Source organism: Ornithinibacillus liuyingii, assembly GCF_055550225.1.
Genome location: NZ_JBPWOS010000003.1, coordinates 288358 through 339957 on the forward strand (window position 1 = coordinate 288358; position 51600 = coordinate 339957).

Consider the following 51600-nt stretch of genomic DNA (forward strand, 5'->3'; position numbering starts at 1 on the left):
CTCCAATGCGACCTCGTAATCTGTCGTAAAGTATAATCGTCCTTTTGCCATATTTTTAACCATAAGTTCCTCTAATCCTGGCTCCCAGATCGTTACTTTCCCTGTTCTTAATTGCTCTATTTTTCTTACATCGACATCTACACACCGTACATGATGTCCAATCTCTGCTAAACTAACCCCCGTTACAAGCCCCACATAGCCGGTTCCTATCACAGCAATTTTCATCGTGACACCCCGCGGGAGCTATACCGGTCTATCAATTCTTTCAACATTTGCTCCACCTGCTCCCGATGCTCCTTATCCTCTAGGGCGAACTCTACCGTTGTCCGGAGAAAACCTAATTTTTCCCCAACATCATATCGCCTACCTTCAAACTCGTATGCATATACTTGATCTATTTGATTTAGTTGATTAATGGCATCAGTTAACTGTATTTCCCCTCCTGCCCCAGGTGCTTGATACTCTAAAATATCAAAAATGGACGGAGTGAGGACATAACGCCCCATGATAGCTAGATTACTAGGTGCTGTTCCTAGTTTTGGTTTTTCTACAAAACGGTTAACAGCGTGTAGTCTACCTTGATTTTTCCGTGGTTCAACGATTCCATACCGTTCTGTTTCTTCCATAGAAACCTCCTGAACCCCAACAACGGACGAACCTACTTTGTCATATTGGAGCATTAACTGCTTTATTCCAGGAGTTTCTGCACGAACAATATCATCACCTAAAAGAACAGCAAACGGTTCCTCTCCAATAAATTTCCGTGCACACCAAACCGCATGACCTAGTCCCTTTGGTTCTTTTTGTCTAATATAGTGTATTTCTACGTTTGAGGAAGATTGAATTTTCTCGAGCAAGGAAAGCTTTCCTTTTTCTATCAAATTATTTTCCAACTCAAAATTTATATCAAAATGGTCTTCGATTGCTCTCTTCCCTTTACCGGTCACAATAATAATATCTTCTATACCTGCATGCTTTGCCTCTTCTACAATATAATCAATTGTTGGACGATCAATTATTGGTAGCATCTCCTTTGGCATCGCTTTGGTAGCTGGTAAAAATCGAGTACCTAGACCTGCTGCTGGAATAATAGCTTTTTTCACTCGTTTCATCCTGTTCCCTCCATTCCAAATTAACCTTAGTTAAAGTATCCCATTTTACTTTCTGTCAATTGTGAAAATAATGTAATTTCTATGTAAAAATATTATAATGTTGCGTAAACAGAAGAGAGATGACTCACTCTTTATTTCTTACCGAAGCTTTTCTAATAACCCATTTACTCTATTACGTTCCCTATTCGTCCGCTTCCAATCAATAGCTATATCCACGATTTCCCCCTTAGAAAATGCAATATCCAACCAGACATGTGGGATTAGTGCTATATCAAATGCACTCATTTCGACCATCAATTCCAGTTTCGATTCCTCGACTAGGATAACGACGATCTCCCCATCCTCTATTCTGTCAACTACACCTGCTACATGAACTTTTTCTTCTGCTGGTTGACTAAAGGCTTCCATTACTCGTTTTTCCACAAAGATGATTATCAACAATACCTTACCAATCAAGAGAAATAGTAAAAGTACCCTAATTACTTTGCACTTAACCATCTTCATCTCCCCTTTTCCGCTAAGTATGCCAATAACTATTGTAATTTTCATCTTAGTAAAATCTCATTTTGTTAGCTGTATTGATAGATAGTATAATTTTTTAACGCTTAATTAGTCACTTTCTCCTCTGCAAAGTATGAAAAAAATGGAAACATAAGTATTTTCCACTCTTCCTTCATGTTTTCTTTTCAATATTCTCGTACTAGCAGTGTTCTAGATTTCCAGTAGTGAATTTGTTACGATAAACGTAGTATAGAATACTGGGGGAGTAGACTTGTACAAAAAATTAATAGCATCTTTGTTTCTCACAATTATTCTCGCTGCTTGCGGCCAAGGAGCGAACCTAGAAACAAATGAGGATTTAGCAACAGATATAGAAAAAGCCCAAACAGAACCAACCTCTGATCATGTCATACCAGATGAACAAACAGAAGGCCGTCGTAAAGAGCAAGGCGATTCCAAGTCAACGGAAAATCTAGCTGAATTACAGGTTCACTATATAGATGTAGGGCAAGCAGACGCAACATTATTTCAATATGGAAACCACAATATTTTATTTGATGCTGGGGATTGGCGTGGCAATGAAGTAGTAAACTATTTACATTCACAAGGGGTATCTAAGCTCGACCTTGTTATCGGAAGTCATCCGGATGCTGATCATATTGGACAGCTTGCAGATGTAATCAATACATATGAGGTAACTGAGGTATGGTTATCTGGTAACGAAAGTACTTCTAGTACATTCCAACGTGTATTAGAAGCAATCGTTAGTAGTGGAGCAAACTACCATGAACCACGAGCAGGTGAAGAATTTAATATCGGACCTTTAAATTTAAAAGTTCTTCATCCACAGTCTATTACTGGTAAACCAAACGAAGAATCTATTTCTGTACTCTTCACTTATGGTGATGTGAAATTCCTGTTTACTGGTGATGCGGATCGTGATGCGGAAAAACAAATGATGACAGTTGGTTTTGACGTAAATGCTGATATTTTACAGCTAGGCCACCACGGTTCTAGCACTTCCAGTGACCCATCATTTATTAGTGCTGTAAGCCCTGAGATAGCTATTTATAGTGCTGGTGTAGATAACAAATACGGTCATCCACATCGTGAAGTTATTTCATACATCACCAATGCTGGTATTGATTTATACGGAACAGATGTAAATGGCACGATTATTGTAACAACAGATGGAAAAGAATACGCTGTGAAGACGGAAAGAGATGGAACTGTCACAAGTAAAAATAGTTCATCGAATATTAGCTCTGAGAACACTTCTAATTCAAATGAAGCAAGTAAATCGAATGAAGAGGCAAATTCTAGCTGTATTGATATTAACACTGCCTCCTACGAGGAGCTACAGCAAATCATTCATATTAGTTCAGAACGAGCACAAGACTTAATTGACTTACGACCATTCCATTCTGTAAAGGATCTAAAACGGATAAACGGCATTGGAGATGGTAGAATAAAGGATATCGAAGCACAAGGAATGGCCTGTGTTAGCTAACTATTTGGAGGGAAGCATGATGCAAGGAGTCCTAGATCGATTCGAAGGTAATCTAGCTGTCATTTTAATAGAGGAAGATAAAGCTGAACTGATTATACCGAAAGAAAAGCTTCCAGAAGGCAGTCATGTCGACACTATTTTTGAAATGGAGAAACGTAACAGTTCGTATCATATCATTGCAATCAATACGGAAGCAGAAAAAAGGGCAAAAGAAAAGACCACGAATCTATTAGCTCAATTACGGACTAATAGTACTGGAAGTAAGTTTAAGAAAAACTAGATGAATCGGTGCTAAGCGCCGATTTTTTTAGGCTTAGTATTATTCCAAGATGACTCTTCACTCGGCTATAATATGCTTCCCCTATGTTATAATTATGTTAACTGAAATACGAGGAGGTAATACATATGGACCTTGGCTTGAAAGGAAAATCTGTCATTGTAATGGCTGCCAGTAAAGGACTTGGAAAAGCTACCGCACTTCAGTTTGCACAAGAGGGGGCACATGTCATTATTTCAAGTCGTCATGAAAGCGATTTAAAAGCTGCTGTCTCTGAAATTCAAGAATTCACGTCAAACAACCATGTATCCTACAAAACCTGTGATGTAACAAACCCAGCTGATATTAAAGAATTAGTACAATTCGCAATCGAAAGTAACGGAAAGATTGATGTATTAGTAAACAATGCAGGGGGACCTCCAGCAGGCGGATTCGAACATTTTGATGATGAGGCATGGCAGAACGCATTTGAATTAAATTTGCTTAGCTATATTAGAGCAATACGTGAAGTTCTACCCTATATGAAACAACAAAGAAGTGGTCATATTATTAACTTCACCTCATCATCCATTAAACAAACATTAGACAATCTTATCTTATCGAATACATTCCGTGCAGGGGTAGTTGGATTAGCAAAGAGTCTCTCTCAGGAGCTAGCCCAGGACAATATTTTAATTAACACCCTTGGACCAGGGCGGATTGCTACTGAACGTGTGGAGCACCTAGATACGGTCCGTGCTGAACAGCTTGGTGTAACCTATGACGAAGTAAAATCATCAACTGAGAAGAGTATCCCGATTGGTCGCTACGGGAATCCAGAAGAATTCGCTAAACAAGCTGTTTTTCTATGTTCTGCTGCGAATACCTATGTAACTGGACAAACCTTGCTAGTTGACGGTGGATTAGTTAAAGCGTTATAAGAGTTGGACTTGATTACATGTTTGATCGCAAAAGCCCAATGATACTCTAGTGTATATCGGGCAATTCCCATAGATTAAAGGATAGGCCTTAGGTGACCTCTTCTCAGAGACGCTCACCTAAGGCCTGGCTACCATACAGCAAAAATTTTCACAAACGATTATTGTCTATATACTAAAACACTTAGCTTACATTGCATGATATGTTTCCTATCCTCATTATCCAACAATAATGCGTTCCGTCGGATAATGATAGTTAATATCCTTTTTATTACCATGGAAGATAAAGATAAAGGATAAAATCCCAATCCTTCCAATAAACATCAATGCAATAATTACCACTTTCCCAATCAAACTTAGTTCTGGTGTTATCCCCATCGATAATCCAGTCGTACCAAATGCAGAGCTTGCCTCAAATACAATTTGCATGAATGTAAAGCTTTCCGTAGCAGATAGAATTGCCACTCCAATAAAGCAAATAATCATGGCAAGGAAACTAACCACAACCGATTTTCGAATATCAACTTCATGTATTTCACGTCCAAATACCTTTATATTCTTCCTTCCTTTAGCGAAAGAAAAAATTAATAACAGGATAACTGCAAATGTTGTGGTTCTTATTCCACCTCCTACAGAACTCGGAGATGCTCCAATAAACATTAAGAAAGATAGCACTAGTAATGTTGGGTTAGAAAACAGACTGACATCCATCGTTGCTAAGCCACCATTTCTCGTAGTAGAGGATTGAAATAATGCATAGAAGAAGGATTCATGCCAGCTTTTATTTGCAAAAAAGTGATTGGCTTCAAATAACAGAATAACAATCGTTCCAAAAGCCATTAAAGCAAAAAAAGTAATTGTCGTTAATTTCGTATATAAAGAAAACCGAATTGTAGAATTGCTCTTACTATGCTTAATAAAATCCTTTACCTCGATTAAAACGGGAAAACCAATTGCCCCTAAAGTTAACAATATAATAGTAATCAATTGCACAAAGTAATCCTTAGCAAAAGGAATGAGGGAGCTTCCAGTAATATCGAATCCTGCATTCGTTGTCGCACTTACAGAAGCAAATAACCCTTGTAAATAGGCTTCCTGCCAGGTAGGGAAATAGTTAAGAAAATAAGTTCCTAAGATAATGGCTCCAATAAATTCGATTAACAATATAATGGCCAATATTTGCTTCATCAGCTTAACTAAACCTGATAATTGGGATTGATTTTGATCGGTTCCTATTAATCTTCTTTCTTTCAAACCAATCTTTTTACCTATTAATAACCAAAAAAAGGTACCAAGTGTCATAATACCAATTCCACCGAATTGAAGGATAAAAAGTAAAATGAATATTCCTGGTATGCTAAAGGTATCTGCTGTATTCACTACAGACAAACCAGTAACGCTCACTGCGCTAACTGCTGTGAACAGAATATCTAAAAATGACCAATCAACTCCTGTTTTCACTGTAAAGGGTAAACTAAGCAAACAAACGGAGATTGCTACAGCTACCACATAAAATAGTACGATTATCTGTGAAGGACTTAATTCATGCTTTTTTACTATCGTTAACATACTGCATCCCCCAATTTGCTATACTACATTCCCTTATCTTCTAAACGCTTTAGACTCTTATTATTCCCCATCACTACCATTACATCTCCTTCATGAATCCTATCATTAGGTGCTGGAGATACATTAACCTGTTCACCACGTTTAATTGCAAGAACGTTGCAACCATATTTTGCACGGATATCTAGTTGAATTAGACTTTTATTCGATATTTTACTCGTAGCTCTTAACTCTAAAATACTATAATCCTTCGACAAGCCAATATAATCTATAATTTTATCCGAGTCTAGTTGATTTGCAATTCGAATCCCCATCTCCTCCTCTGGGTTAATGATTCGATCTGCCCCAACCTTCTCCAAAACCTTCTGATGCTGGGTGTTTTGCGCTTTTACCCAAATATTTTTAACCCCTATCTCTTTAAGAATTAACGTACAGAGTATACTCGGTTGGATTTTTTCACCGATGGCAACGATAGCATAATCAAAATTTCTTACACCTAATGCTCTCAGTTTATCTTCATCCGTTGCATTCGCAACAACGACATGTGATGCATAATTCGAGTTAGCTCTAACATTTTCTGCATCATTATCGATACCTAGTACATCGTGACCTAATTGATACAACTGTTTACAAACACTACTTCCAAATTGGCCCAAGCCAATCACTACAAATTGTTTTTTCATTAATGCCTCTCTTTCCATCAACACCAAAAAAGACCATTTCAAATAGAATGGTCTTCGGTTAAATCCCGGACCCTTCTCTCAGAAATTACGTAACGCTTACGAGGTTAGCTGTCGGATTAGGGATTGAGAGTACCCCCTCTTACCTTAGTAAGATTCACCCCTTCAGATGGTCTAGTAAACCATCCGTATTGGTTCCCCCGTTCAAGAAACAGATTCAGCGATTATAAGGTGTCATTCGATTAAATTCAACATAATAAAGAAAAAATACTCCTGTTTCCTATGATTGTCAACACCTACACGAAATTTTATTTTTTACTATCTTCTCATCTTCCTTCTAAATACAAGCCTACTATTATCCATAAGATGAATTAACATAGCATCTCCCTACTCTTAATCCTAATTAAAAAAGGACCAACTCAGGTCCTTCTCATACTCCTAAACGTACCCCTACCCGACTAGCAATTTCCTTGCCAATTTCCAAACTAGCAGTCGCTGCAGGGGATGGCGCATTACATACATGAACACTATTCTTACCACCAATAATAAAGAAATCATCAAATAACTTCCCGTCACTTCCTAGAGCTTGTGCTCTAACGCCTGCTGGGGCTGGAACTAAATCATCTTCTTCAATACTCGGAAGAAGCTGATTTAAGTTATCTACAAACCTTTTCTTACTCACCGACCTACTCATCTCCTCCATCCCTTCTTTGAGATAGGTTAATCCTAGCTTCCAAAAACCTGGATAAGATATAATCTCACCAAAATCTTTCCAATCAAACGATGCCTTAAAATATGCCTCTCGCTTAAATCCAGGTACAGCATTCGGCCCTACTTCTACTGTTCCGTCGATCATTCTCGTAACATGTACACCTAAAAATGGAAAATTCGGATTGGGAACTGGGTAAATGAGATTCCTTACAACATGACGCTTCTCTTCCTTTAGCTCAAAATATTCACCACGAAACGGAAATATTTTCACATCAACATGATACCCTGCCATTCTCGCAATTCGGTCACTATGTAAACCAGCACAATTCACTAGGAATCTAGTAGAATACGTATTATTTCTTGTTTCTACTATAACCTCATCTTCTCTTTCGTCTACAAAGACTACCTCAGCTTTCGTAATAATTTCCCCACCAAGTGAGCGGATTTGACGCGCCATTACCTGTGATATCATTGCATAATCTACTATTCCAGTAGAAGGTATGAAAATCCCGCCTACTCCGGCAACATAAGGCTCCTTCTCTAGTAATTCATCTTTGGTCAGCCAGGTTACCTCTAGACCGTTGTGCTTTGCTCGTTCAAACAACCTGCCTAGTTCTGGCATCTCTTCTTCATTTTTTGCAACAATGATTTTCCCACAAATATCATGCGGGATATCATGCTCCTCGCAAAATTTTCGAATACTTGCATTTCCTGCCTTGGCAAATCGAGCCTTGTAACTACCAGGCTTATAATAAATTCCGGAATGAATGACACCACTGTTATGACCAGTCTGATGCTGCGCTACATCCGATTCCTTCTCTAGGATAGCTAAATTGGATCCTGGATATCGTTCTAACAGTGCTAGCCCTACAGATAATCCTACAATACCTCCACCTATAATTAAAAAGTCATTCATCATAAGCCCTCCTATACATTAAGTTGATCGAATCAGTATGAATTTAGAAGCAATTATTATTGGTCCTATACGCAGCATGAGCGCTAGTATTTTATGTACACTTGTAAATACCAACCTCTGCTTAATACATCACTGCCCTAGTTAAAATAGAAGGGATGTCGCGCTATGACATCCCAGCATGTTGCCTTATTTAGCTATTTTTTCTTCTTCATGAGCACTTGTTACTCGCTTCTTGACTATGAATTGGACGATAACAACTAATGCTAGTAATCCGAGTCCAATAGTATCGGTTAATACCCCTGGTATCACTAAGGTTACAGCGGCCATGATGGTGATCACTCTTAATGGCCATACCATCGTAGTCATAAAATATCCTTCTAGACCTGCTCCTAATGCTATGACCCCAATAGCTGCCGTTGTTGCCACCCATGCAATCTCCCATCCATTGGTACCCTGCATCAACAATTCAGGTGAGTAGACAAATATATATGGTACTAATACCCCTGCTGCCGCAAGCTTGAGGGAGATAAATCCGGTTCGATTCGGATTACCACCAGAAATACCCGCTCCCGCAAAAGCCGCTAACGCTACAGGTGGTGTTAAATTCGCTAGTATTCCAAAATAGAATACAAACATGTGGGATACAAATGGCTCAATACCAAATTGTACTAGGGCAGGTGCAGCCATAGATGATGTGATGATATAAGTCGGAATAGATGGCAATCCCATTCCAAGTATAATCGAAGCAATCATCGTAAAGAACAAGGTTAGGATTAACGTATCCTGCCCAAGAATAAGAATGGCGGATGTCATTTTTAATCCAAACCCAGTCAATGAGGCAACCCCAACAATAATACCGACCATCGCACAAGCCATTGCCACACCAACAGCACTACGAGTTCCATCCTCTAGTGCACCAATAATCCCTATAATACTTAATCGAGTCTTCTTCCTTATCATTGCAATGACGATCGTTGTAATGATTGCCCATGCTGCTGCATAAATCGGTGTATAACCGCTAAATAGCATATAAATTAATACAATTAATGGGATTAGTAAATGGCCTCTCTCTTTCATGACTTCTATTAAACTAGGAAGCTCCTCACGAGTGAGTCCGCGTAAACCACGCTTTTTTGCACGCAAATGGACCACGGTGATGACACCCATATAGTAAAGTATCCCAGGTAAAATCGCTGCAAGTGCAATATCACTATATTTCATGCCTAATGTTTCTGCCATAATAAAGGCTGTTGCTCCCATTACCGGTGGAAGTACTTGCCCACCAACAGATGCAGCCGCCTCTACCGCGCCTGAAAAATTGTTTGAATAACCCGTCCGTTTCATTAATGGAATGGTAAAAGAACCGGTCGTGACAACGTTTGCTATCGCAGACCCATTTATTGACCCTAAAAATCCACTCGAGATAACCGATACTTTCGCTGGCCCTCCAGCCGTATGACCAGAAATCGCCATGGCAGTATCATTGAATAGCTGACCTAAGCCAGTTCGATTTAGAAATGCCCCAAACAAAACAAACAGAAAAATATAGGTAGCAGACACACCAATCGCTGTACCAAATATTCCTTCCGTCGTCAAATACATGTATGTGGTAATATCCTCAATTGAATACCCACGGTGGGCAATCAGTCTAGGAAGATATGGACCAAAATAAGCATACAATAAAAACAATGCACTTAAGACCGTTAACCCAATACCAACTACGCGCCGACCACCTTCCAGCACGAGAATAACAATTAATAGACTAAACAAGAAGTCACTCGTGTTCGGCAGCCCTGCTCGGTTAACAATCCCCATATAATCAGTAAAGATATATACAATGGTAGCAACCGCCATGATTGCTAGCAAAAAGTCAATTACTGTTGCACGTTGCCGGGGTGCTTTTTTACGAGAAGGATAAAGTAAAAATACAAGCACTAAAATCACACCGGTATGTAAAGCTCGGTGCTTTAATGTGACTAATGGTCCAGTAAACGATGTAATGAGATGAAAAAGTGCTAATCCAACTGCAATAAATGTAACAAGACGAACCATCCAAGGAATATTAAAATTCCGGAATCTGGATTCGGTATCATATTTTTCTATTAGCTTCTTTTGTTCTTCCGTTGATAATTCTTCTACCGGCCTTACCGCCTCACTCATTTGGCCCATCCCTCCTTAAGAAATAAGACTTATCCTAATCCAATCAAAAAGTGTGATTGATTTATAATGAATTTGTATATGATGATAATCTGGAACGATTTTTTTTAGAGGGTAACTGGTTGTCCCATCTGCTAAGGAATAATCCGAAATAGGGACATAATAAAGAGAATAAAAAGGTATTTCCCGTTTTATTCCTGTTACACGGACATATCCATCAGCTAGAAATTCCACCATCCCATCGGTATCTGGTGTACCAGCCCCATAAGACTGATAGATAGTCTCCGATAACGATAAAGAATGATCATCGTTGATGGTATAGGTTTCCTGCCACGGGGTTAATTCAACCGAATGACGCCACCCTATGGTGAGTGTTCTTCCTTCCCATGGGATAAAGTGATAAGGTTTTCCTTCTAGATTAGTAAGTAAAATTCCAGATTGTACTGGAACCAGGAAGATTCCAGTAACAATCAGTAGAATAATAATGAAATAGATTAATTTTTTCTGCATTCTTATTCCTACTTAAGCTTTGATTTATTCTGTAATCCCTTGCTCGTCAAAATATTTTTTTGCTCCTGGATGTAGTGGAGCTGGTAGGTTCTGTAATGCATTTTGGATATCAATGTCCTTGGCCGCATTATGTGTATCCTTCAGTGTATCTAAATTCTCGTAAATTCCTTTGGTCAGTGCATATGCAACATCATCTGATACATCCTTATGTGTTAGGAGTACATTGTTTACACCAATAGTTGGTGTATCAGCATCTAGATCATATACATCAGCCGTAACAACCGCAGGGAAGAAGGCAGGATATTTCTCTTGCATTTCTAACACTTTATCTTCTGCAATTTCTACAACCACGATATCATTAGTGGTTTGTAGCTCCATTACCCCTGCATTCGGTAAGCCAGAAGAAATAACAACAGCGTCAATGTTTCCATTCTTAATTCCTTCTACACCTTCTGCGAATGATAGATAATCTTCATTTATATCGTCATAACTCATTCCATATGCTTCTAATACACGCTTCGCACTAATTTCCGTCCCGGAAGCAGGTGCACCTACTGCAACACTTTTCCCCGCTAAGTCTTCCACCGTTTTGATCCCTGATTCCACAGTAGCTACTATTTGTAAATAGTTAGGATAAAGTGAAGCGATAGAGCGAATATTTTCTTGTGCACCCTGTTCTTCAAAGCTGTCTATCCCTTCATATCCATCCGCTGCTGCATCCCCCATAGAGAACCCTATTTCTGCGTCCCCCTTATTAAGAGTAGTTATATTTGCCGAACTTGCAGCAGTGGATTGGCTATTTGCATTCGCCCCCATATCCTGATAAATTTTGGCCATTGCACCACCTAATGGATAATATACCCCTGATGACCCACCTGTGAGAACGGTTACAAATTCACCATCAAGTGCATTATCTCCTGTTCCACCAGTACTGTCTCCACAAGCACCTAATACCAATACAAGTGAAAGAAACATACTAAAAAATATTGTCTTCTTCATCATATTCCCTCCATATTTATTAATATATAAATTCCTATGTATTAGGAACTTACTAAAATACTTCCAACCATAGTAAACGATTACACAAATTATAAAAAACCATCATAAAAAAGAGTCATTTTTGATGTCTCCCTAAGATGGTTTTACCGCTAACAAATAGAAAAGTTTTAATATGCTGTTTATTTATTTCATACTGTTCATAATAATACATTTATTTTCAATTGTAAATAATTTTTAGTTTATATTGTTTGCTGTATGAAAGTTGTTAACAAAAAGAGAACTCCCCCTTTATGGAAGTTCTGAATATATTTTTAATCGCTTATTAAACTACCGAGATATTTATTCCGTTCTCTCTTTCACACCTACTTTTCTAGTAAACCACCACTTAAGCGATATAGGTACTAGAAGTACAATTATTAGTATTCTAGTTATCTGTAGGGCACTTACAACAGCTGGATCTCCACCTACATTATAAGCGGTTAACACCATTTCAAAGAACCCTCCAGGTGCAATTCCGAGCATAGCTGTTGCATAATCTAGCGAAGTAAAGGCAGCAAGTAATATCCCTAATCCAAATGAAATAGTAATAATCGTAACAGAAAGACCAAAATATACAAACGTATATTTACCACCAATTTTTAAATGATCAAATAAGATATTTTTCCCTAAGCTTGCGCCAATTGCTACCTGGCCTGCATTCATGACCATTGATGGCACCGAATTTAAATCAATCGGACTAATATTCATAATGGACGTAACACCAAGGGCACCAATGATAATTCCAGCTGGTATTTTCTTTCTTAAAAAAATGGCAGCAGCAATGGGGATCAGTAACCATAAATAACTCCATCCACTGCCTAATATCATATCCCTTGTTACACGTTGAAAACTCCCATCACCGGTATTACCAAGGAAATATACCATAAATGGGGGAATAGTAAATAATACCGTAATCAATCGAATCGTCTGAAAAATGACGACTAAAGAAGGATTTGCCTTTAATGATTCGCTGGCAATAGCCATTTCCGAAAGCCCACCAGGAATACAGGAGAAAACACTAGTTACCTTATCAACATGAATCCATTTTGTTACTAGTGTACCAAGAATTATACAAGCTATGATTAATATACAGGTTACAACTATGTATGGGAGAAGGTACGGAATTACCGTTAGTAGTGTTTGCTTTGTAAAATATAAGCCAAAGTATACGCCTAGAATAATAAAACCTGTATCGCGTATAGAATTTGGAATACATAAAGTCCGTTTTGTAAGACCTTGCCATAGCATCACAAAGGTCAAGGATCCTAATACCCATGGAAGTGGCGCGTTTACCAAATAAAACAATGAACCACCTAAAACCGCAACAATAGTAGCCTCAAGAAGTGAATAATAATCTTTTGAAGACATGGTATGTACAAACCCCTTTGGATGTAATAGTAAACTCTATCTACTAATTTACCATTTAATCTTAAATAGAACTAGATATGCATTTCTCAACTTTCCTCCGTAATAGGTGCTGGTAGAGTTGAGTATGATGCGCCCTTTTCATTTTCAGATGCGACCAATTTCGTATTTGATGCTCCCTTTTCGTTATCAGATGAGCCCATTCTCGCATTTGATGCTCCCTTCTCGTTATTAGATAGGCCCATTCTCGATTATGATGCTCCCTTTTCGTTATCAGATGCGACCATTCTCGTATTAGATGCTCCCTTCTCATTTTTAGATAAGCCCTATTTCGTATTTGATGCTCCCTTCTCATTTTCAGATAAGCCCTATTTCGCATTTGATGCTCCCTTCTCATTTTCAGATAAGCCCTATTTCGCATTTGATGCTCCCTTCTCATTATTAGATGAGCCCTATTTCGTATTTGATGCTCCCTTCTCGTTATCAGATGAGCCCTATTTTAAATATGATGCTCCCTTCTCATTATTAGATAAGCCCATTCTCGCATTTGATGCTCCCTTCTCGTTATCAGATGCGCCCATCCCTGAATTAGATACTCCCTTTTCAACACCATATGCGCCCACCCCCTCAGCAATATATTGCACGCAATATCTCACAAGAAGTGACAGAAAACCCTATTATCCGATATAATAAAAGAAAAATAGTAAATGAGGTATGCATGATGAATTTAAAGGATTTCTTCATCGGGATGTCACAAAATCAATTTTTAAACAATGCCGCAAAAAAATATGGTTTAAAATTAGGTGCTCAATCCGTTGTAGCCGGTACCAATATTGAAGAAATGATTCAAAGTGTAAAGGAATTAAACCGTCATGGCATCTCCGCAACAATTGATAACTTAGGAGAATTTGTTACAGAAAAAGAAGAAGCATTAAAAGCGAAGCATCAGATTCTGGAAGTGATTGAAGCTATCCGAGTAAATGAAGTGGATGCACATATTTCATTAAAGCCTACTCAGCTTGGACTGGATATTGATTATGAGTTTTGCAAACAAAATCTAGTAGATATTGTATCAAAAGCAAAAGAGTATGATATTTTCATTAACTTTGACATGGAGGACTATGGTCACTTGAAGCCTTCCTTTGACCTAATTGATGAGCTTTCTACAGATTTTGATAACATTGGTACGGTTATCCAAGCATACTTTTTTGAGTCCGTTAAAAACATTGAAAAATATAAGGATTATCGCCTACGTATAGTGAAAGGTGCTTACAAAGAGCCTGAAACTGTTGCATTCCAGGATAAGAAAGATATTGATCAGAACTTTCTTAAATTAATCGAATATCACTTACTAAGTGGGAAATTCACATCAATTGCAACGCATGATCATCACATTATTAATCATGTAAAGCAATTCGTAAAAGAAAACGACATTCCATTGGACAAGTTTGAATTCCAAATGCTTTACGGCTTCCGTAAAGACATGCAATTGGAATTAGCAAAAGAAGGTTACAACTTCTGTACGTATGTTCCATTCGGAGATGATTGGTATGGTTACTACATGCGTCGTCTTGCAGAGCGTCCTCAAAACATGAACTTAATGGTGAAGCAAGTTTTCAACAAGAAAACCAATACAGTACTTGGGGTTGCAGCAGGTGCATTTATTCTTGGCAGATTAAGTAAACGTAAAAAGAAATAAATAGAAAAATCCTTTAGCCATTTTGCTAGAGGATTTTTTAATAGATTGTAAATGGAGTAGCTTATTCCGTCAGTATCCCACCTAGATAGTTAACTTACCACTTCACACCTATCCTATTTGGTACTATTTATTCAATGCCATAGAAAATGGAAAAAGAGAAATCAATACTTTTCCTTGGATAGTGCTTTTATGAATCGGTCCCACATTACTACTCCTACTATCTAAGCTTTCACCAGGAGTACGATTATCTCCCACTACAAAATAAGCATCCTTAGGAACCACTACCTCTTCCATGTCATTAGAAGCACCCATCCTATATGGTTCGTTCATCATCTGGCCATTTACAACTATCGAACCATCCTGAATCATAATGCGATCATTCGGTAAACCGATTACTCGTTTGACCACATCAAATCCATTATGGTCGCGATAAATAATAATATCATGTCGATCCACAGTAAAAAAGATATTACTTGATAATACTACATTTCCATTTTCTAGTGTCGGGTTCATAGAATCCCCGGAAATAACAATGAAACCAATAACATACCGAAAAACTAAAAAAGCAATTACTAAACAAAAAATAAAGCCTATCCAACCTAACCTGCTATCATTACGTTCCTTTTCACTTTCATTCTTCCTATCTTCCATTACGATACTTGTTTCCAATAGCATCACCTACCAATGGTGAGATTCTGTATACGTTCTATTCCCATATCAAAGAGGTCCTTGAACATGTTTCATAGAATTGAATTACATTTTAATTAGCATCATTAACTTGTAATTCTCCACAATCGATAAGTTGACTGGTATCTTTCTTGCCTAATACGATGTCCATTTCTATTTCTGTCTTTGTTATGAGACAATTTAACTTTTCTATTAATACTTGGTCCGCTTCTACACTAACATCATAATTAGAAATTAATTGATCCGCATAGTCTATTAATTCTTGTTTCCGTTTTGTTTTCTCTTCTTCTAGGAATACTTCATACTGGCTTTCGGCTGATTGAATCGCTTCGTGTATTTCGCTCTTTAGACGAGTTGTCTGCTTTTCTTTTTCCTGAGAAATCGTCCTCTCTATTTCCTCCATAGAAGCGGACTGCTTATCATCAAGCCAATTCTTTAACATATAGGCAATATCCTCGTTAGCAAATACTACCTTCACACTACTTATCATAATAATTAGGACGATTCCAATTCCGATTATTGGTAAATATAATTTGTTGTCTTTCTTCATATATATACCTCCTTAGAAAAACTCGCATTTGCTCGTCCTTTAGCGAATGTATTCTTTGTTTACGTTGGCTGTAAAAGGTTTCTACCTTCCTATCTGCCAATAGAAAGGGATGTCCCGTCCGTCTGACCCTCTCTGTGGAGTGAGGCCCTATTCAGAGACATCCGTATTGTTAGAAAAACTCGCATTCGCTTGTCTTGTAATAAATGTGTTCGCTTTTTTTATCCTGGCAGGAAAGGATTTTATTCTTTTCTATCTGACTCGAAATTCTTCCTAGTTGATACCATTCACTACATCATCAAGAGCAGCTTTTGCTTGATCTTCCAATTGCTGTGCATGAGCAATTATAATTTGTTCTTGCTCTTCTACTAATCCATCAAGTAATGATGTTACCGATTCTCTTAAGTCCTCAATAGCCCAATCGATTTGATTTTGTAAATTTCTAATGGTAATTTCTTCTTGCGTATCTAATGCTTGAGCAAGCTGTTCTTGGGCCTGCTGTATTGCTTCTTCTAACTCTTGTACAGCCTGATCCCTAGCAGTATTTATATCTGATGTCATGGTCGCCATCGCTTCTTGTCCAAGTTCACCAGTATAAGCAGTTAAATCATTATTCGCATAATCTAACCCCTCCTGCTGAACACGTTGGATTTCAAAATAACCATCTAGAAATACATTGTAGAACTCTAGCCCAATTCCCGCTAAAATTGCTTGCTCTTCTTCGCTCAACGATTCCAAATGACTTATTTTCGCATTAATGATTTCTGATAAGGACTTACCTGTTTCAAGTTCTCTCGTTAAATCAATATCCATTTGTGCTGTAGCTTTTAATTGTTCATATTCTGCTTGTAATCCTGGGAGCTTGCTTTGACCATATTCTTCTACACTCGCCTCAATATTCTCTACCGTGTTAGAAAACATACCTTCATACCAGGCACGAAGCTGTGCACCAGCATCCGTATTGGCAAGTGCAATTCCTGATCCTGCAACGATTCCAACCGCAGCTACCCCTACTAATAATTTCTTTTTCAACCCTTTACGTACTTTCATCATTAATCTCCCCTTTTATTCTAAAATAGTTGAACGATTGCTTTTCTGATTCCGAACTAATAATTGACTCAAATAATCGACTACTTCTGCTTCAATCTCTAGACTTAATTCATTACTCTTTTCTTTCGACATCTGTTCATATGGTTCATCTAAAGATATAGTTAGCGCATCGATTACCGAAAGATAGCTTTCCTTATATTGTTGTACGCGTACCTCCGTCATGTTCGATGTATCTTTATGCAACTCGGTTAGTTTGTCCTTTATCTGATTTAGATGCTGTTCTTGTTGATCCTTTAAATGGTCCGTGATGGCAACTTCCCTTTGGAACATCCTATTTTCTAGGTTATGGATAGCCGTGCTTACGTTCTTTTTGTCAAAAGAGAACGCCCCATATACGGATACTTGAAATGCTGCTATCAACGAGATCATGACAAGGAAGCTGACTAGTATTTTTTTCATTTATCACCCGACCTTTCTATTAAGAAACTACTATATTTTTATACTCCTATGACTCAATGCCCCTATATTAACAGAAAAATTTGAATAGTGAATCGTTAGAAAATACCATTTACTAGATAGTCTAATAGCTTTATTTAGACTGCCGAAAAACAGAAGATCATGTTGAACATAGCGTAGCGTAAAAAATAATTTGTAATGTTTTCATGTAAACAGCAGAAAAAGGAGTATATATTTAGCTTTTCTGATTCAAATGAACTACACCACTAGCCTAAACTAATAAAATGCTACTAGATAACTTGCCCTAACTCCTTTATAATTGTCTACTTCATTATCCTAGAGCTTATGTCCTATCATGTTATTTTTTGGAATTTTATCGTTGTTATCTCATGTTTTACAGCGTTTTCGACAGAACTTGTATAGCGAACGTTACCATTTTATATAAAGCTGTTAGTAAAATATGGACTAACCGTGTTCAACCACTCCTACATAAGTAATAGTTCCACTTAATAGAGCGAGTCTAATTAACTAGGTAAGAGAGACGTTAAACCACTTCTTTTCACCTAAAAAAATAAAAACTTACCCATTTATGTTTAAATCTATTATTTTCTGACCATCCTTTCTACTAGATTCATAATTTACGAAAGGGATTGAGAGAATATGAGAAAAGTTGTCAATACTATTTGGATGACAGGGTTTATGCTTATGTTATTTTCTTTTATATCCGTAACAAATGCACATGCAGAAATTGCCGAGAATGACCATGTTAAATTATTTGAAGTTCAAGCAGAGTCCATTATGAGAACCGCTCCTAATCATGATGCTGATGTTATCGGAACATTAGTGGAAGGAGATAGACTAAGAACATTCGAAGAGCAGAATGGATGGGTCAAAACTTTCTTCGATGGGGAGCCTGTTTGGGTATATGGAAAGGAACTTCTATTAATCGAAGAAACGATAGAAGTGGAAAATGATGATAGTTTACTAGAAGACAGTGACACGATAACAGAGGAAGAAAGTGAAATAGAAGAAAAAGAAACAGAAGAAGTGAAGGAGGAATCTGAAGAAAAAGCAAAAGTTAAGGATGACATGAAAGAGACAGCCGAGGAAGATGATACATCCACACAGATAGAGGATAATTTTAATCACTATACACTTGACCATGTCACGGAAACATTAGATTATTTGCCAATGGGATATATTCAACAAAATCACATGCAGATTTCAGAAGACACCATTACCGTTAGAAAACATCAATTAAATGGCTATAACATTTTGATTGATCCAGGCCACGGTGGCAAGGATTCTGGAGCAGTAAATGATGGCGTACGTGAAAAAGATTTGACCCTATCTACTGCAACAAAGCTAGCCAATCACTTAGAAGCAGAAGGGGCAACAGTAAACTTTACTAGAGCAGATGATACGTTTATTACTCTTGAAAATCGGGCGTATCAAAGTAACGCCCATGAAACAGATGTATTCATCAGTCTACATTATGATTACTTTAACGATCCAAAGGTAAATGGTATTAATACGTATTATGCTAACACGAATACAAGTAAGGAGCTTTCTGAGAAAATTCATTCCGCATTAGTTGGAGAACTAGATATGACAGACAGAGGGATTAGGCAAGAGGACTATTATGTTCTAAAACATAATCAAAATCCCGCTGTACTGCTGGAACTTGGTTTTATATCAAACCCAAGTGATTTGGAGAAGGTTCAAACCGACGAATACCAAACAGAGGTTGCCGAAGCAATTACAAACGGTTTAGTAGAATATTTTGATGCTCAGAATGAGTGATCTATATCATTGCACTGGATTAGGCGCACGCTTATAATCTCGTGATATAATAATCATTCACCTAGCCCACTTCGGAAATACATTTTCCTATGAGGGCTAGGTGTATTAATCATCTATAAGGTTCTGGATTCTCCTTAATTTCCGCTACTATCACGATACAATTACATAGGGAATGCCAGCTTTTCAAAGCGAAACGCTTCTAGCGCTTCTTTGTCCACTTCATAACCAATACCAGGGGCTGTTGGTACTTTGATTACGCCATTTTCTACTACAACTTCTGGTTTAATAATATCTTTCTTCCAATATCGAGAGGACCCTGCGGTATCCCCTGGTAAAATAAAATTAGCTAAAGTCGTAATCGCTACATTATGTGCTCGCCCGATACCAGCTTCTAACATTCCTCCACACCACACCGGGATTCCTTGATCCTCACAATAATCATGAATTTTGATTGATTCAGATAAGCCCCCAACACGGCCTACTTTTATATTTATAATTTTACAGCTTCCTAGTTCGATTGCCTTTTGGACATCATACAACGAGTGAATACTCTCATCTAAACAAATCGGGGTTTGTAATTCCTTTTGAAGTTTTGCATGGTCGATAATATCATGATGCTGTAGGGGCTGTTCAATCATCATTAGATTTAGATCATCCAACTGCTTCAGCAATTCTATATCATCTAGGGTATAGGCAGAATTTGCATCTGCCATAATTGGTGTATCTGGAAAAGCCTTTCGCACCTCATGAAGCATATCCACATCATGACCAGGCTTAATTTTCAACTTTATACGCTTATACCCTTGCTCAAGAAAATGCTCGATTTTATTCAATAATTCTTTTACGCTTGGCTGTATGCCAATACTGATTCCCACATCAATCTCCGTCTTTTTGCCACCGAGAGCTTTTGCTAACGGTACACCCTGCCGTTTCGCATAAAGGTCCCATATCGCTCCCTCTATAGCAGCCTTAGCCATATTATTGCCACGTAATCGTTCGAATAATGGAAACACCTCATTTGGATGTTCAATTGCATTATCTCTTAAAATAGGAATTAAAAAGTCTTCAATGATAGCTAAATTAGACTTTATCGTCTCTTCTGTGTACCAAGGAATAGAAAATGCGACCCCTTCTCCGTAGCCATGATTCCCGTCTGTATCCACCACTTCTACGATATAGAATTCTTTGCCCTGCATGGTGCCGAAGCTTGTTGCAAATGGATCAATCATTCTCATGTTGAGTCGATGGATGATGATGTTTATTAATGGAATTGTCATGTTACACCCTTCTTCCTAATCATTTTTCAAAGCAATAATAACTGACATATTCATCACGAATAATATCTTTAGCCGTATAACCGTTTGAAAATAATAATTGAAATAGTTCTCTAGTACTGCTACGCCATTGAATAGCATGTTCTATATTTGTTGCTTTCATATCTTGAATATTAGCTGGAATGGCAACAAACCACTGTTCACAATCAGAGTCAAATACCACATCTGTTCGCCTTGGCTCCATCTTCTGTCCCATTTCCAATAATAATTGGGAAGAATCAATTGTACCATCGAATGGCTCAGTTTCTCTTTGAAAATGCCATTCAATTACCAATCGATCAGAAGCAAGTCCCTTATTTAATCCATCATCCATTGTCCCATAATAATTTTCTCTATAGGTAGTTGCTATCCCACCCAATTTATGTAAATTCAAGTAAGCATTGACACTTTCAAGCGGATCATATGTCCAAATCATTTTATCATATCCCTTGTCCGCTGCTACCTCTCGTTGCTTACGTTTTATTTTCTCTCCAAGCCCAGACTTACGATATGCCGGAAGAATTCCTAGTGCGTGCGATACTAAATACACCTCTTGTCCATCAAACCCTGGAAAACTATACTGGAAACCAATCATGTTTCCTCCTAAAAAAGCTCCTATTAGCACACCACCATTATGAAATGCGGTTAATGTTTGGTGAATCGGAATCGGCGTATCCTGCCAGACGATTTCTTCAATTTTTTGTATCTGATACAGTTCATCCAATGTTGTTATTTCTCTAATCTCTATCCCCATAATCTCCCTCCTAACCTTGATACTTCCTTACAGTCCTTCGTAATACCGTTACTAGAATCTCCACACTTGGTTCGATTGCTTGATAATTAAACGTCATTTGTGGGTGATGTAGCCCTGGTTCTAAATCGCATCCAACTGCTAACATGGTTGCTTTTAAAGATGGTCTCTTAATGGTATAAAAGTGAAAATCATCTCCCCCGGTTGTTGTAATCATCGGTATTAAGTGGTCTTTGCCAACTGTCTCCACAATAGCCTCTTCCATTAAATTAGTTGCTTCCTCATTGATTACTGCGGCAGCAACACTTGAGCTTATCGATAGATCAATTTTTACTCCATGATAGTTGGAAAGCATATTAGCAATTCGCTCCACTTTCTCCAAGAGCTCCTCCATTGCTTCATTAGTTTGGGCACGCATATCAATAGAAAACGTAGCATTCCCAGGGATAATATTAGTGCTCTCTCCTCCAGCATGGAAGCTCGTCATCTTTACCGAGTGCGGAATCATCGGATCTATATAAATATTATTCAAATGCTGAAAAAACTCACTCCCCACTTGAATTGCATTAGCGTTAAGATGTGGTCTAGCACCATGGGCATCTTCTCCTGTAATAACTCCATCAACTGACCATGAGGCGCCATGCCTAATTGCTGGCGAGAACTGACCGTGCTTTAATTCTTGAATTGGACGAAGGTGAAGACCATATAGAAAATCAGCATCATCCACAACCCCTTTTTCTACAAGTGTCAACGCTCCATCTCCCTTTTCTTCAGCCGGCTGGAAAATAAATCGAAACGTTCCTTGGTCTGGAGTTCCCTCCTCAAGAAGTGTAAACAGCACACCTAATACAATCGTCATATGGGCATCATGACCACATGAATGGTTTGCTTTAAATTCACCGTTAACCTCTTGCCAAAGTGCATCCATATCGGCCCGTAGTGCTACAACCGGCTTCCCACTACCAATTTCTACTACTAAACCAGTTATTTCCGGGAAGCATTGAATGTTTACCTTCTTATTCGCAAGTAACCCTTTAATATATTCCGTAGTCTGAAATTCCTTCCAGCTTACTTCTGGGTTTGCATGTAAATAATCGAAAATCTCTTTTAATATTGGCCTCAGCTTCTTACTAGTTGTCTTCATGATGTCTACAATACCCCTTTCTATTACTATCCTATGCCATCAATATTCTTTTTCTATTCCCTAATATGCTTCAGGTCAATCTTTTTCTCTTGTTGCCAAGCTTAGGAATAAAAAGAATGGAGTCAATGCGTTATCTATTGAAAGTGGCATTAAAAAATGCAGGGAAAATACTCCCTACATCTCTATTCGTGTTAAACCAACACTGGCTCAACTATCTCTCCATCTTTCATCCGAATTAATCGATTACCATATTCAGCCGCTTCTTCAGAATGTGTCACCTGGACAATCGTAATTCCCTTTTCCTGATTAATACGACGGAAAAGCTTCATAATTGCTGTCCCTGTCTTACTATCCAAATTCCCAATTGGTTCATCTGCTAGTATGAGTGCTGGACTTAGGATTAACGCTCGAGCAATGGCAACCCGTTGTTGCTGTCCCCCGGATAATTCTCTCGGTGTATATTTCTTTCGTTCTGAAAGACCCACAATTTCTAATATCTCATCCAGCTGCTCTTTATAATCAGCTGTCTTCTTCTTATCCATCGTAACCGGAAGTAAAATATTTTCTTCTACTGTTAAGTTTTGTACTAAATTATAAAACTGAAACACAAAGCCCATTGTTCTTCTTCGTAGAATACTTTTCTGTTTATCCTTCATTTTATTAATATCTTGATTTTGAATGAACACTTTTCCAGAAGTTGGTTGATCAATCCCTCCAAGTAAATACAATAACGTACTTTTACCAGATCCGGATGGCCCCATTATGGAAACAAAATCGCCTGATTCAATCGAAATCTCAATGTTTTTTAACACTGGGATATCATTTGCTCCCACTTTGAAATTCTTACATAACTTTTCTGTCCGAACAATACTCTCCAACATCTCCATTAGCCCCCCTTGAGAACCTTTACTCATATCGCAATTCTTTCATTATATGAAGCTTAAAAACCTTTCGAACTAGTGAGAGAGTTGATAAAGCTAATAATATCGCAACCACCCCACATAAAATGCCATAAAGTTTGAACGTAAAGTGAAAATCGGTCACCATCCCTATAGCGTAAAAGAACTTAGTTAATAAGAAATTTAACGCGAATCCACCAAAAAGCCCAATGACAGCTACTATTAAAAATGTAAGGAGTGTTTCGGCGAATATCATTTTCACTATTTGCCCTTTACTCATACATACAGAATAGAGAATGGCATATTCCTTCTTCCGCTGATTGAAGGAGACCATAAGATTATTTGAAATTCCAAGAATCCCCACCATCATACCTAAACCAATAATGATTGTGATTCCATCAATTAACGTATCGATCGTGCTTTTCTGTGCCTCTATCCTCTCGTCAAAAGTCGCTACCTCTAGTGAATAGTTACTATAGTAGTCTGCTATATTCTCTTTTAATTCCTCCGCTACTATTCCTTCCTCCTGCTTCAGCGTTAATTCATAAAAGAGAGGCTCAAAATAATCCTCATAGATTTCCATTGGAATTAAAGCACTATCGCGACTTGAGGCAAATCCAGCGCTTTCCATCGAACCAGCTACAATAAATGTTACTGGACCAGCGTTCTCTAGATTTTCGTAATGGCTATTAATTGGCTGTATTTGTACCGAATCTCCTATATGTATGTCGTATTTATTCATATAGTAGTCATCTAATATAACCGGGTTATCTAAGCTAATTAATCGTTCTTCATCTATTTCGAGATAATTTATCCCATCATAGAATTCACCTATCTCATTAAAATCGTCTACGCCAAATACGCCATAAATACCTTCACTTCCATTAATAGAGGATTTCCCCAAACTTACAGCTTGAAGATAAGCATCAGCTACTCCATCCATTTCCACTATGTCATGAACAAGCGAATCATTACGATCACTAAGTGTAACAACTACATCAAAATCTTTACTTACTGCCTTTGTTACATAATAATTAATTCCTTCACTTGCAATTCCTACCATAATTAATAGTAAAAAAACGACAATAATCATACTGACATTGTTTGCAACAATCTTATTGTTAGCAATATTTTTAATGCCCAGTCCTAATTCTCCCGATCGACTCCTCTTAAAGTATAGAGACAATAACTTTGAAAACCCACTCAACAATAGTGGCATTAACAACACAATGGAAATAAACAATAACAAAATCGATACAATAGAAAGTAGCATATCATCATATTTATTGAATCCATTTATCACAAAAGCAATGAAGAAGAATACGATTCCGAGAATAACCGTCCATCTCGAGCGTTTTTCTAATGTAGACGATGTATTGAAAAGCACATCCTTTAAAGGTTTGGCATTCGTTCTCACTATCCGGAGAAAGCTCACTAGTGCTGGGAACATCATTCCGAATACTACCGAAATGATTAAATAGATCATATTATATTCGACTACTGTTTCCATACCATATTCCTTGTACTCATTAAACAGATCCGCTGCAAACGGGAGTAGGAACACAGCTAAAATAATCCCTAGGACCGCTCCAATTACCCCATACATGAAGAACTCCAAAATTAATACCCGATTCATCATCCCTTTGCTAGCTCCAACACTGCGAAAAGTAGCTAAAACAGGCATACGTTCCGTAATAATTAACTTGGAAAGGGATGAAATAACATATGCACTGATTAACACAATAATAATAATCGCTAGCATCATAACCGTTTGGAAGGTCTGCTCATCTCGCATAATCGTATCTGCAGCACTACTCTTTTGTATGGTAAAGCCTTGATTCGTCTCCGCTAAACTAGTAATTGCTGTGTCCAGTTCCGTACCCGGTACTTCTAATAGAGTACTCGACACCATATCTCCTCCGCCGAGCATTTCCATTACCTGGTCCGGCTGAGCAAGAAGTAGAATGTCTCCCATTTCCGAATAATAAATACCATCTGATTTACTAATAGCAGCTATCCTAAAGTCATAAGAATTACCGCCACTGCTTACATCTATCCTATCTCCAACCACTAAATCATATGTAGAACTCGTTTTCTGACTAATAATCACAGAATTACCCTCAAGTTCCTGGGAGCCAGTAAGGATATCTACAATTTGCATCTCAAAAGCTGCTTGGGGGTCTAAGCCATATAATGTCACTGTAACATGTTCATCATTTAAGAATGATTTACCAATTGCTTGTATCATATCTAAACGATTATCTATATGAATATCTGCTATATCTAGCTTAGTAGACTCATAGAAAGGAATACCATCTTCCGCTTTTTTCGATACAACTACATTAGCAGTACCATAAGAACCTTGTAACATAGTTGTATACGTGTTATTTATAATTTCATTTAAACTAAGGCCAATAAATAAAATCAAAGTAGACAGCAAAATCGTAAGAAGCACGATAATCGACCTTAGCCTCTTCTCCAAAATATTATGTATAATATGCTTTAGAACAATACGCATCGCCCAAGCCCCCAAAGGAATAAAAGTGGTAATTTATAACAATACTTAAATACTATCCTAAAGTGTTGATCTAGGCAATGCGAATATATAAAATTTACTAAAAAATCACAAAAATAACAGGACAATAGTATTCACTTTAAAGGAAAAACCGAATGATGAGCAAAGACCCGCTCCGGAAATATACATGTGGTTACTTCCAATACAGGGACGACATCTGCTCGAAAGTACCTTCGCAGTGTCTTCTTTGCACTTTATCACAGCACAAGTGCGACATCTGCTCGAAAGTACCTTCGCAGTGTCTTCTTTGCCATCGGGCAGCTGTTGAGCTAGGCTAGGTAATCTTCCTTGCACCAGGAAGCCCGCTATGTAGCATTTCTAGTGGACTCGTGGTGCATCCCAGTGCCTCTGGGCGTGCTCTATCCACCCTGCTTTCGTCTGTACATATTTAAGGAGCTAAGTATCATTCGGTTTTACATTAATTATTTTTCCAATCTCAAATCACGTTTGAATCTTTAGATGACGTACCTTTATCCTCATAAAATAACACAATGTCAGGATCAATCTTACCTATCCCTAAATATCTAGCTTTATAATCCTTTAACAAGCTTAAGAAACGTTTACTTAATAATAAAATGACTACTACGTTTATAAATGTTGGAATGGCTGAAGTTATGTCTGCAAAATACCACACTGCGGCACCTGGCATCCCTATACTTACTGCATAAATGACCATAGCGAGCCCCGGTATCGGGTAAAACCAACTAAAAAAACGTAGACATGCACGCTTGATCTTAGAGTCACGTTTATTAAATAAATGTCTCAATAATATATCGTAATAAATATACCAGCCAGTAGTAGTGGTTACACCAAATAGAACGACAGATACCGCTATAATATAGCGCCCTATTTCCCCTATACCAACTTCGAAAGCAGTTAATGTTAGTTCTGCACCAGACAATCCTGATGACCACACACCGGTCACAATAATTGTCAATGCGGTAATCGTACAAACAACAATGGTATCAACAAAGACTTCAAAAGCACCCCATATACCTTGTTTTACAGGATGGTCTACTTTGGCTGTAGAATGTACCATTGGTGATGTACCCCATCCCGCTTCATTACTGTATACCGAACGAGCCATACCCATTTGGATAACTTGAGCAACTACAGCACCGGTGAAACCTCCAATAGCGGCTGTTCCTCCAAATGCGCCAGAAAAAATTAATCCGAATGCTTCACCAACTTGACCAATATTACTAACGATAATGAAAAGACCGGAAAGAATAAAAAACAGCACCATAAATGGAACAATCCGAGATGCCACTTTTCCAATATGTTTAATTCCACCATAAATGATATAGTAAATAGTTACTGTTAAAGCAATCGATGCTGGAATCATTCCGATTCCAAATGTAGAGCTAACAGCCTCTGATACCGTATAATTTTGTAAGGTAAAAAAGAACGTACCGAAAATACCAAAACCAAAGATGACTGCCGGAATCATCCAAAACTTAAAGTTCTTCTCCTCGCCAAGACCTTTCTCCATATAATAGGTTGGTCCGCCGTAAGGATCACCATTTTCGTCTGTATTACGATAATGAACAGATAGTGTCACTTCCACCGTTTTAATAATCATCCCGACTAGAGCACACATCCACATCCACAATACAGCACCTGGTCCCCCTACAGCAATGGCAGTCGCAACACCACCAATATTACCAACTCCAACTGAGCCACCAACAGCTGTACTTACCGCTTCAAAGGAAGAGAGAATTCCCTTCCCCTTTTCTTCCTTGTCCTGCTTTTTAAAAATGGTTCCTAGAGTTGTTTTCAAAATGTGAGGTAAATGGACAAATTGGAAGAACTTCGTAGCCAGCGTAAAATATACCCCTACGAATAAGATTGTAATAATAAGTGGTAATCCCCATAAGAATCCGACGACCTTCTCTAATAAATCTCCCATACCTTTATCCCCCCTTAGACTCTAATTTGTTTGATGCAAGGATTTTTGGTAGTGAATATCCCCACCAATTATGGTCATTTCTATAGTTGTTTCTAAAAGCTCATCTGGATCATCTATTTCAAATGGATTAGTTGAATAAACTGTCATATCTGCTAGCTTCCCTCTTGATATTGTTCCCTTTAATGTTTCTTCATTAGTTGGATATGCCCCCATTTTTGTAAATAGTTTAAACGCATCATACATCGAGAGTTTCTCCTCGGAATTCCACCCCTTGTGCCGGTCTCCAGGTGCTCTTCTTGTTACAGCCGCATGAATACCTAACAATGGGTCCATTGGTTCGACTGGTGAATCCGAGCCACCTGCACAAATAACATTTGAGTTCAATAAAGTTTTCCAAGCATAGGCTAGATTCATCCGTTTTGGACCAAGTCTTTCCGCCACCCAAGGAAAGTCACCTACAACAAATCTCGGCTGTAAATCAGCAATACGACTAGGTACTGCTAATCGATTAATTAGATCTTCCCGTAATACTTGTACATGTATCAATCGATCCCGGTAAGCTACAACTGGGAACTGGTCTAAAATATCCAATATATTTTCTAATGCTTTATCCCCGATCGTGTGAACTGCAATAGGCATGGATAGATTTCTCACTTTCCGAACTAAATCATATAGTTCATCATTTGTGTGCATTGCCTCACCAACATTACTTGGATCATCCGCATAAGGTTCTGATAATAATGCGGTTCTCCTTCCAAATGCCCCATCTGCAAAAAGCTTTACTGCCCCAATCGTTAACGTTTCATTTCCGTACCCTGCATACATACTAGATTCCTTCAAATCATCTAAGTAATCATAATCAATTAAAAGGTTACAACGAAGTCCCAGTTTCTCTTGATTTAATAACTCATCGAACATCCGATACGTACTATGAAGTCCTCCTAAATTGTTGGTATCATTTGTATGTACACTTGTTAATCCTTGTCTAATAGCAAGCTTAATCGCCTGCCGTAGTGCACCTTTTAAATCATCATAAGAATATTCCGGAATATGAGCTGTAAAAATGTCTGCTGCAGACTCTAGAATAAGCCCTGTCGGCTGCTTTAATGTTTCATCTAGTTCAATTGAACCGCCTTGAGGCATTATCATATCACGATGATAATGACAAACCTCCAAGGCTTTTCTATTCACTAATGCTGCATGACCACAAACGCGTGGAATGTAAAGAGGATTATGTGGAGAAACAGAATCTAGTTCATTAATAGTAGGAATACCACCATCTATAAATAAATTTTCATCCCACCCTCTCCCAACTAGCCATTCTCCAGGTGAGAGGTTTGCTGCTTTATCTTTGATTATCTGAAGCATAGAAGTTTTCGAGGTTACCCCAGTTACATCTAGGTTTAATAAATTGATAGCTATCGATGACAGATGTAGGTGGCTATCAATTAATCCCGGAGTAACAGTTTTACCGCCTAAGTCAACTATCTCCGTTTCATAACTCCCCCAATATGACGTTATTTCCTCCTTTGTACCCATATCAATAAATCTACCTTCTTCCACGACAACTGCTTCTACACATGGCTTTACCGGATCAAAGGTATAAAACTTCCCATTGATAAAAATTTTTCTCATGATAACTTCTCCCTTTTAATCAGTCGTTATAATTTTCTTATTTTTATAAATATACAAATAATTAATTATTTCGTCAATGCATTATAATAAAGGATAAGATCGGTTGCCTTTCACTAATTTTTTTCCTTAAATGGGATGTATGATAATATGTAGATGAATTCTAAGTAGCAGGGAGAGAAGCAATCTTGATAGAAGTATATACAGACGGGGCTGCTAGTGGAAATCCAGGCATTAGTGGTGCTGGCATTTATATAAAAGGACAAAAAAAACAGTATGAATATAGCTTCCCTCTTGGTATCATGACAAATCATGAAGCTGAGTTTTATGCTGTAATTAAAGCACTAGAGATATGTGAAAAAGAGTTCCCAAATGAAATTCTATCCTTTCGTTCCGATTCCCAAACCGTTGTACAAGTGGTAGACAATGATCTTACCAAAAACAAAACATTCCTCCCTTTACTAGAAGCAATTCGGGAAAAAACAGCAAAATTTCCCTATTTCTTCATCAAGTGGATACCAGAAAAAGAGAATGGACATGCTGATCGTTTATCCCGAAAGGCTATTCAAGCACAGCGGTCTTAAGTGATCTATAAGCACATTTTCAAAGACAAGCATAAGAAAAAGGAGTATAGTAGTCGTAAAGAATTTTCAACCAATTGAAGGAAATAGCCTAATTAGGCACCTACTCAGTGCTAGAGATAATGTAAAGGATGAAAACGTTAAATGAAGGAGCCAATTAATCATGGAAAGAATACAGCTTGCAGAGGATTTATCTTTTTCTAGAATTATTCACGGTTTATGGCGGTTAGCTGATTGGAAATATAGTGCCGACCAATTTGTAGACTTAATTGAATATTGTATGGAACAAGGGATTACTACATTTGATCATGCCGATATTTACGGTGGATTTCAATGTGAGGAGCTATTTGGTAATGCACTTGCACTTAAGCCTGGACTTCGAGAAAACATTGAGATCGTGACCAAGTGCGGGATTGTCATTCCGTCTCCTAATCGACCGGAACACAAGTCACATCATTACAACACATCAAAACGCCATATTATCCAATCTGTAGAGAATTCTTTAAAGAATTTCCGGACAGATTATATTGATACGTTATTAATTCACCGACCAGATCCCTTTATGGATCCTGAACAGGTTGCGAGTGCCTTTCACGAATTAAAAGCTTCTGGGAAAGTCAGACACTTTGGGGTATCTAATTTCAAGCGTCATCAGCTTACAATGCTTGAATCTTATTTAGATGTAGATCTTGTGACGAACCAAATTGAACTTTCAGCATACCAGTTAGAAAATTTGGAAGACGGAACGTTAAACCTTTGTCTAGAGAAACGAATCGCTCCCATGGCATGGTCCCCACTAGCAAGAGGACAAATTTTTACGAACGAAGATGATAAAGCAGTACGGTTACGTAAGACATTAGAGAAAATCGCTATTGAAATGGATAGAAGTAGTATCGATGAAATATTATACGCATGGATTTTAAATCATCCCGCTAATGTAATGCCAATCGTAGGTTCAAGTAAAAAGGAAAGGATCCAAAAAGCAGTTAATGCCTTGAATATAGAATTATCATTAGATCAATGGTTTGAAATTCTACATGCATCCATGGGTCATGAGGTGCCTTAATGTAGAGATGAAAGCAAAATGACTATCAAATGCATTGTCCCATTTGATAGTCATTCTATCTTCCTAGTTTTCTATTTAAATTAGCAAAAGGACTCAAGTCAAAGCTGTATTATCGTTAGTTTAACTGCCTAATTCAACTTCTCAATATCTGTAACAGTAAAGTTATTCTTATCCAAATCCAATCGAATCTTCTCCGCTAAGTCTTCATCCACTTCTTTTGGAAGCACGATACAAACTCTTCTTACATAATTAGAGTTGTTATTTAAAGAAATAACACTTTGTACATTACAATGTCGATTTACAATTCTTAACATTTTTTGTAGTGCACCAGCATATTCAATTGTACCGATTGTAAAGGAGTAGCTACCATTATGTACTCCCCAAGCATTTTCTAGAACTTGAATAACATTGCCATTCGTTAAAATCCCTAAAAAGTCCATGGAGTCATTAACAACTGCTAAATAAGGAAGCTTTTTAATAGATGAGAATACTTTAAAGAATGGGGCGTCTTCCTTAATGTATCCCTCACGGTCAGAGACTAAATCTGATAATGTGCCAACCAAGGAGTAATCAAGCTCATATTCTAATAAATCAACCTTATATATATTCCCTACGTATTTCTCTCCCGTTTCATCAAGAACTGGAATACACCGATAACCAGAATCCTCTAGGGTCTTCATTACAGATTCTAGGCTATCACTTTCTTTTACAAATACTACATCATTCTTATTAACATAATCATTTTTGACAAGCATTCCTATCCCCCCAAGACTAAAAATTAGGGCACTACAAATGAATATAGGCCTTTTATATATTTAACATTATTTTCAGTAAAATAGCAATAACCTAAAATTCGTTCACACAAAGGTTCTTTACATTACTAGGAATGGACAATCCCGTGATCACTCTAACGAAATAAATGAATTATGGTGTTTAAAGCCTACCTAACAAAAATACTGGTAGGATAATAGTTCTACATATGTATCGCTACTATCCTACCAGTCTCTTTAACTAATTATCCTTATTCATCTTCTTCAATAAAGTTATATTCCTCAAGTAAATAATCATAATGATCGGCAACCGCCTTATTCTTCTCTTCTGTAATCGTATTTAACTCGACTACCTCTTGATCTAGTGTCATCAATTCTTCTTCTGTTGTATTCTCATCTAGAAGTGCCTCGAAGAATTCTTTTTCTTTCAACACTGTAGCTTCTAGAGAGTTAGCCTGCTCTTGAAGTAATTTGTGGTATTCCTTTGTTGCATCATACTCGATCTTTTGTCCATCATAATAGTCATTAATCTCATTAACTACAGGAATGATTTCATTATCATATAAATCAATTACTTCATCTTCCGTTTCCATCACAGTCATTTGCTCATATAGACTAGCTAATTTATCCATTAATGGATGAACCTCATCAACTACTGCATTGTGATACTCTAATACTTCATCTGCTTCTGGTGAACTACATGCTGCTAGGACCATCGCTAATACTAGTCCCGTCACTACTAATAATAATCTCTTCATTAAAACTATCCCCTTTATTTTTTACTCTTAAGTCATTTTAAAGTAAATTCTAGAACTGTCAATTAGGCAATTAAACCTAATCAAAAATCATTAGTCATTAAGTCTCATTTCTAATGTTTGTCCATATCAATTTCTTAACAAACCATTCCCTCAAAACAGGGAAAATACATTCAGTAAAAACCCATTATTTGGTAAATATGTAGTACCTACGATTCATTTTGACAAATTTGTAAAAAATATGGCAATTACTACATAAAAAACATGTTCTTCCTCTCATTGGGAAGAACATGTTTAATATCATGCTTTCTTACTATGATAATTTACAATAATAATACCAAACGCTACTAATACGATTGCAACGAGGATAAAACTATTCAGCATCTCACCGGAAATAAACATCGCAGACAATACAGCTCCGGAAACAGGGACGATAAACTTATACATACTTAATTCGCCTGCATGATTATATTTCAATAAAGAGTACCATAGAGCGAAAGCGACTGATGATAGAAGAGCCGAATAGATAAATAAACCGAGCCCAGTTGAGGTGAATGTCATAGCACCTTCATGTAAGAATGGAAATCCAACCACTAACATGATTACCCCACCAATGGTTAACTGCCATCCTGTAATGGCGAATGGGTGAATCCCCGACGCTAGCTCTTTTGCCATAATCGTTGCAATTGCCGCTGTTAATCCGGATAGTATCATATAACCTTCACCATCCCACTGGAAACTGATCTGGAATTCTTGCCCCCAGTTCGCGACAACAATTCCTAGAAATCCCGTCATAAGACCAACGGATTTCTTCCAGCTCATTCGATCACTTCGGTAGTAAAAGTGAGCCAAAATGACAGTGAAAAAGGTTCCCCCAGAAGAAAGGATTGCCCCTTGCATTCCAGAAACATTTGCAAGTCCATTATAAAAGAAAAAGTATTGTAAGGATGTTTGTACAATACCAAGTATCGTTAAGACTAAAAACTGCTTTTTCGTAACCTTTATTCGCCTCCAGTTACTACATAATAAAAAAAGTAGTACAATTAGTCCTGCTAGTAAAAATCGACCACCTGCAAAAACAATTTTTGCTGCTATATCACCCGGAGCCATTTGCAACTCCTCATAGCTAATCTTTAAAACAGGAAAAGCACTCCCCCATAATATAGAACAAAATACAGCAATCCCTATGACACTCCATTTATGTTGAAAAATCCCTTTCAAGATTTTCATCTCCCATTACTTAGAATATAAAAGTCCAAATACATATCATATGCCAAATTTTTAATGAAAGCAAAGCATACGGATGGGAAAAACTTTTGATCCTCATCCTGCGAGATGGTGGTTGCTCTACTTTATGGCAATTTGATATAGTGGTGGAAAATACTGCTAATTGCTGTACAACATTGGGGGAGATTTTTTGAAGAATTTGCTACGCGTTTTTATGATGGTGCTAATCATTGGCTTAACTGCCTGTCAGAGTAATCAAGCGGATGGAATTTATTTTGAAGACTATCAGCTTGAGAAAGTTATCCGTGCTGAAATCAATAAAGATTCTGGAGACATTTTACAAGAAGATATACAATCCATTACCGACTTAGACGTATCGAACGAGCGAATTAAATCCTTAGAAGGAATAGAGAATTTAGATTCCGTTACGAAGCTTAATTTACAAAACAATAATATTGAGGATTTATCGCCACTTATGGAAATGGCTAGTTTAGAAGAAGTATCTATTGGAGGAAACCCGTATGATGATGCGGATGTAAAAAGTCTTCAGGATAAAAATATAACGGTCATTACAAAAGTAGAAGTGGAAGTACGAGGTGAACCAGACGGTCCAGGGGGATATCTTTGGAAGGTTGAACATGGTGATACTACGGTTTACTTACAAGGGACGATCCACACTGTAACAGAAGACTTTTTTCCTTTAAATCGTAAAATCGAAGAAGCCTATGCGAAAGCAGATGTAATTGTTCCAGAAGTTGACCTTAATAACATCAGTATGTTTGAAATGCAAGCCATCTATATGGAATATGCCCAATATGAAGATGGCTCAAGCATTCAAGACCATCTATCTACGGATTTATATAAGGAACTTGACCGTGTGTATACAGAACTAGGATATTCCATTGACATGTTTGACCAATTCAAACCATGGTTTCAATCGAATCTGATACAGAATTTAATAATGGAAGAGCTTAATTTCACAGATGGCGTCGACTTATATTTTCTAAATCGCGCAGAACAGGATCAGAAGGAAATCGTTGCCCTTGAGACTGCGGAAGATCAATTATCCATATTCGCTAATTTATCTGAGGAATTCCAAGTCCAAATGCTAGAGGAATCCTTGATCGAAATAGAGGAATTAAATGAACAAATGCTAGAGTTGCTGACCCTATATAAGGAAGGAGATGGTGACAAACTGCTAGACTACTTAACGGTAGAACAAGAAACAAGTGCAGAAGAGCAAGCCTACATGGAAGCACTTAATGATAACCGAAACTATAAAATGGCAGACAAAATTGCAACTTTCCTTGAGGAAGATAGCGGTGACACATACTTCGTCATAGTAGGTACCTTACATCTACTTCAAGAACCCCATATCCGCTCTCTCCTAGAAGAAAAAGGATATATAGTAGAGCAGATATTATAGACTAAAAGATATTTCTGAGAATAGCTCATAAAAATGAATTTGTTACTTGTAAGGGAACGGATGGGGAGACCGTTCCCTTTTTGTACTTTTCTTTCTCTTTTGCGTAACAGAGAATTGATCTCTTTACCTTTTTTCGCTCTCCTTCCTCATTTTGGGCCAGAGACAGACTCTCCGTTACCTTTTTCTGCTTTCCTTCCTCATTTGGGGCACAGAGGCAGACTCTCCGTTACCTTTTTCCGCTTCTCTTTCTCTTTTGGGTAACAGAGAAATGATCTCTTTTACCTTTTTTCCCTCTCCTTCCTCATTTGGGGCACAGAGACAGGCTCTCTTTTACCTTTTTCTGCTTTCTTTCCTCATTTTGGTAACAGAGATAACCCTTTTTTACGCTTTTCTTATACTGGCGAAAAGGTTTTCTATACTTTACCGTTTAAGAAAAGGGAAGGGAAGGGCACCTACTTTGATTGGATACTTTCTTATACTAAAAATAGATAATCCGAGCTACTACGAATTCTGATTACTAATTTTTCAGTAGTAGTTCGGATTTTCTATTGCTTGCAATTCTTCACTTTAGTTTGCTGTTCTAAATCATACCAGCTAGCAAACTACTATAGACACTTACCATATTTAAATCATCTGCTCCAAATTCCTTAAACCTACTCGGCGCTGTAAGATAGATAGCACCGCGTACACTTCCATTAACCATAATCGGAACAGCTAAAATTGAATCCCAATCTGGTAAACCACTAATCTTATTATGCTTATCCTTCACATCCCAAGTAATCGTATATAGTCCACGTTCCTCCAATAAAACCGAATGCAATATATCTGATTCTATCGACACTTGCTCTAACCAACCCTCTTCCTGTGCTCTCCTTCCATATACCTTTTCCCCATTTGGCGTATACAATAAAATATAGCCCACCTGTGCCTCCGAGATTTCGACTATTCTTCCTAAAAATTGATAGATTTTCTCCTCAGAAGATAGGTTTTTAATAGGGAGCTGGATGAGCTCTACCATAGCTAAGACATTTCTGGAATCCTTAATATCATCTCCTGTAAGAATGCCTGCTAGTTTATTTTGCTGCTTGGATGTAGTGAGAAAATCCTTATACCAAACTTGTGTATAATTCCGTCCTTTTTCCTTTGCACCATACAAAGCTTGATCTGCTTTTTCAATTAACTCTTTCACCCGCTGACCATGAAGCGGATATGTCGCTATTCCAATACTTACGGTTATATCAAACTTATCCCCTAATAACTGTTGTGCCGCAATTTCCTCACGAACTTTATCTGCAAATACTACTGCTTCTTCCGTTTTAATGTTTGGTAATATAATAATGAATTCTTCCCCACCATAACGACCTAGAGTATAAGATTCATCGAGCATATCCATAACGATATGAGATACGGTTCGTAATACTTCATCCCCGATTTGATGGCCATATCGATCATTTACCTGCTTAAATCTATCGAGATCGAACATGACGATACTGAAAGGTTCCCCTGTCATCTATTGCCTCTAATAGAGCATCGTCTAAGTATTTTCTAGTCAACGTGCCTGTCAGTTTATCAATGCTTGCCGAAAGCTTTAACTGGTGCTGTTCTAGTATTGTAGCTAAAAAGCCCATCACTTCTTTACATTTTTCTACTCCTGCTTCATTAAAATTATTCACAAGCAAATCTGTTTCTAAATAGATATAACCTAGAATAGACGGCTTAGAAATACCGTGATTCTGATTGATTGGAATGCACATGATACTCTGTAATCCTTTGGGTTCCAACTTTTGTTCCTTAGCACCTAAAATAACAGCCTCTCTTGTATCATGAACGAGATTAATCATATAGCGATTTTGTGGTAATTCACGATTCCCATCTGTTGTGCTTAGAACTGCTAATTCTTCCTTTTGATTCTCCGTAATAATGATTCCCCTCGAAGCAAGTGTTATCCCTGTGAGATAATGTAATAGCATATTAATATTCTTTATTGTATTAGGGCCGACCTTTGGTAGAATATCCTGGGCTGTACGAATTTCCTTTGAATATTTCTTCATGTGCTGTTCGCGAATGTATTCCATAAAGTCCTGATGTTCCAAAAATGCGCTAACATAATCTTTTGCTAGAAATCGATTTAAATCCTCTTGAGATAGTTGATCTTGCTTACCCTTTTCTTTATAAGTTAATATATGTTGCTCTTCGGATATCCAATTGTAAGTTCGTTCTAGACCTATAAACCCTTTAGCATAATGATTATTATTCACATAAGTTAGCTGGTATTGCTTCGGCACACCTTCCACTAATGATTTCACTAATTCGGTACTATCTAAATAATAATTTGCAGCACAATACCATTTCTCAGCCTTAAAAGCATACTCTCCCAATACCATCAAGATTCTAGCTATTAACTCCCTATTTTCACCCCGTTTAGCTAGTTTCAACCCCTGCTTTAAATAATAAATTGATTTCTTAGAACTATCCTTTGTTCCAAGAAAGTAAAAATATCTTGCTTTTAAAGCATCCGGTGTTTTATCTGTAAACAATTCCCCCAGCTTTTTACACAGGTTACTGGTTAAAGAATAATAACCACGTTCACTTAACACAACCAATGCTGTTGTTATTACTTTTATATTAAACGTATTATGAGGTATCTTTTCCACTAACTCTAACAAATTAAAAATAATCTTCTTTAGTTGCTCTGGTGGAGCATTCCTTAAAAGATGAAGCTTCTGATATGTGATGGCACTATCAGAATACATATTGTCACGGCCTTTATTAAACTCCACGACCAATTTTCCAAATTCATCGGCACGCTCGAAGTCACCGATAAAGTAAAATAGATTCATGCTCGTATTATAGTATTCAAATATATCTAATTCACGAGAGTTATCTTCCTTATGTAACGCTTCTATAATGTGATAATATTTAAATGCTCGCTTATATTCTGCCATTTCTGCAGATGTAAAGCATAGTTGATTATAGAGAGGGCTTAAAAGCCAACTTGCTCGACCCGCTTGTACTTTTTCAAGCGCGTATTTAAAATGATCATATGCTTCAGAAAAGTGATATGCAGTAGCATGAATTCTACCTATACTATTTAATGCTTGAATTTCTGTCTCAAAAATACCATACTTTTCACTAATATCCCTTACCTTTTCAAAATAATTTATTGCCTCATCGAATTCATTTCGAAATGATTGAGAGATAATACCAATATTGTTAATCGCTCCCAAATATCCTTTCAAATATCCTGCATGCTCTAGAAGCTTCATCGCCTTTTTAAAGTAGCGTATTGCCTCATCGTAACGATTATTCTGCACACTAGAGAATCCTAATAATAAGTAGGTTCTTCCAGTTATTCTAGGAAAATCATCCCCGCTTTCCGCAATAATTTCCTTTAAAATGATATCTGCTTCATCTAATTGGTTTTTTATGTTCAATAGTAATGCTTGCAGTCTCTTGTATTCAAGCCTCGATTCTCTATCCAATATTATAGGGAAGTTTTCATCTATTTTTTGTAAATAGTGCTTCAGATTGTCCACTTTATAGGATGTTGCAAATAGATTTCCTAACTCTAAATGTACTTTTAAAATTAAATCTTGCAAATCATGATTCTCAGCAATTTCCAATGCATACTTATAGGTTTTTAATGCCTGTTCTGTTTGATTGATTTCAATGCATAGCCCACCTATTTTCACCAGAATTTCTGTTTTTTCATATGGATTTACCATTAACCTCTCCGCTTTTTGAAGATATTGAACTTCCTTTCTAATTTCATGCTGAACATGGAGTTGCTTAGCAATATCCATATAATAAACCAGACACTTCTCCCAATTGTGAGCACCTTCATACTGATGAATCAGCTCCTCGATTTTAGTATCCGAGGCTTTTTCCATTAAAGCTGCTGCATGTGCATGCATGGTAATCTTTGTCTTAGCATCAATAGCTTCATACACAATCCGCTTCAATACCTTATTATAAATATCAAAAAGAAAACCATAATCCGATACTAATTGATGAATAATTCCTTTTTGAACTAAATAATCTACAGTAGAATGAATTAATACTTCGTCTAACTCGAGATACTCACTCATTATGTTTTTAGAAACCGGCTTATTATAGATAGCAATGGTCTCCAGTATTTGTAATGCGATTTTTTCTAAGTCCCGTAATTGGTTTACTAGCACTTGTTCAATACTTTCCGGAATTTCCAATGCATTATAATCTAGCAAAACACTCCACATACCATTATCCTTATTAACCTGAAGAAGCCTTCGACTATATAGATCCTTCATAATTTCCTGTATAAATAATGGGTTTCCAAAAGAACGGGCATATATCTTCTCGGTTAGCCTTAGTGGTTTATAAGATAAGGACAGAATTTGCCTGATCATTTCTGCTACTTGATCTTCTGTTAACAGATCTAATCGGATGATACTGGTGTCTAAACGCTTTTTCATTAAATGATAGTTTTCTAGAAAATCCTTCTCTCCATCCTCTCTTAGTTCACCTGATACAATAAACATCAAATTATTTTGATGACTATTGTTCATGCTCAAGTAATGTAATAAATTTAATGTGAACCTATCCGCTAGATGAAGGTCGTCTATTAAGAATACCGCTGGTCTCCCTTGTAAGCTATCATTAATAAATGCACCGATACGATTTAACAGCCGATATTCGCTATTATCATCTGTTAAATAGTCTAATGAGGTTGGTGCTCCACCTTTTTCTAATTCCGGAAAGTACTTTACTAGTTCTGCATGATATTTACGTAAAATAGAATAGTCTGTTTGACTGATTAGCTTTTGCAGAATATCTAGCCATAGGTTTTTACTACTCCCAGTACTACCTAGGTGAAAACTTGCATATACCGTTACTTTGCGTAATTCTAGTAAATAATGAAGTTCTTGGAGGAAGCGGGTCTTGCCAATACCATTTTCTCCTTGAACAAAGATAATACGTTTACTGGGCTTATAGCTCATCATATTCTGGACATTATTTAAAACATATGATAGTTCTTCATCTCTTCCGATGATACGGGTATGAAAATGAAGCTTTTCCAATGCCTCTTGCTCAATGATGGAAATATCGGTATCTAGACTTTCTCTAAGCTCCGTTATCATGTCTTGAATAGTTAGATAGGGATAATCCTCTTCTGTCCCTATCATTTTCTTGATAATAGGTAATAGGTTACGTAGCCTATGTCGATCATGGGCACGATATGATTGCCCTAGATTGTCTTCGAGTGATTGAAGCGCCTGCTTTGGATTTTCTATGTAAGCTTGTTTGGTTATCATCGCTAATAGAATTAGTCCTAACGCATACATATCTGTCTCAATATTTGGCTCTATTCCAGCTAATAATTTGGGTGAGTTAAAATATGAATTCTCTAAATCATGATGAAAATACTTTTCTAATTCAATGGTAGCAAGGTCTTTTAATTTGGGTAAAAGACGATTACCTTGTTTCATTGGGTAAATTGCCTTCAAATTTAATGATCCATAAATAAACCCACTTGTATGTACATAATGGACTGCTGAACAAATTTCGATGAATTGTTCGATTACCTCATCAATTGAAAACTGCTTTATCAACGAGAAGTATGATTCATTCTTTCTATCAAATTCTACCGTATAAAAAAACGCCTTTTCTGTATAAGGCTTATTATCTACAAAGGTGACCGCACCGAATTGTTCATTTCGTGCTATTCTTTTACTTGATAAATTCTTTATTGCTATAAATTGCTTCTCAAAAAAGTGAATTAACGAACTGGGTGTATATTCCGAGATTAATAGATTTAATTGGACATAGCGGTTCTCATGGAATAAATCCATAGCTAAATAGATGGATACGATTCTATTTTGCTCCAAAAGCTCAACAAGTCGATACCGATTATTAATAACTTCCATGGACTTCACCTCGTATTCGTTAAGTTGATGGGAATACCGTTTAAGAACTCGCCTATTACGATAAAAAAAGGCTATTCGAAGAACGAATAGCCAAAATAATTCATGCATGCATAAAACCAACAAATTTGTCCGTCAGGCTATCATGAGCGATTATACTTGTATTCCCTTAACACCTGAGTCCTATCATTTGAATAGTTTGCTATATCCAGCTTAACTAAGGATTTTCGTTCATTACTCATGACAAATCTATTCGTTATAGTTTGATAATTCAAATGTTATTGATTTTATTATATAATATTTGCCACTAATTCACTATACACGTTCAAGACATTTAACTCATCCGCTCCAAATTCTTTTAACCTAGCAGGTGCTGCCATATACATAACACCCTTTACCGTTCCATCAGCCGTTATTGGCATTGCTAGTATAGAATCCCAATCAGGCAACCCATTAACGGGGTTAATTTTCTCTGTTGCTTCCCAATCAATGGTAAACATACCACTTTCCTCTTTTAGGACCGTCGTAATAATCTGCTGATTAAAGGTATATTCAGTGACCCATTCTTCTTCCTGGGACTTCCTACCAAAGGACTTTATGATGGAATGCCCTTCTGTGAGTAGAATATATCCATATTGTGCTTCCATAATTTCAACTATTCTACCAAGAAATTGATAGATTTTTTCCTCACTTGGTATAGGAAGATTGGTTAATTGGATGAGTTCAACTAATGCTAGTACATTTCTCGCATCCCTAATTTCGTCCCCAGAAATGATTCCAGTAAGCTTATTCGCTGGCTTCACTTTATCATCAAAATCCTTTTGCCAAACTTGAGAGTTGTTTCGCCCATTTTCCTTAGCAATGTACAATGCTTGGTCAGCCTTTAGAATAAGCTCACGGACGGTTTGACCATGTTCAGGATAAGAGGCTAGTCCCATACTTAAGGTTATTTCCTGTTTATCACCTAATAGCTTATGACCTTGAACAGTAGAGCGTAATGCTTCTGCAATTTCCTGTGCTTCCTCTATATTGATTGAAGGAAGAATAATAATAAATTCCTCCCCACCATATCTCCCCAATAAACTGTTCTGATCAAGATTTTCCAAGATAATCTGGGAAACTTCCTTTAGAACTTTGTCGCCAATTTGGTGCCCATAACGATCATTAACTCCTTTAAATTTATCCAAATCGAACATAATAATGCTAAATTCATTGCCATTTTTCCTTGTGTAATCTAGGGTGTTTTGTAAAGCATCTTCTAAATACTTTCTTGTCAATGCACCTGTTAATCGATCAATCGAAGCAGTAATCAATAATTGGCGTTTCTCCAAGAGTAACGCAAGGAAGTTACTCAATTCCATACTCTTCTCTAGGCATGACGGATTAAAGTTATTCACGATTCGGTCTGTTTCCAAATAAATATAACCTAATAATTGATGACTTTCCCCAACTATTGGGCGTGATTCTGCCTTCTTAATAATAGGGATGCAAAGAATAGCCTTTATATCATTTTCTAGAAATTGATGATCTACCTTATCCTGCGTCAACCTATCTGATAGGAGTAGAGGCTTCATCGTGGACCTAACACGATTAAAGATAGCAAGATTTTCTGGTATACTAACGCCCTTATCTAGGGAAGAAAGAACGGTTACCTGCTGTCCCTTTTCCTCGGAAAGAATATACCCGTTTGTCGCAAGGAATCGACCAGAAAGAAATTTTACTATCATGGTTAGATTTTTCGATACATCACTATCTAACTGTTTCAAAAGATCCTCTGGTTGAAAAATCCCATCAGATAACTTTTCCATATAGTTACGACTAATATTTCGCATAAACCGATAATTTCCCATAAAGAAATCAATCTGCTCGGTGTTTAAAATAGCTTGCAATTCATCTAAGGAGCTGACCTTATGAATCAACGCCTCTTGATCTAGAATCTGCTCTTGTTCGGATTGAATCCACCTTTTTATTTCATCAAGTCGATAAAATTCCCTTGAGAAACTTCGACCATTAATGTAGTCCAATTTATATTCAGCTGGAAGCTGCTGAATTAATTCCTTAATCGTTTCAAAAGCTTCTAGATAATAAGCGGCTGCTTCATAATACGCTTTTGAATTAAAGTAATAATTGCCTATATCTGCCTGAATACGAGCGGTTAATTCCTTACTTTTAGATATTTTCGCTAAATGTAAGCTGCTTTCAAAATAAGTGATGGAACTTGACCGATTTAAGTTAAATGCAACGATTCCCTTCGCATGCTCATATATAGCCTTTAACCTATATGGTGTGTCCTCACTAACTAAGACTTCTACCATGGAAAGTAATTCCGTCGCTTGGTGGTGTTTCCCCTTCCTACTAAGATGCTGTATAGCTTCACATAGTCGTTCAATGCTAATTGACTTGTTTGTTATTTTGTCAATAACCTTTACAATTTGTTTCACTAAAAAATCATCAAAGTCTTGTTCCGGCTCTCGTAATTGATTGATGAGGACTTGTGCAGTTGCAGTGTATTTCATCATATTTTCATGTTCACTATGGAACGCTATTATTTTTTGGTAATAACGTTCTGCTTCAAAATAATTACCAAGAGCCTGATACAGCTTCGCGCAAGTTTGATAATATCCACCAATATCAAAGCCCTTATTTGGATTATCCTGTATGTCCACTTGTAATTTACTGAAGTATTCTAAGGCATCCACAAAATTATTTCGCTCTAAACTCACCTGTGTTAGGTAATTTAATAGCATATACCTCTCGAGAACGAGATTATAGCGCTCTGCTTTCGTTAACCCTTGGTTAAAGTGTTCAAATGCCGTATTATAATCGAATTGATTGAGATAGGATTCTGCAATATTTATTAGTGCAAATACTTCACTTGTATAAATGCCATATTCCTCACTCAGCTGTTTAACTTCTAAATGATATTCCATTGCTTTGCCATAGTCTTCATAAACCTCTGCATAAAGCGCACCTATATTGTTGAGCGAAAATAGCATACCTCTCGCATTTTGGACTTCTTCTGATAGTTTACATGACTCATGATAGGCTTCTAAAGCCTCATCCGCTTTTCCTAAGTGAACAAAAATAAATCCTAATGTTCGGTATGCATTCCCCTTTATTTCCAAAAATTTGTTACCGCACTCTGCAATTAATTCTTCAAAAAGAGCAGCTGCCTCTACTATTTGATTCTCCTCGGTAAGCAAGATAGCTTGAAGACGTTTCACTTCTAACCTCGCCGCTTCATTAGGATGGCTTCTTAAAATATGTTCTACCTTCTCGATATACTCTCTTACCTTGGAAAGCTGATAGGTAGAGTGATTCGCATTAGCTAGATGTATGTATGCCATCATTAAATGGTCCACATAGTTTTCTTCCAGTGCTAGTCGCTCCGCCTTCTCCAAATACTCAAAAGCTAATCTGGTATCTCCTGTGTCAGTTAATAACGACCCTATCTCAAGATAAAGTGCTGTTTGTTCTACAGGATTATCTGTTATATCGAGCGCTTTTCTTAGATTTTCAATTTGCCCTTTCGTATTCCATCTACCCTTCATTAACTTGGCTTTTTCAAGGTAATAGATTCTTGCTTTCTCCTTATTTCTAGCATTTGAATAATGGAAAATAATTTCATCGAGGTTCTTCTCCAATTCCACTCCGTTCTGTTCTGCTAAGCTAGTTGCTGCTAGCTGATGCTTCGATATCCTCTCTTGCTGGGAAATTCTATCGTACACAACGTTCTTCAATATCTTGCTGCGAAAATCATATAAGTAAGAGCTATCATCAATAAGCCGCTGCAAGATTCCCTTATTCACCAATTCCTCTAATTGTTCATCCACCATCAGTGTGTTTGGTAAGAGCTTCTCTATTATTTGTGTGGCAATAGGCTTAGAAAATATGGAGATACTTGTTAGAATATTCATTTTTCCCGGATCAAGATCCTTCAATTGGTTGACTAGTGCATGCTCAATATTATTTGGCAAATCTAAGAGATTATAGTCCTCTGATTCCTCTGGTAAATCAATTTGCCATCTTCCAGTTTCTTCACTTACATATAGAATTCGACGGCTATACAAGTCTTTCATAATTTCCTTTATAAATAATGGATTACCGTAGGACTGACTATAGATTCTGCTTGAGAGTTTTTTAGGTGTAAAGGAAATGGATAGAATGCTTTGAATCATTTCTCCTGTTTGTTGTTCATCTAATTGCTCCATACGAATGGTTTCTGTATCAGGGCGCCTTTTCATCATATAGATAAATTCAGAAGCGACTGAATTCGGAGAAACCGCTCGATCCTCACATGAAAAAACTAAAGTTAGATTCGTATTCTCTAATACTTCTGTACATAAATAGTTAAACGTATCAATTGTAAATTCATCTGCGAGATGAATATTATCGATAATCATTACCGTTGGCCGATTTTGAATACTTTCATTGATAAAACCCGCAATGCGATTTAGAAGGCGGTATTTTGTATGATGTTCATTAGCATAGTTAAGAGAATCGTTATAATTCTGATCCATAAGTTCTGGGAAATACTTAATTAATTCGGTATTATATTTCTCTACTATGCTATTATCTGTCTCCATGATTAATTTTCGTAAAATATCAATCCACATTTGCTTACTATCTGTGGAAGCATGATTCAAGCTATAGCTCGCATAAACACTTGCTTTACTTAGCCCAAGTAAAAAGGTGGCTTCGCGTAGAAAACGAGTTTTCCCAACACCATTGGCACCCTGAACGAAAAAGATTCGTTTACCAGGCTGATAGGAAATCATCTTTTCGTAGGCTCTCATGATAGTCCTAATCTCATTTCCTCTGCCAACAAGCTTGGTATAAAGATTTAATCCATTTATTTCTTCTTTTTTTATAATCGAGTAGTTCGTACCTAGTACAGCATTTAAATCTACAATTAGTTCATAAAGGTTGCTATAAGTATTGTCATTTTCGGTATTTAATAGTTTTTTAACAACAGGAATAACGTGTTTCACTTGGGTGTCATTCGATTTCTCAAGCAGCGAGGTGAACTGTTTTTTAGGTTCTTCTATAGTAGGCGTTTTCGTTATGAGTGCGAGTAGAATAACACCTAAAGCATACCTATCTGTTTCTGCATCTTCTGGCACTCCCGCTAGGACCTTTGGTGATTGATATACCGGGTCTTCTATTCGTTCTGCATGGGTTAATTGTTCCATATGTATGGTAGCAATATCCGTTAGTAACACTTGGGAGTGTCCCTCCCCCTTCAACACTCGAATAGTATAGGGGTTTAATGCACCATAAACAAACCCCTTTAAATGGAGGGAGTATACTGCTGAGCATATCTCTACAAAACATTCCATAATCTCATCAAATGTCATGTTTTTTGTTGACTGGAACAAATCTCCTGTTCTCGGAATATAATCCGAAGTAAAAAAGTATTGCGGGTCTACCTGTCGTTTGTTATCAATATAGAAGACCTTATTAAAACTATAATTTCGGATAATTGCTTTACTCGTTATACGTTTAATATCCAGAAAACGAGTGATATAAAAGTCAATCAGAGGCTTTGGTAAATATTCATTATTTAATAAGCTTAACAGAATAACTTTGTTTTCTTTACGCATATCATATGCTGAATAAACCATGACATGCTTCTCTTGTTTAATAAGTTCTTTTAACCTATATCTATTGTTGATGATTTCCATATCCTTCACTCCACTTGAAATATCATACCTGTATTAAGGTTTGACAATTGTAGTTTTTGATATTGTATAAGTGTATACATATTGGGAGCTTTCTTCACTGAGATGATTCATTGCATACCATAAGAAAAAGCTATTCAAATATGTGAATAGCCAAAAACTGTTTTGGTAGCCAGGCGATCATCGTTTTTCAACATTAGACCCTTTGCTTTGCGTCCTACTCTTTCGAATAGTTTGCCTTTTCAACACATCTGGTATTTAATTACTATTACTTATTACCTATTCTACACCAATTCTACAAAAATTCAATAATTTGACAATATAATCATGAAATGTTTTACATTATTATAAGTCCTAAAATAACAACTAGTACTTTATACCCGTAACTTGTATAGATTAAACGTATTTCCACCATTTTCTTTGGAAGATTCTATACATAATTATCGATGAACACTTTTAAGAGATACCAGTTACGTTTACTAGTTTTTAAGTTTGCATGTTCGTGTATTTCATCTCCATTGCGCAAAACAACTAGTACTTTATACCTACGACATTGCACTTGTTATTCATTCTACTAACTATAAAAACCTTTGGAGAAAAGGAATATTTTCTCCAAAGGTTTTAGGATTCTATAATTCGTATTTGGCTACAGGATTATTTAGTTTTTCACTGTCGAAGGAAAATATCGGTCCTTCAAGCGAGTGGAGATAAATTCTAGTATAATGGCAATGATTAGAATAAGATATGTGATTAAACCAACTTCTCTAAGGTCATAATAGAAGCCGGATGCCATGAAGAGTTCAAAGCCTATACCGCCTGCTCCAGCTGCAGCTCCCATGGCAACTGCAACGGAGAAATTAATCTCAAAACGCAAAAATGTCCAAGATAGTAAATAGGTAAAGGTAGACGGAATAATCCCGTGCACGACTGTATGCCACCAATTAGATCCTGTTGCTTTCAATGCTTCTAAAATACCAGGATCCACCTCTTCAAATGCTTCAGAGAATGCTTTTACTAGATACGCCACAGAGTGGAATAACATCCCCAGAACTGCTGCTTCACTACCAAGTCCTGCTGCAATAGCAAAAATAAGCACCCAAAGAACAGTTGGTACTGCACGAATAAACGCTACAAAAATTCTCACTGTTTTAGACAACCAAGATTTGGATAGATTTTCCGCTGCCATTAAAGCTAAAAAGAAAGCAATAATTGCACCTAAGATGGTAGCTAATATTCCTAAGCCTAATGTTACGCCAACTTGATAGAAAGCTTCTCCCCAACTAAAATGATTTAATGTAGGTTCAAAAAACATTACCCTAAGATTATGTAAGGTTTCCGTTACGGCTCTTTCTAACTGCAAACCCATATAGTTAAAAAAGAAAAATGCTAGAATAGTTAATATAGTCAGTATCCAAATGGTCCATTTGATAACTAAATCAATCTTGTTACCGGATTTAATATCAATTTTTCCGCTTTTTGTTCGTTTTATAGTAGAAGGTTTCAAACCTACTTCCATTATAAGATCACCTTCCGTATTTGGTTAGATATCAATTCAATTACAATAACTGAAATAACAATAGTAGCAGTAATTAAGGCAACTACTGGATAGTTCATATTCTTATAATATAAATCAAACAGGTAGCCAATCCCTGTTCCAGTAAGTATTCCAACTAGTGTAGCACTACGTATATTCGTCTCAATCATAAACAATATCCAGCTAAGCATTTGTGGAATGCTTTGCGGTAGGACGGCTTTACTAACGATTTGGAAATAGGTTGCCCCAGTAGCAGTCAATGCTTCTACAGAGCTCTGATTTGTTTCATCAATAGATTCAATAAATGCTCTCGTTAAAAATCCTAAAGTTCCAACAAATAATGCTAGAAAACCAGTCAATGAATTCTGTCCAAATGAAATCAAGAGAATTAATGACCATGCTACAACTGGTATATTACGAGATAACGATGCAACAAATCTCGCAATAATACTGAATATATTATTTGTTTTTGTTGTTTTAGATCCTAGTAAAGCTAAGAATATGGAAAAGAATGCAGCAATTGTCGTTGCGGCAATAGACATGAAAATCGTCTCATTTAGTTTAACTAATATATTTGGTAGCTTCTCAAAAGAATCTTGCGTAATCATTAAATTGGAAAAAATCCAAGTGAAAGCAGCAGGAATGGTAGCGATGCTTTCTATAAAGTTAAAATCTGTTATACTTGAGGACAGATAGGTGATGACAATAATAATGATAAACATTAAGGTTAACTGCATTTTTTTCTTACGTAAAATTTTTACATCCATTGCTATTCCCCTTATACGGTGATTAATTCTTTTGATTCCATTCCATATATATGTTCAATTTTGTCTATAGAAAGTAAAGGACTTGGCCCGTCAAATACTACTTCACCTTGCTTCAGACCAATGATCCGACTTGCATAGTCTTTAGCAACTTCTACCTGATGCAGATTAACAATACAAGTAATACCAAGATCTTCCGATATTTTCTTTAAATGATCCATAATGATTTTTGAAGAATTAGGATCCAACGAGGCAATTGGCTCATCACAAAGAATAAGCTTAGGTTCTTGAATAAGTGCACGACAAATACCAACTCGTTGCTGCTGCCCACCACTTAATTGATCACAACGCTTATAAGCATGTTCTGCAATACCTAATTTCTCTAATAGGTCAAATGCATTTTGCTTCTCTTGCTCAGTAAAGCGACCAAGTATACCTTGTAAAGTAGACTTGTAACCGAAACGTCCATGTAGCACATTTTCAATTACCGTTAATCGTGGAACTAAGTTATAATGCTGAAAAATCATTCCAATGTTCGTACGTAATTTACGCAATTCCTTCTTACTTTGTGCTCCGACATCTTGACCATCGAAATAAACACTTCCTGGCTCAATGTCAACCATACGATTGATACAACGTAATAGTGTCGATTTACCTGCTCCAGAAGGACCAATAATCGAAACAAATTCTCCTGTATTAACAGTGAACTCCACATTCTTTAAAACTTGAACTTCTGAATTATAGGATTTATTTAATTCCTTTAATTCTAACAATGCCATACATAACACTCCTTATTCTAGTTTATATTGGCGTAATTGAGTGAAAATGTGATAAGAGGCTGGTACTACCGGCTTATCTTAGAAAACTTGAATCATAAAGGATAGTACGCATACCCCCAATTTGGAGATATACGTACATTCTTCCTAGTAAAGGACCTGGTATTAATGTATCCTTGCACTTTACTTGTATATCGCTCTTGTTATCTAATTGCTCTTTTAGACTTTCAGATGTTCCATGCTTTAGCCTTTACATAAATGTTTTACTTAGACAATTCACGGATTGGATTGAACCAAGCGTCTTCTACTTCTAAGAATCTTTCATTTTCTGTTTTAGAGAATAACCCAGACATATCTGAATCCTTTGGTACAAAGATTTGTTCATTATTTGCAATTTCATCAGAAGTAAATGCCTCAATTAATTTATTGATATCTTCTTCATTCAGAACTTCTTTATTAACTGCAAAAGGTGCATTCAATACTGGTGTAACACTCATTAGAGCGAACTCTTTACCTGTAACGGTATTAAATGGCTCTTCTGCATCATCCTTAACACGGTAAACTGATCCAATTTCATTTTCTTCACCTTCAGCCAATTCCACATAGTTATCTACACAAGAATCACAGAAAGCTGCCACATCAGCACTACCATTTAAAAGGTTTACCGCTGACCCTTGGTGAGATCCCCCAAATAGTACTTGTGAGAAAAATGGTCCACCCTCCATTAAATCTTCTGCTGTTAAATCTTTATCATCAAAATGTCCCATGATTGTGTTACTTGGTACGACAAATCCAGAAGTAGAACTATTGGATACAAATGAGAATTTTTTACCTTCAATTGTATCTAATGAAAATTCACCATTCACTTTATAATCATCTTGCTCATCAACATTTACTGCTAACCAGCTATGATACTTTGCATCGTCTAAAGTACCAGATGCACCACTGGTCACAACAATGGCCTCAATTGCATCATTACGCTCTTTTGATTCTATGTATCCTTGAGCACCCATAAATGCTACACCAGCATTATTATTAGCGATGGTTTCAATTGCGATAGCGTAATCTGTTGTTAGATGATGTTTTACTTCTTTTCCAGTTGCATCAGCAATAGCCTCACCAATAGCATCACGAGCAGCTTTTAAATCATTACCAGATTCATTTGGATACCAAACGATATCAATAACATCATAATCACCTGGCTCTTGTGCATTTCCACTATTACATGCACTTAATACAATAACCAAACCAATAAAAAACAGGACGCTAACGATCTTTTTCATTTTCTTCTTTCTCCTCCCTCAATAAAGTTAATTTTTCTTCCAAATACTCGCGTATTCTCAATATTTTATAAACACTAGTTAGTTGACACACCTTATAGATAGTTAAAAA

The 51600-nt window shown here is 36.9% G+C and carries 40 protein-coding genes and 2 riboswitches (1 of these 42 only partly in view); of the genes, 8 read left to right on the top strand and 32 right to left on the bottom strand.

Translation table 11 applies throughout. The features are described from left to right. From ACSKT4_RS05975 to ACSKT4_RS05985, 3 genes are all read right to left on the bottom strand, one after another. Window positions 1-225 carry the 5' portion of a UDP-glucose dehydrogenase family protein gene (locus tag ACSKT4_RS05975; protein ID WP_465823007.1) on the bottom strand. Its footprint begins 1092 nt before the window's first position, so only the first 225 of its 1317 coding nucleotides appear in the window; the start codon lies at window positions 223-225; its stop codon lies off the left edge, out of view. Beyond that, window positions 222-1112, bottom strand: coding sequence for a UTP--glucose-1-phosphate uridylyltransferase GalU (galU, locus tag ACSKT4_RS05980; protein WP_465823009.1), 891 nt, complete (start codon window positions 1110-1112; stop codon window positions 222-224). Before galU ends, ACSKT4_RS05975 begins: the two co-directional genes overlap by 4 nt. Before the next feature lie 138 nt (window positions 1113-1250). Beyond that, complete coding sequence (locus tag ACSKT4_RS05985; protein WP_465823011.1) at window positions 1251-1610, bottom strand: hypothetical protein; 360 nt, start codon at window positions 1608-1610, stop codon at window positions 1251-1253. A gap of 274 nt (window positions 1611-1884) precedes the next feature. Here ACSKT4_RS05985 and ACSKT4_RS05990 point away from each other — a divergent pair, with 274 nt between their 5' ends. From ACSKT4_RS05990 to ACSKT4_RS06000, 3 genes are all read left to right on the top strand, one after another. Beyond that, window positions 1885-3123 carry an MBL fold metallo-hydrolase gene (locus tag ACSKT4_RS05990; RefSeq protein ID WP_186870458.1) on the top strand — a complete coding sequence of 413 codons (1239 nt, stop codon included), beginning with the start codon at window positions 1885-1887 and terminating at the stop codon, window positions 3121-3123. Between the two features lie 16 nt (window positions 3124-3139). Next, complete coding sequence (locus tag ACSKT4_RS05995) at window positions 3140-3403, top strand: DUF3006 domain-containing protein (protein WP_186870459.1); 264 nt, start codon at window positions 3140-3142, stop codon at window positions 3401-3403. Window positions 3404-3528: 125 nt separating this feature from the next. After that, window positions 3529-4320, top strand: a complete 792-nt coding sequence (locus ACSKT4_RS06000; protein WP_186870460.1) for an SDR family oxidoreductase — start codon at window positions 3529-3531, stop codon at window positions 4318-4320. A gap of 216 nt (window positions 4321-4536) precedes the next feature. Here ACSKT4_RS06000 and ACSKT4_RS06005 read toward each other — a convergent pair whose 3' ends face one another. From ACSKT4_RS06005 to ACSKT4_RS06040, 8 genes are all read right to left on the bottom strand, one after another. Beyond that, window positions 4537-5886: a TrkH family potassium uptake protein gene (locus tag ACSKT4_RS06005; protein ID WP_465823013.1), complete on the bottom strand. Its 1350-nt coding sequence runs from the start codon at window positions 5884-5886 to the stop codon at window positions 4537-4539. A gap of 23 nt (window positions 5887-5909) precedes the next feature. After that, window positions 5910-6566: a potassium channel family protein gene (locus ACSKT4_RS06010; RefSeq protein WP_186870462.1), complete on the bottom strand. Its 657-nt coding sequence runs from the start codon at window positions 6564-6566 to the stop codon at window positions 5910-5912. Window positions 6567-6644: 78 nt separating this feature from the next. After that, window positions 6645-6796: riboswitch (cyclic di-AMP (ydaO/yuaA leader) on the bottom strand. A gap of 197 nt (window positions 6797-6993) precedes the next feature. Further along, complete coding sequence (gene lhgO / locus ACSKT4_RS06015) at window positions 6994-8190, bottom strand: L-2-hydroxyglutarate oxidase (RefSeq protein WP_186870463.1); 1197 nt, start codon at window positions 8188-8190, stop codon at window positions 6994-6996. 186 nt (window positions 8191-8376) lie between these two features. Then, complete coding sequence (locus ACSKT4_RS06020; RefSeq protein ID WP_465823015.1) at window positions 8377-10350, bottom strand: TRAP transporter permease; 1974 nt, start codon at window positions 10348-10350, stop codon at window positions 8377-8379. A 15-nt stretch (window positions 10351-10365) separates the two neighbouring features. Next, window positions 10366-10857, bottom strand: coding sequence for a DUF1850 domain-containing protein (locus tag ACSKT4_RS06025; protein WP_465823017.1), 492 nt, complete (start codon window positions 10855-10857; stop codon window positions 10366-10368). Window positions 10858-10881: 24 nt separating this feature from the next. Beyond that, the gene (locus ACSKT4_RS06030; protein WP_186870466.1) at window positions 10882-11856 is read right to left on the bottom strand and encodes a TAXI family TRAP transporter solute-binding subunit; all 975 of its coding nucleotides are present in this window, start codon (window positions 11854-11856) and stop codon (window positions 10882-10884) included. 339 nt (window positions 11857-12195) lie between these two features. Further along, window positions 12196-13263 (bottom strand): AbrB family transcriptional regulator, encoded by a 1068-nt coding sequence (locus tag ACSKT4_RS06035; protein ID WP_465823018.1) that lies wholly within the window; start codon window positions 13261-13263, stop codon window positions 12196-12198. 86 nt (window positions 13264-13349) lie between these two features. After that, on the bottom strand, window positions 13350-13505 hold the full coding sequence (locus ACSKT4_RS06040) for a hypothetical protein (protein WP_186870468.1): 156 nt from the start codon (window positions 13503-13505) through the stop codon (window positions 13350-13352). Window positions 13506-13981: 476 nt separating this feature from the next. Here ACSKT4_RS06040 and ACSKT4_RS06045 point away from each other — a divergent pair, with 476 nt between their 5' ends. Beyond that, on the top strand, window positions 13982-14959 hold the full coding sequence (locus ACSKT4_RS06045) for a proline dehydrogenase family protein (RefSeq protein ID WP_465823019.1): 978 nt from the start codon (window positions 13982-13984) through the stop codon (window positions 14957-14959). A gap of 123 nt (window positions 14960-15082) precedes the next feature. Here the strand turns inward: ACSKT4_RS06045 and lepB are convergent, their stop codons facing one another. From lepB to ACSKT4_RS06065, 4 genes are all read right to left on the bottom strand, one after another. Next, window positions 15083-15628, bottom strand: a complete 546-nt coding sequence (gene lepB / locus ACSKT4_RS06050; protein WP_465823020.1) for a signal peptidase I — start codon at window positions 15626-15628, stop codon at window positions 15083-15085. A gap of 91 nt (window positions 15629-15719) precedes the next feature. Then, window positions 15720-16196, bottom strand: a complete 477-nt coding sequence (locus ACSKT4_RS06055; RefSeq protein ID WP_465823021.1) for a hypothetical protein — start codon at window positions 16194-16196, stop codon at window positions 15720-15722. A 270-nt stretch (window positions 16197-16466) separates the two neighbouring features. After that, a complete protein-coding gene (locus tag ACSKT4_RS06060; protein WP_186870472.1) occupies window positions 16467-17243 on the bottom strand; it encodes a hypothetical protein in 777 nt (258 codons plus the stop codon). A gap of 15 nt (window positions 17244-17258) precedes the next feature. Further along, on the bottom strand, window positions 17259-17702 hold the full coding sequence (locus tag ACSKT4_RS06065) for a hypothetical protein (RefSeq protein WP_465823022.1): 444 nt from the start codon (window positions 17700-17702) through the stop codon (window positions 17259-17261). Window positions 17703-18386: 684 nt separating this feature from the next. Here ACSKT4_RS06065 and ACSKT4_RS06070 point away from each other — a divergent pair. Further along, window positions 18387-19502: an N-acetylmuramoyl-L-alanine amidase gene (locus tag ACSKT4_RS06070; RefSeq protein ID WP_465823023.1), complete on the top strand. Its 1116-nt coding sequence runs from the start codon at window positions 18387-18389 to the stop codon at window positions 19500-19502. A gap of 161 nt (window positions 19503-19663) precedes the next feature. Here ACSKT4_RS06070 and menC read toward each other — a convergent pair whose 3' ends face one another. The 7 genes from menC to ACSKT4_RS06105 form a co-directional block, all read right to left on the bottom strand. Then, a complete protein-coding gene (gene menC / locus ACSKT4_RS06075) occupies window positions 19664-20779 on the bottom strand; it encodes an o-succinylbenzoate synthase (protein ID WP_465823024.1) in 1116 nt (371 codons plus the stop codon). A 19-nt stretch (window positions 20780-20798) separates the two neighbouring features. Beyond that, on the bottom strand, window positions 20799-21569 hold the full coding sequence (locus ACSKT4_RS06080; RefSeq protein ID WP_186870476.1) for a GNAT family N-acetyltransferase: 771 nt from the start codon (window positions 21567-21569) through the stop codon (window positions 20799-20801). Between the two features lie 10 nt (window positions 21570-21579). Beyond that, window positions 21580-22710, bottom strand: coding sequence for a M20 peptidase aminoacylase family protein (locus ACSKT4_RS06085; RefSeq protein ID WP_186870477.1), 1131 nt, complete (start codon window positions 22708-22710; stop codon window positions 21580-21582). A gap of 191 nt (window positions 22711-22901) precedes the next feature. Then, window positions 22902-23597 (bottom strand): ABC transporter ATP-binding protein, encoded by a 696-nt coding sequence (locus ACSKT4_RS06090; protein ID WP_222619055.1) that lies wholly within the window; start codon window positions 23595-23597, stop codon window positions 22902-22904. A gap of 19 nt (window positions 23598-23616) precedes the next feature. Then, a complete protein-coding gene (locus ACSKT4_RS06095) occupies window positions 23617-26127 on the bottom strand; it encodes an FtsX-like permease family protein (protein WP_186870478.1) in 2511 nt (836 codons plus the stop codon). A 493-nt stretch (window positions 26128-26620) separates the two neighbouring features. After that, a complete protein-coding gene (locus ACSKT4_RS06100; RefSeq protein WP_186870479.1) occupies window positions 26621-28093 on the bottom strand; it encodes an alanine/glycine:cation symporter family protein in 1473 nt (490 codons plus the stop codon). Between the two features lie 21 nt (window positions 28094-28114). Next, window positions 28115-29728 (bottom strand): amidohydrolase, encoded by a 1614-nt coding sequence (locus tag ACSKT4_RS06105; RefSeq protein ID WP_211742565.1) that lies wholly within the window; start codon window positions 29726-29728, stop codon window positions 28115-28117. A 185-nt stretch (window positions 29729-29913) separates the two neighbouring features. Between ACSKT4_RS06105 and ACSKT4_RS06110 the strand changes: the two genes are divergently transcribed. Together ACSKT4_RS06110 and ACSKT4_RS06115 are read left to right on the top strand one after the other, a co-directional pair. Next, entirely contained in the window at window positions 29914-30309 is a 396-nt protein-coding gene (locus tag ACSKT4_RS06110) for a ribonuclease HI family protein (protein ID WP_186870481.1), read from the top strand. Window positions 30310-30469: 160 nt separating this feature from the next. Beyond that, window positions 30470-31372 (top strand): aldo/keto reductase, encoded by a 903-nt coding sequence (locus ACSKT4_RS06115; protein WP_186870482.1) that lies wholly within the window; start codon window positions 30470-30472, stop codon window positions 31370-31372. Between the two features lie 128 nt (window positions 31373-31500). Here ACSKT4_RS06115 and cbpA read toward each other — a convergent pair whose 3' ends face one another. From cbpA to ACSKT4_RS06130, 3 genes are all read right to left on the bottom strand, one after another. Next, window positions 31501-32127: a cyclic di-AMP binding protein CbpA gene (gene cbpA / locus ACSKT4_RS06120; protein ID WP_186870483.1), complete on the bottom strand. Its 627-nt coding sequence runs from the start codon at window positions 32125-32127 to the stop codon at window positions 31501-31503. 266 nt (window positions 32128-32393) lie between these two features. Continuing rightward, on the bottom strand, window positions 32394-32900 hold the full coding sequence (locus tag ACSKT4_RS06125; RefSeq protein ID WP_186870484.1) for a hypothetical protein: 507 nt from the start codon (window positions 32898-32900) through the stop codon (window positions 32394-32396). 297 nt (window positions 32901-33197) lie between these two features. Next, window positions 33198-34118, bottom strand: coding sequence for a DMT family transporter (locus tag ACSKT4_RS06130; protein ID WP_186870485.1), 921 nt, complete (start codon window positions 34116-34118; stop codon window positions 33198-33200). A 196-nt stretch (window positions 34119-34314) separates the two neighbouring features. Between ACSKT4_RS06130 and ACSKT4_RS06135 the strand changes: the two genes are divergently transcribed. Next, complete coding sequence (locus tag ACSKT4_RS06135) at window positions 34315-35550, top strand: TraB/GumN family protein (RefSeq protein ID WP_186870486.1); 1236 nt, start codon at window positions 34315-34317, stop codon at window positions 35548-35550. A gap of 580 nt (window positions 35551-36130) precedes the next feature. On the opposite strand, the gene ACSKT4_RS06140 is transcribed toward ACSKT4_RS06135, so the two are convergent. From ACSKT4_RS06140 to ACSKT4_RS06170, 7 genes are all read right to left on the bottom strand, one after another. Continuing rightward, window positions 36131-37060 (bottom strand): diguanylate cyclase, encoded by a 930-nt coding sequence (locus ACSKT4_RS06140; protein WP_186870487.1) that lies wholly within the window; start codon window positions 37058-37060, stop codon window positions 36131-36133. Continuing rightward, complete coding sequence (locus ACSKT4_RS06145) at window positions 37017-41456, bottom strand: AAA family ATPase (RefSeq protein WP_465823025.1); 4440 nt, start codon at window positions 41454-41456, stop codon at window positions 37017-37019. The genes ACSKT4_RS06140 and ACSKT4_RS06145 overlap by 44 nt, the downstream gene beginning before the upstream one ends. A 287-nt stretch (window positions 41457-41743) precedes the next feature. Continuing rightward, window positions 41744-47137 carry a diguanylate cyclase gene (locus ACSKT4_RS06150; protein WP_186870490.1) on the bottom strand — a complete coding sequence of 1798 codons (5394 nt, stop codon included), beginning with the start codon at window positions 47135-47137 and terminating at the stop codon, window positions 41744-41746. 161 nt (window positions 47138-47298) lie between these two features. Then, window positions 47299-47383, bottom strand: a riboswitch (cyclic di-GMP riboswitch). A gap of 409 nt (window positions 47384-47792) precedes the next feature. Further along, the gene (phnE, locus tag ACSKT4_RS06155) at window positions 47793-48650 is read right to left on the bottom strand and encodes a phosphonate ABC transporter, permease protein PhnE (protein ID WP_186870491.1); all 858 of its coding nucleotides are present in this window, start codon (window positions 48648-48650) and stop codon (window positions 47793-47795) included. Further along, the gene (gene phnE / locus ACSKT4_RS06160; protein WP_186870492.1) at window positions 48650-49435 is read right to left on the bottom strand and encodes a phosphonate ABC transporter, permease protein PhnE; all 786 of its coding nucleotides are present in this window, start codon (window positions 49433-49435) and stop codon (window positions 48650-48652) included. The genes phnE (ACSKT4_RS06155) and phnE (ACSKT4_RS06160) overlap by 1 nt, the downstream gene beginning before the upstream one ends. A gap of 11 nt (window positions 49436-49446) precedes the next feature. Then, entirely contained in the window at window positions 49447-50211 is a 765-nt protein-coding gene (gene phnC, locus ACSKT4_RS06165; RefSeq protein WP_186870493.1) for a phosphonate ABC transporter ATP-binding protein, read from the bottom strand. Between the two features lie 260 nt (window positions 50212-50471). Then, window positions 50472-51491 (bottom strand): PhnD/SsuA/transferrin family substrate-binding protein, encoded by a 1020-nt coding sequence (locus ACSKT4_RS06170; RefSeq protein WP_186870494.1) that lies wholly within the window; start codon window positions 51489-51491, stop codon window positions 50472-50474. Window positions 51492-51600: the final 109 nt, after the last annotated feature.

Coding starts and splice junctions, on each gene's coding strand:
- galU (WP_465823009.1), bottom strand. CDS start 1,112: ATGAAACGAGTGAAAAAAGCTATTATTCCAGCAGCAGGTCTAGGTACT.
- ACSKT4_RS06010 (WP_186870462.1), bottom strand. CDS start 6,566: ATGAAAAAACAATTTGTAGTGATTGGCTTGGGCCAATTTGGAAGTAGT.
- ACSKT4_RS06080 (WP_186870476.1), bottom strand. CDS start 21,569: ATGGGGATAGAGATTAGAGAAATAACAACATTGGATGAACTGTATCAG.
- ACSKT4_RS06100 (WP_186870479.1), bottom strand. CDS start 28,093: ATGGGAGATTTATTAGAGAAGGTCGTCGGATTCTTATGGGGATTACCA.
- ACSKT4_RS06035 (WP_465823018.1), bottom strand. CDS start 13,263: ATGTCTTCAAAAGATTATTATTCACTTCTTGAGGCTACTATTGTTGCG.
- ACSKT4_RS06105 (WP_211742565.1), bottom strand. CDS start 29,728: ATGAGAAAAATTTTTATCAATGGGAAGTTTTATACCTTTGATCCGGTA.
- phnE (WP_186870492.1), bottom strand. CDS start 49,435: ATGGATGTAAAAATTTTACGTAAGAAAAAAATGCAGTTAACCTTAATG.
- ACSKT4_RS06020 (WP_465823015.1), bottom strand. CDS start 10,350: ATGAGTGAGGCGGTAAGGCCGGTAGAAGAATTATCAACGGAAGAACAA.
- ACSKT4_RS06040 (WP_186870468.1), bottom strand. CDS start 13,505: ATGGGCCTATCTAATAACGAGAAGGGAGCATCAAATGCGAGAATGGGC.
- ACSKT4_RS06095 (WP_186870478.1), bottom strand. CDS start 26,127: ATGCGTATTGTTCTAAAGCATATTATACATAATATTTTGGAGAAGAGG.
- ACSKT4_RS06025 (WP_465823017.1), bottom strand. CDS start 10,857: ATGCAGAAAAAATTAATCTATTTCATTATTATTCTACTGATTGTTACT.
- ACSKT4_RS06000 (WP_186870460.1), top strand. CDS start 3,529: ATGGACCTTGGCTTGAAAGGAAAATCTGTCATTGTAATGGCTGCCAGT.
- menC (WP_465823024.1), bottom strand. CDS start 20,779: ATGACAATTCCATTAATAAACATCATCATCCATCGACTCAACATGAGA.
- phnC (WP_186870493.1), bottom strand. CDS start 50,211: ATGGCATTGTTAGAATTAAAGGAATTAAATAAATCCTATAATTCAGAA.
- ACSKT4_RS06005 (WP_465823013.1), bottom strand. CDS start 5,886: ATGTTAACGATAGTAAAAAAGCATGAATTAAGTCCTTCACAGATAATC.
- phnE (WP_186870491.1), bottom strand. CDS start 48,650: ATGGAAGTAGGTTTGAAACCTTCTACTATAAAACGAACAAAAAGCGGA.
- ACSKT4_RS06070 (WP_465823023.1), top strand. CDS start 18,387: ATGACAGGGTTTATGCTTATGTTATTTTCTTTTATATCCGTAACAAAT.
- ACSKT4_RS06030 (WP_186870466.1), bottom strand. CDS start 11,856: ATGAAGAAGACAATATTTTTTAGTATGTTTCTTTCACTTGTATTGGTA.
- ACSKT4_RS06125 (WP_186870484.1), bottom strand. CDS start 32,900: ATGAAGAGATTATTATTAGTAGTGACGGGACTAGTATTAGCGATGGTC.
- ACSKT4_RS06060 (WP_186870472.1), bottom strand. CDS start 17,243: ATGAAAGTACGTAAAGGGTTGAAAAAGAAATTATTAGTAGGGGTAGCT.
- ACSKT4_RS06055 (WP_465823021.1), bottom strand. CDS start 16,196: ATGAAGAAAGACAACAAATTATATTTACCAATAATCGGAATTGGAATC.
- ACSKT4_RS05995 (WP_186870459.1), top strand. CDS start 3,140: ATGATGCAAGGAGTCCTAGATCGATTCGAAGGTAATCTAGCTGTCATT.
- lhgO (WP_186870463.1), bottom strand. CDS start 8,190: ATGAATGACTTTTTAATTATAGGTGGAGGTATTGTAGGATTATCTGTA.
- ACSKT4_RS06115 (WP_186870482.1), top strand. CDS start 30,470: ATGGAAAGAATACAGCTTGCAGAGGATTTATCTTTTTCTAGAATTATT.
- ACSKT4_RS06090 (WP_222619055.1), bottom strand. CDS start 23,597: ATGGAGATGTTGGAGAGTATTGTTCGGACAGAAAAGTTATGTAAGAAT.
- ACSKT4_RS06150 (WP_186870490.1), bottom strand. CDS start 47,137: ATGGAAATCATCAACAATAGATATAGGTTAAAAGAACTTATTAAACAA.
- cbpA (WP_186870483.1), bottom strand. CDS start 32,127: ATGCTTGTCAAAAATGATTATGTTAATAAGAATGATGTAGTATTTGTA.
- ACSKT4_RS06065 (WP_465823022.1), bottom strand. CDS start 17,702: ATGAAAAAAATACTAGTCAGCTTCCTTGTCATGATCTCGTTGATAGCA.
- ACSKT4_RS06140 (WP_186870487.1), bottom strand. CDS start 37,060: ATGACAGGGGAACCTTTCAGTATCGTCATGTTCGATCTCGATAGATTT.
- ACSKT4_RS05985 (WP_465823011.1), bottom strand. CDS start 1,610: ATGGTTAAGTGCAAAGTAATTAGGGTACTTTTACTATTTCTCTTGATT.
- ACSKT4_RS06145 (WP_465823025.1), bottom strand. CDS start 41,456: ATGGAAGTTATTAATAATCGGTATCGACTTGTTGAGCTTTTGGAGCAA.
- ACSKT4_RS06045 (WP_465823019.1), top strand. CDS start 13,982: ATGAATTTAAAGGATTTCTTCATCGGGATGTCACAAAATCAATTTTTA.
- ACSKT4_RS06085 (WP_186870477.1), bottom strand. CDS start 22,710: ATGAAGACAACTAGTAAGAAGCTGAGGCCAATATTAAAAGAGATTTTC.
- ACSKT4_RS06170 (WP_186870494.1), bottom strand. CDS start 51,491: ATGAAAAAGATCGTTAGCGTCCTGTTTTTTATTGGTTTGGTTATTGTA.